The sequence below is a fragment of the Priestia sp. YIM B13491 genome, from assembly GCF_042787605.1.
Lineage (GTDB): Bacteria > Bacillota > Bacilli > Bacillales > Bacillaceae_H > Priestia > Priestia megaterium_E.
The window spans coordinates 460,738-518,408 of sequence record NZ_JBHZOR010000002.1 but is presented as its reverse complement, the minus strand read 5'-3'; the positions used below and the strand labels follow the sequence as shown (position 1 = coordinate 518,408).

Annotated in this window: 52 protein-coding genes, 1 pseudogene and 1 riboswitch (2 of these 54 only partly in view); of the genes and pseudogenes, 40 read left to right on the top strand and 13 right to left on the bottom strand. The window is 38.8% G+C overall.

The features are described from left to right. The 7 genes from ACFX4E_RS08715 to ACFX4E_RS08685 form a co-directional block, all read left to right on the top strand. On the top strand, nt 1–54 hold the final stretch of the coding sequence (locus ACFX4E_RS08715; RefSeq protein WP_377237441.1) for a hypothetical protein. 627 nt of this gene lie to the left of the window's left edge; the window shows 54 of its 681 coding nt (coding positions 628–681); its start codon lies beyond the left edge, outside the window; it ends in the stop codon at nt 52–54. Next, nucleotides 47–1,660: a DUF6792 domain-containing protein gene (locus ACFX4E_RS08710; protein ID WP_377258221.1), complete on the top strand. Its 1,614-nt coding sequence runs from the start codon at nt 47–49 to the stop codon at nt 1,658–1,660. The genes ACFX4E_RS08715 and ACFX4E_RS08710 overlap by 8 nt, the downstream gene beginning before the upstream one ends. Continuing rightward, complete coding sequence (locus ACFX4E_RS08705; RefSeq protein ID WP_377258218.1) at nt 1,661–2,023, top strand: hypothetical protein; 363 nt, start codon at nt 1,661–1,663, stop codon at nt 2,021–2,023. A gap of 106 nt (nt 2,024–2,129) precedes the next feature. After that, a complete protein-coding gene (locus tag ACFX4E_RS08700) occupies nt 2,130–2,792 on the top strand; it encodes a hypothetical protein (protein ID WP_121944533.1) in 663 nt (220 codons plus the stop codon). Nucleotides 2,793–2,898: 106 nt separating this feature from the next. Beyond that, nucleotides 2,899–3,585 carry a hypothetical protein gene (locus ACFX4E_RS08695; RefSeq protein WP_098433499.1) on the top strand — a complete coding sequence of 229 codons (687 nt, stop codon included), beginning with the start codon at nt 2,899–2,901 and terminating at the stop codon, nt 3,583–3,585. Nucleotides 3,586–3,751: 166 nt separating this feature from the next. Then, complete coding sequence (locus tag ACFX4E_RS08690) at nt 3,752–3,964, top strand: hypothetical protein (protein ID WP_377258215.1); 213 nt, start codon at nt 3,752–3,754, stop codon at nt 3,962–3,964. A gap of 224 nt (nt 3,965–4,188) precedes the next feature. Continuing rightward, on the top strand, nt 4,189–6,162 hold the full coding sequence (locus tag ACFX4E_RS08685) for a PAS domain S-box protein (RefSeq protein ID WP_377258212.1): 1,974 nt from the start codon (nt 4,189–4,191) through the stop codon (nt 6,160–6,162). 23 nt (nt 6,163–6,185) lie between these two features. On the opposite strand, the gene ACFX4E_RS08680 is transcribed toward ACFX4E_RS08685, so the two are convergent. Then, entirely contained in the window at nt 6,186–6,500 is a 315-nt protein-coding gene (locus ACFX4E_RS08680) for a winged helix-turn-helix transcriptional regulator (RefSeq protein WP_028407725.1), read from the bottom strand. 289 nt (nt 6,501–6,789) lie between these two features. Here ACFX4E_RS08680 and ACFX4E_RS08675 point away from each other — a divergent pair, with 289 nt between their 5' ends. Both ACFX4E_RS08675 and gdh read left to right on the top strand, forming a co-directional pair. Beyond that, entirely contained in the window at nt 6,790–7,641 is an 852-nt protein-coding gene (locus tag ACFX4E_RS08675; protein ID WP_025749619.1) for a RhaT/GlcU family sugar-proton symporter, read from the top strand. A gap of 62 nt (nt 7,642–7,703) precedes the next feature. Further along, complete coding sequence (gdh, locus tag ACFX4E_RS08670) at nt 7,704–8,489, top strand: glucose 1-dehydrogenase (RefSeq protein WP_025749618.1); 786 nt, start codon at nt 7,704–7,706, stop codon at nt 8,487–8,489. Nucleotides 8,490–8,648: 159 nt separating this feature from the next. On the opposite strand, the gene ACFX4E_RS08665 is transcribed toward gdh, so the two are convergent. After that, the gene (locus tag ACFX4E_RS08665) at nt 8,649–9,611 is read right to left on the bottom strand and encodes a bile acid:sodium symporter family protein (RefSeq protein ID WP_377258209.1); all 963 of its coding nucleotides are present in this window, start codon (nt 9,609–9,611) and stop codon (nt 8,649–8,651) included. Nucleotides 9,612–9,812: 201 nt separating this feature from the next. Between ACFX4E_RS08665 and ACFX4E_RS08660 the strand changes: the two genes are divergently transcribed. The 3 genes from ACFX4E_RS08660 (at nt 9,813) to ACFX4E_RS08650 (ending at nt 11,732) form a co-directional block, all read left to right on the top strand. Continuing rightward, nucleotides 9,813–10,013, top strand: a complete 201-nt coding sequence (locus tag ACFX4E_RS08660; protein ID WP_013055761.1) for a DUF3311 domain-containing protein — start codon at nt 9,813–9,815, stop codon at nt 10,011–10,013. After that, nucleotides 10,010–11,473: a sodium:solute symporter family protein gene (locus tag ACFX4E_RS08655; protein WP_075421387.1), complete on the top strand. Its 1,464-nt coding sequence runs from the start codon at nt 10,010–10,012 to the stop codon at nt 11,471–11,473. Before ACFX4E_RS08660 ends, ACFX4E_RS08655 begins: the two co-directional genes overlap by 4 nt. An 85-nt stretch (nt 11,474–11,558) precedes the next feature. Then, complete coding sequence (locus ACFX4E_RS08650) at nt 11,559–11,732, top strand: hypothetical protein (protein ID WP_176526456.1); 174 nt, start codon at nt 11,559–11,561, stop codon at nt 11,730–11,732. A 93-nt stretch (nt 11,733–11,825) separates the two neighbouring features. Here ACFX4E_RS08650 and ACFX4E_RS08645 read toward each other — a convergent pair whose 3' ends face one another. After that, nucleotides 11,826–11,981, bottom strand: coding sequence for a hypothetical protein (locus ACFX4E_RS08645; protein WP_013055763.1), 156 nt, complete (start codon nt 11,979–11,981; stop codon nt 11,826–11,828). 311 nt (nt 11,982–12,292) lie between these two features. On the opposite strand from ACFX4E_RS08645, the gene ACFX4E_RS08640 reads away from it, so the two are divergent. From ACFX4E_RS08640 to ACFX4E_RS08590, 11 genes and pseudogenes are all read left to right on the top strand, one after another. Beyond that, nucleotides 12,293–13,600, top strand: a complete 1,308-nt coding sequence (locus ACFX4E_RS08640; protein WP_322551792.1) for a sensor histidine kinase — start codon at nt 12,293–12,295, stop codon at nt 13,598–13,600. Nucleotide 13,601: 1 nt separating this feature from the next. Beyond that, the gene (locus tag ACFX4E_RS08635) at nt 13,602–14,525 is read left to right on the top strand and encodes a response regulator (protein ID WP_377258206.1); all 924 of its coding nucleotides are present in this window, start codon (nt 13,602–13,604) and stop codon (nt 14,523–14,525) included. Nucleotides 14,526–14,743: 218 nt separating this feature from the next. After that, the gene (locus ACFX4E_RS08630) at nt 14,744–16,015 is read left to right on the top strand and encodes a cation:dicarboxylate symporter family transporter (RefSeq protein WP_028407730.1); all 1,272 of its coding nucleotides are present in this window, start codon (nt 14,744–14,746) and stop codon (nt 16,013–16,015) included. 337 nt (nt 16,016–16,352) lie between these two features. Further along, nucleotides 16,353–16,532, top strand: coding sequence for a YfhD family protein (locus tag ACFX4E_RS08625; RefSeq protein ID WP_013055768.1), 180 nt, complete (start codon nt 16,353–16,355; stop codon nt 16,530–16,532). 508 nt (nt 16,533–17,040) lie between these two features. Continuing rightward, nucleotides 17,041–17,505, top strand: a complete 465-nt coding sequence (locus tag ACFX4E_RS08620) for a C40 family peptidase (protein WP_060746550.1) — start codon at nt 17,041–17,043, stop codon at nt 17,503–17,505. 195 nt (nt 17,506–17,700) lie between these two features. Then, the gene (locus ACFX4E_RS08615) at nt 17,701–18,576 is read left to right on the top strand and encodes an N-acetylmuramoyl-L-alanine amidase family protein (RefSeq protein ID WP_377258203.1); all 876 of its coding nucleotides are present in this window, start codon (nt 17,701–17,703) and stop codon (nt 18,574–18,576) included. A gap of 217 nt (nt 18,577–18,793) precedes the next feature. Continuing rightward, entirely contained in the window at nt 18,794–22,609 is a 3,816-nt protein-coding gene (locus ACFX4E_RS08610; protein WP_377258200.1) for an Ig-like domain-containing protein, read from the top strand. Nucleotides 22,610–22,792: 183 nt separating this feature from the next. Further along, a complete protein-coding gene (locus tag ACFX4E_RS08605) occupies nt 22,793–23,635 on the top strand; it encodes an aldo/keto reductase (RefSeq protein WP_081085282.1) in 843 nt (280 codons plus the stop codon). 135 nt (nt 23,636–23,770) lie between these two features. Next, nucleotides 23,771–24,018 (top strand): annotated as a pseudogene (locus tag ACFX4E_RS08600) (hypothetical protein). An 86-nt stretch (nt 24,019–24,104) separates the two neighbouring features. Continuing rightward, entirely contained in the window at nt 24,105–24,272 is a 168-nt protein-coding gene (locus ACFX4E_RS08595; protein ID WP_098332131.1) for a Fur-regulated basic protein FbpA, read from the top strand. A 49-nt stretch (nt 24,273–24,321) separates the two neighbouring features. Continuing rightward, nucleotides 24,322–24,525 (top strand): IDEAL domain-containing protein, encoded by a 204-nt coding sequence (locus ACFX4E_RS08590; protein WP_016766443.1) that lies wholly within the window; start codon nt 24,322–24,324, stop codon nt 24,523–24,525. A 528-nt stretch (nt 24,526–25,053) separates the two neighbouring features. Here the strand turns inward: ACFX4E_RS08590 and ACFX4E_RS08585 are convergent. The 5 genes from ACFX4E_RS08585 to ACFX4E_RS08565 form a co-directional block, all read right to left on the bottom strand. Continuing rightward, the gene (locus ACFX4E_RS08585; protein ID WP_025749607.1) at nt 25,054–26,409 is read right to left on the bottom strand and encodes an arsenic transporter; all 1,356 of its coding nucleotides are present in this window, start codon (nt 26,407–26,409) and stop codon (nt 25,054–25,056) included. A gap of 228 nt (nt 26,410–26,637) precedes the next feature. Beyond that, nucleotides 26,638–26,790 carry a hypothetical protein gene (locus ACFX4E_RS08580; RefSeq protein WP_257042869.1) on the bottom strand — a complete coding sequence of 51 codons (153 nt, stop codon included), beginning with the start codon at nt 26,788–26,790 and terminating at the stop codon, nt 26,638–26,640. Nucleotides 26,791–26,840: 50 nt separating this feature from the next. Beyond that, the gene (gene menC, locus ACFX4E_RS08575) at nt 26,841–27,950 is read right to left on the bottom strand and encodes an o-succinylbenzoate synthase (protein ID WP_377258195.1); all 1,110 of its coding nucleotides are present in this window, start codon (nt 27,948–27,950) and stop codon (nt 26,841–26,843) included. Further along, nucleotides 27,947–28,774, bottom strand: a complete 828-nt coding sequence (locus ACFX4E_RS08570) for a GNAT family N-acetyltransferase (protein WP_377237465.1) — start codon at nt 28,772–28,774, stop codon at nt 27,947–27,949. Before ACFX4E_RS08570 ends, menC begins: the two co-directional genes overlap by 4 nt. A gap of 25 nt (nt 28,775–28,799) precedes the next feature. After that, the gene (locus ACFX4E_RS08565) at nt 28,800–29,606 is read right to left on the bottom strand and encodes a MurR/RpiR family transcriptional regulator (RefSeq protein WP_377258192.1); all 807 of its coding nucleotides are present in this window, start codon (nt 29,604–29,606) and stop codon (nt 28,800–28,802) included. 188 nt (nt 29,607–29,794) lie between these two features. On the opposite strand from ACFX4E_RS08565, the gene ACFX4E_RS08560 reads away from it, so the two are divergent. The 8 genes from ACFX4E_RS08560 to ACFX4E_RS08525 all read left to right on the top strand — a co-directional run bounded on the left by ACFX4E_RS08560 (nt 29,795) and on the right by ACFX4E_RS08525 (nt 40,335). Continuing rightward, nucleotides 29,795–31,165 (top strand): sigma-54 interaction domain-containing protein, encoded by a 1,371-nt coding sequence (locus tag ACFX4E_RS08560; RefSeq protein WP_263035955.1) that lies wholly within the window; start codon nt 29,795–29,797, stop codon nt 31,163–31,165. A 73-nt stretch (nt 31,166–31,238) separates the two neighbouring features. After that, nucleotides 31,239–32,555 (top strand): aspartate aminotransferase family protein, encoded by a 1,317-nt coding sequence (locus tag ACFX4E_RS08555; RefSeq protein WP_136790259.1) that lies wholly within the window; start codon nt 31,239–31,241, stop codon nt 32,553–32,555. 63 nt (nt 32,556–32,618) lie between these two features. Beyond that, nucleotides 32,619–34,025, top strand: coding sequence for a sodium:solute symporter family protein (locus ACFX4E_RS08550; RefSeq protein WP_377258189.1), 1,407 nt, complete (start codon nt 32,619–32,621; stop codon nt 34,023–34,025). Nucleotides 34,026–34,155: 130 nt separating this feature from the next. Continuing rightward, nucleotides 34,156–35,493, top strand: coding sequence for an MFS transporter (locus ACFX4E_RS08545; protein ID WP_114324371.1), 1,338 nt, complete (start codon nt 34,156–34,158; stop codon nt 35,491–35,493). A 320-nt stretch (nt 35,494–35,813) separates the two neighbouring features. Continuing rightward, nucleotides 35,814–38,843 (top strand): efflux RND transporter permease subunit, encoded by a 3,030-nt coding sequence (locus tag ACFX4E_RS08540; RefSeq protein WP_377258186.1) that lies wholly within the window; start codon nt 35,814–35,816, stop codon nt 38,841–38,843. 310 nt (nt 38,844–39,153) lie between these two features. Further along, nucleotides 39,154–39,327, top strand: a complete 174-nt coding sequence (locus ACFX4E_RS08535) for a hypothetical protein (protein ID WP_050688367.1) — start codon at nt 39,154–39,156, stop codon at nt 39,325–39,327. Nucleotides 39,328–39,432: 105 nt separating this feature from the next. Next, nucleotides 39,433–39,696 carry an autorepressor SdpR family transcription factor gene (locus tag ACFX4E_RS08530; RefSeq protein ID WP_013082079.1) on the top strand — a complete coding sequence of 88 codons (264 nt, stop codon included), beginning with the start codon at nt 39,433–39,435 and terminating at the stop codon, nt 39,694–39,696. Further along, nucleotides 39,697–40,335, top strand: coding sequence for an SdpI family protein (locus tag ACFX4E_RS08525; protein WP_377258182.1), 639 nt, complete (start codon nt 39,697–39,699; stop codon nt 40,333–40,335). It begins immediately after the preceding gene. A gap of 147 nt (nt 40,336–40,482) precedes the next feature. Here the strand turns inward: ACFX4E_RS08525 and ACFX4E_RS08520 are convergent, their stop codons facing one another. Both ACFX4E_RS08520 and ACFX4E_RS08515 read right to left on the bottom strand, forming a co-directional pair. Further along, nucleotides 40,483–41,475 carry a DUF3231 family protein gene (locus ACFX4E_RS08520; RefSeq protein ID WP_098333730.1) on the bottom strand — a complete coding sequence of 331 codons (993 nt, stop codon included), beginning with the start codon at nt 41,473–41,475 and terminating at the stop codon, nt 40,483–40,485. A 153-nt stretch (nt 41,476–41,628) separates the two neighbouring features. Next, nucleotides 41,629–42,144 (bottom strand): cupin domain-containing protein, encoded by a 516-nt coding sequence (locus tag ACFX4E_RS08515; protein WP_377258180.1) that lies wholly within the window; start codon nt 42,142–42,144, stop codon nt 41,629–41,631. A 247-nt stretch (nt 42,145–42,391) separates the two neighbouring features. Here ACFX4E_RS08515 and ACFX4E_RS08510 point away from each other — a divergent pair, with 247 nt between their 5' ends. The 5 genes from ACFX4E_RS08510 to ACFX4E_RS08490 all read left to right on the top strand — a co-directional run bounded on the left by ACFX4E_RS08510 (nt 42,392) and on the right by ACFX4E_RS08490 (nt 47,356). After that, nucleotides 42,392–42,610 carry a hypothetical protein gene (locus ACFX4E_RS08510; RefSeq protein WP_377258177.1) on the top strand — a complete coding sequence of 73 codons (219 nt, stop codon included), beginning with the start codon at nt 42,392–42,394 and terminating at the stop codon, nt 42,608–42,610. After that, complete coding sequence (locus tag ACFX4E_RS08505) at nt 42,607–42,867, top strand: hypothetical protein (RefSeq protein ID WP_098433518.1); 261 nt, start codon at nt 42,607–42,609, stop codon at nt 42,865–42,867. The genes ACFX4E_RS08510 and ACFX4E_RS08505 overlap by 4 nt, the downstream gene beginning before the upstream one ends. A 280-nt stretch (nt 42,868–43,147) precedes the next feature. Continuing rightward, the gene (locus ACFX4E_RS08500) at nt 43,148–45,679 is read left to right on the top strand and encodes an EAL domain-containing protein (protein WP_377258174.1); all 2,532 of its coding nucleotides are present in this window, start codon (nt 43,148–43,150) and stop codon (nt 45,677–45,679) included. A gap of 57 nt (nt 45,680–45,736) precedes the next feature. Further along, nucleotides 45,737–46,381 (top strand): GTP cyclohydrolase I FolE, encoded by a 645-nt coding sequence (gene folE / locus ACFX4E_RS08495; RefSeq protein WP_025749591.1) that lies wholly within the window; start codon nt 45,737–45,739, stop codon nt 46,379–46,381. Between the two features lie 48 nt (nt 46,382–46,429). Then, nucleotides 46,430–47,356, top strand: a complete 927-nt coding sequence (locus ACFX4E_RS08490; RefSeq protein ID WP_377258170.1) for an NAD(P)/FAD-dependent oxidoreductase — start codon at nt 46,430–46,432, stop codon at nt 47,354–47,356. A gap of 39 nt (nt 47,357–47,395) precedes the next feature. Here the strand turns inward: ACFX4E_RS08490 and ACFX4E_RS08485 are convergent, their stop codons facing one another. Then, the gene (locus ACFX4E_RS08485; RefSeq protein ID WP_377258168.1) at nt 47,396–47,674 is read right to left on the bottom strand and encodes a hypothetical protein; all 279 of its coding nucleotides are present in this window, start codon (nt 47,672–47,674) and stop codon (nt 47,396–47,398) included. 201 nt (nt 47,675–47,875) lie between these two features. On the opposite strand from ACFX4E_RS08485, the gene ACFX4E_RS08480 reads away from it, so the two are divergent. Further along, nucleotides 47,876–50,320, top strand: coding sequence for a sensor domain-containing protein (locus ACFX4E_RS08480; RefSeq protein WP_377258165.1), 2,445 nt, complete (start codon nt 47,876–47,878; stop codon nt 50,318–50,320). A gap of 34 nt (nt 50,321–50,354) precedes the next feature. Here ACFX4E_RS08480 and ACFX4E_RS08475 read toward each other — a convergent pair whose 3' ends face one another. Beyond that, complete coding sequence (locus tag ACFX4E_RS08475) at nt 50,355–51,857, bottom strand: glycosyltransferase family 2 protein (RefSeq protein ID WP_377258162.1); 1,503 nt, start codon at nt 51,855–51,857, stop codon at nt 50,355–50,357. Nucleotides 51,858–51,880: 23 nt separating this feature from the next. Beyond that, nucleotides 51,881–51,966: riboswitch (cyclic di-GMP riboswitch) on the bottom strand. A gap of 237 nt (nt 51,967–52,203) precedes the next feature. After that, the gene (locus ACFX4E_RS08470; protein ID WP_377258159.1) at nt 52,204–53,031 is read right to left on the bottom strand and encodes a hypothetical protein; all 828 of its coding nucleotides are present in this window, start codon (nt 53,029–53,031) and stop codon (nt 52,204–52,206) included. Nucleotides 53,032–53,367: 336 nt separating this feature from the next. Between ACFX4E_RS08470 and ACFX4E_RS08465 the strand changes: the two genes are divergently transcribed. The 3 genes from ACFX4E_RS08465 to ACFX4E_RS08455 all read left to right on the top strand — a co-directional run. Further along, nucleotides 53,368–54,570 carry an ankyrin repeat domain-containing protein gene (locus ACFX4E_RS08465; RefSeq protein ID WP_377258156.1) on the top strand — a complete coding sequence of 401 codons (1,203 nt, stop codon included), beginning with the start codon at nt 53,368–53,370 and terminating at the stop codon, nt 54,568–54,570. A gap of 153 nt (nt 54,571–54,723) precedes the next feature. Continuing rightward, a complete protein-coding gene (locus ACFX4E_RS08460) occupies nt 54,724–56,250 on the top strand; it encodes an Hsp70 family protein (RefSeq protein ID WP_377258153.1) in 1,527 nt (508 codons plus the stop codon). 3 nt (nt 56,251–56,253) lie between these two features. Further along, on the top strand, nt 56,254–57,671 hold the 5' portion of the coding sequence (locus ACFX4E_RS08455; RefSeq protein ID WP_377258150.1) for an Hsp70 family protein. The gene runs 172 nt beyond the window's last position; only the first 1,418 of its 1,590 coding nucleotides appear in the window; its start codon is at nt 56,254–56,256; the stop codon falls past the right edge of the window.

The following is a 57,671-nucleotide window of genomic DNA, read 5'->3' as shown; positions in this document are numbered from 1 at the left end:
ATTATAAAGATATTAAAGAGCATTACTTTTAATAAGGATGAACACAATGGCTAATCATTCTGTTTTAGATAATAGTTTAAGAAATAAGTTAACTCAACTTGAATATAAGGATTTATCAGGAAAAGAGAAAGAAATAAAAGAAATCTATAAAGAAACTATGGGGAAAGAACCGCCGAATTTTGAGATTTATAGCAGTACGGACATGAAAATTGGAAAAAAGTCTGGTTTCGATGGAGCTGCTATTCATTTTTATGACAAAAAGCACCATATTAATGAAATATATTATATCTTTAGAGGAACAGAACCATCTAAAGATTTTGGTGATGTGGTTTATGATGCATTAGGTATTGGAGCAGGAAAAAGTAACAAGCAAATCAATGATGCTTTAGAGATGTACAATGAGGTAGAAAAAAAGGTGGAAGGTTCAGATATTGAAATTAAAAGGTATGGAGATGGTCATTCTCTAGGTGGTCACCTTATAGTTACATTAGGTCTGTTAACTAAAAACTTTGTGAACATAAGAGGGTTGAATGATGCTCCTGTAAATGTTAAACAACTCAAAGACCTTGATAAAGACTTCTTAGAATATATAAATCGAAAAAGAGGAGCAAGCAGACATTTATCTTCAAATGACCTCATATCTCTAGCTAATACTTATTATGAAAAAGAAGTAAAAAGAATCAGCCATACCTGGGTAAAAGGCGAGCCTATGCATGCTCAATCCTTTCCAAACAGCTGGTATGCAGGTAACAAAGTAACCATGCTTGGAGATTTAGATACAGAAGAAATGATTAACATTGGGAAATATCCTTTTCAGAAAGAAGCAAAATGGAACCCAGTATATATGATAGACCAATTCCGATATAACCTTGGAGTAAAGACAACATTAGGCGGTTTAGGGTTTGTTAATGATCATGTGAAACAAGAAACGTTGCTTAACCTGCCAGAAACACGTGATCAATATCTTGAGAGTGTAAAAAGATATCCTTTTCTTCATTTTGGAGAGATTAAAGCAGGTATAGGAGTAGGTGCAGCAGCAATGGTAAATACATTTACTAGCCCTGGAGCAACATTTCAGCTTATTAAAGGAATATCTCAAAGTAAACAAGCAAAACTCCACGGAATTAATTATGTTGTCAAATACACAGAAGCTAATGCTATGAAGACATATTATCAGGTTTTTGATTCAGGATCTCAGGAAGAAATCTTGCTAGATTATGAACAAATGAAGAAGTTTGTTTATTACTGTGCTAATGCCATCAAAGACAAAGAAGCAAACTTAAATGCACTAAAGCAGTATTTACATAGTGAAATTAATGAAGTCTTCGAAGCTAAGAAGAAAAAGTTAAAAATGAAAATATCCAGAGAAGAAGCTTCTCCCCAGTCATTTATGGAAAAGGCAGATAAAGATGGAGCTACCCTAGCTTGGTTTGGACAAAAGCGTGTGGCTGAAAAAGTGACGTTTGACAAAACGTTTGATCCGCTAGACGATAGTGTATTTACCCCTGTTGAAGAGATTATTTCTTCTATTCAAGAGGAAGTTACATACTATCAAAAGTTTCTTGAAACGTTCTTCCAAAATTTCGAGAAGATGATGGAAGCTGACGAATCGGTAGCTTCAGATATTAAAAGCATGAAAGAAGTAGTAGGGGGGATTTAATTGTTTGATTTTGATTTTACACACACAGGAACAACGAGCGGTAAATACACGTTTGAATTTGATGGTGATGACTTCAAAGACGAGCAGGCAAAAAGGATTAAAGAGTTAATCAAAAAGGATCAAGAAGTAAATGAAAAGCTTTGGCATGCTAAAAGCTATTTAGAAAACCAAACGGGTGAGTTTACGGATGCGGTTAAAAGTAAATTAGAAGCAGCTGAGCGGGGATATACGCTAAGGGCTCAGCAGTATGATACTGGAGCATTTCAGCATATTATGAGTTTTATGCATTCTGTTAAAGATATGCATAAGAGAGAGTACGAAATTCGATATAAAGAATCAATGGATGAAAGTGAATTAACATAAGGGATACTGCTATTCCTCAGACAGTGGTCTGAGGGATTTTTATATGTTGAACAATTTACATTAAGTCCTATTTATTTCAAAAGAGTAATAAAGGGAGTGTAGGACAATGAAAAAACGTACGAAGACCCTTTCCGCAATCATTATAGGAGTTGCTATTTTAATAGGAGGAATATGGCTGATAAACGAAAGCCGCTACCCAAACGTCCCTGCTTTTGATGATCACTTTACGCGTGAATTCTTAAACAAAGATAAAAAAGTGGATGATGGGTTTTATGAGTTTGAGTCCAAGACAGGGCAGTATACGATGTGGTTTCCGGAGGAGTATACATTACTGAGTGAAAATGGTGATTACGCTAAAGATAATAAAGATTTTGAACAATGGGAAGCTGTTCCCTCAACAAGTGAAACCAAAGAGTATAGAGGAGCTATATATGTCAGGATGGCTAAAGATCACAAGGGAAATTACCAAGATTATCTTGAAAGCTTTTTTAAAGATCATTTAATTTCTGAACAGCCAAAGCTTATTAAAACAGGTAAAACTGAAATTTATTTTTCAAGTGCTCATTTTGAGATAAATGAAAAGAATCAAGTAGTAGAAGATATTAAGCAAAAACCCAATAGCTTTTATGCGTATATTATAGATAAAGCTTCTAACAAAGTAATTGAATTTTCTTTTGAAACGAGCGGATTTAAAAATAAACAATTTGAGGAAGAGAAACAGAGAAAATGGTTAATGAAAATCTTAAGAAGTGTTCAATTTTACGGTTAAGTTAGCTATACATCACGAAGCAATTTCGGGTAATAGTATTCGGTAAAAACTATTTAATAAATAGGAAAAGAAGTTTGTTTCAAATAATGAAGAAGGGTGTGCAGCTATGAAACAGCATACAAAGACTATTATCGTAGTAATTACAGGGGCAACTATTTTAATAGGCGGAATATGGATCATAAATGAAAGCCGCTACCCAAATGTTCCAGCTTTTAAGGATCATTTCACTCGTGAGTTTTTGAATAAAGATAAAAAAGTAGACGATGGGTTTTATGAGTTTAAATCAAGGACAGGACAGTATACGATGTGGTTTCCGGAGGAGTATCAGTTGTTACATGAAAATGAACAACAATATGTTAAAAGTGACGATTTTTACGAAAGGTGGAAAGCTTCATCAGTCAAGAAGCATAAAAAAGGAGATCAACTAAATTATTTACAAGTCGAACTATCAGAGAGTAATGCTGATGATGAATCTATTTATGTAGAGAGTCTATTTAAAGGTGAGTTTGGCGCAAATGATCCTGAAAAGTGGGAAACAGCTAATACCCGTATATATTTTGATGCAGCTTATCTTTATTTTAAAGGAACAGAAGAACATGTCATCCATGATAAGAATAAATATGCTCCAAATACATACATAGGATACGTAGCAGATAAGTATTCTAATAAGGTAATTGAATTATGGTTTGATGACAGTTTAAATCATCAAACTAATAAGGGGCTTGAGAAAAGAGAGTGGTTTGTAGAAATATTAAATAGTATTCGTTTTAATCAAGAAAATAGCTCAACTTGAATACAAAGGCTTATTTGGTAAAGAAAAAGAAGTCAGAGAGATTTGTGAGTCTCAATAACTTTTAAAAAAGGTATGTCGAAGAAATAAGAACAGATATAACAATTCTAAACTATTCAATATATACAAAGTGAAGTTTGTTCTAAACAATAAAAAAGGATGGGCGACTATGAAGAATCGCATGAAGACTGTTATTGGAGTAATTGTAGGAGTCGCTATTTTAGAAGGCGTTGAACGAGATAAAGATTTAGCCGCAGCGATTTCGTTAAACCTACATGCTGCTCAAGGCTATTTGCTGGGCACGCCGCAGTCGATCTCTTCCTACTTAACTTATAATAAGTACCGCAGTTTATTCAGACGAGAAAGGCTGCTGAACTCTTAAACCATACACTTCACTAAATAGATAATTTATCGTAATATGAGAACGGGTAATTAGACTTATATGCAACGCAGATGTCTTGAATTTTTATAAAATTATGTGATTTTGTGCGATTGTTAAAATATTTTAAGAGGTAAAGAAGACGCGTTGGTTTGGGAGAATGAGTGAATTGCATATCAAAACAAGACGTTTAGTGAAATTCCAAAGGCAGATGGAGGATATTTAGTATGTATAGTGAAGGGGTATTCCAATTTTATTTTATGAATATGCCGCAGCCTGTTATTTTAATTCAGCAAGAAAAACATCAGCTATATTATAAAGAATGTAACAAAGCAGCTCAGCGATTCTTTGACAAAATGGAAGACAAGATAATCAATAAAGAAGAAAATCTGCTTTTTTACACACTTTGTGAAAAAGCTATTGCCATGAAAGAACCGATTCAATATCAATACATACAGCTTTTTCAGCCCGACCGGCATGCATATGAAGTAACATTTACCCCTCTTTTTAATCAAGCGACAACCCCTTCACATGTCCTTGTCATGGCTCAAGAAATTCATTATAAAAAAACGCAGGAAGAGAGCACGCGTTTGCTCGATGCGTTTCTAGAAAATACGGTAGACGCCATTTTAATTGCTGATTGTGATGAGAAGGTCTTAACAGTCAATGGGGCATTTGAAAAGCTATTTCAGTGGAGAAAAGAAGAAGTTATAGGAAAAAGCCGTCAAGAGATGAACATCGTGTCAAAGAAAGAGGAAAAAGAAAACCTTAAATTAATAGCAGAATTAAAAAATGGCAAGACGCTGCCTCCTTATGAAACAGTCAGGTACACAAAAAGCGGCGAAAGCGTGTGTGTCTCTGTCAGCTGTTCACCGATTTATGACTATCAAAATCAACTGGTCGCCTATTCGGTGATTTACCGAGATATCACAGCTATTAAAAGATTAGAATTGGAGCTCATAAAAAGCAAACAGTGGTATAAATCGCTATTTACAAACCACCACCACGCGGTTTGTATGCTGAATTTGGACGGCACGATTTTAAATATCAACAGCGCATTCTTAGAAACGCTGCAGCTTTCTGCAAGCGATGTGCTGCATCAAAATTACCGAGATATTGCTAAAAGACTGGGAGCCTGTAACTACAAGTCTTGGAATGTATATGAAGAAATTAGCTATAGTACAGAACTAACATTCCGCAGAAGCCAACATTCTATACAACATGTGTATATTACAACGATTCCTGTTAAAGTAAATAATCAAACGGTTGGGGCTTATGCAATCTTACACGATATTACGCCTCAAAAAGAAGCAGAAGAACAGCTGGCTTATACGCTGAAAGAACTTGAAAATATAAAATATGCGCTTGATGAATCAGCTAGCGTTATGATTATAAATGCAAGTGGAATTATTACCTATGTAAATGATATGTATGTACAGTATTCAGGTTATGAAAAAGAAGATTTATTAGGGAAGTATTATCGAGATGCAGAGCTTCATCATGACCACCATGAGCTGCTTGAAACAATAAAAAGCGGAAAAGTATGGCGAGGACAGCTTGAAATGGAGACGAAGCATCATCAGTCATACTGGGTATCGAAAACAATTGTGCCGTTAAAAGATATAGACGGAAATATTACTCATTACGTATCCATTCACAATGATATTACTGAACAAAAAGCGCTAGAAAATAAACTTCATTTTGAAGCCACTCACGATAGTTTAACAGGTCTTCCCAACCGGGCGATGTTATTAAAAGAGTTAAACAAAGTAATTGAAAATGGGCAGCGGAAAAGCGATGAGTTTTTTGCGCTTTTGTTTCTCGACTGTGATAATTTTAAGCAGATTAACGATGAATATGGCCATCATATAGGCGACGAATTTTTAAAAGCATACACGAAGAGATTAAAAAGCTGTGTACGGAAAGGCGATCGCATCTATCGGTTGGGCGGAGACGAGTTTATCATTATTTTAAACGTCACAAATGGACGGGAAATTGAACAAATTGCTGGGCGGATTCATGTCTCTCTTCAGCAAAGCTGGAATGTACGGGGCTATTGTTTGCGCACAACAACTACCATCGGCGTCTCTATTTATCCAGAGGACGGGGAATCGGCTGCTTTATTATTAAAAAATGCAGATGATGCGTTATACAAAGGAAAAAGAGAAGGGAAAAATAATTATATCCTCTATCAAACGTAAAAAAAGCCTCCAAAGAGGCTTTTTTATTTTATCCATGTTTTTGCCCACTTACTGACGGGCCCTAAGATCATACCAAGCTCTGATCCTTTTTTAGTTAAGATATATTCAATGCGAACGGGACGTTCAGGAATAACGTGCCGGATCACAATTCCTTCTTCTTCCAGCTCTTTCATTCGTTCGGTTAACATTCGTTTACTTAAAGAAGGAATGCTGCTGTGAATTTCACTAAAGCGTTTAGGACCGCTCATCAGGACATAAATAATCAATCCATTCCATCTTTTTCCTATTATATCGAATGTTTTCCACACTTTTGGACATAACTCATCAAAATCATTCATTGATGTCACCTACTTTATTGTATATAGGATATTAAAAGTAACCACTGTGATGTTATTATATACTAACATTTGGATAATGAAAAGGCTATCTTTTTTTATTTTCAAAACTTTCAGTAGCTTGGAAACGCTGTATTGTAAAGTATTCAAAAAAAGTCACAAAATCGACATATTATTGTTGACGTATCAAGAAAAAAGGTCTAAGATTGGTTACATAAAGTTACCTAGTTAAATAAAAGGTACTTTAAATTTACAATTACATCAAGAGTTTGAGAAAGAAGGTTAGTATCAAATGGATATCCTTTTGGCTATTCTTCCTGCGATTTTCTGGGGAAGTATTGTCCTGTTCAACGTTAAATTGGGCGGAGGTCCTTACAGTCAAACGCTTGGGACTACAATTGGTGCGCTGATCTTTTCAGCCGTTATTTACTTCGTAGTTCATCCCGTATTGACGCCGCTTATTTTTATTGTCGGAATCGTTTCAGGATTATTTTGGGCAGTTGGGCAAAGTAATCAGTTGAAAACGATTGATTATATTGGTGTTTCAAAAACCATGCCAATTTCAACTGGTATGCAGCTTGTGACGACATCATTGTTTGGTGTTATCGTATTTCACGAGTGGTCAACAACAACAACCGTTATTTTAGGCGTGTTAGCTCTTATCTTTATTGTTATTGGTATTGTGTTAACATCACTAGAAAGCGAAAAAAATGCAGAGCAATCTGGACAATTCAAAAAAGGGATTATTACCCTTATTATTTCAACAATTGGATACTTAGTGTATGTAGTTGTCGCTCGTTTATTTAATGTAGACGGATGGTCGGCGCTATTCCCACAAGCTATTGGTATGTTAATTGGTGGACTTATACTTACTTATAAACACAAACCGTTTAATAAATACGCAATTCGCAACATTATTCCAGGGCTGATTTGGGCAGCTGGTAATATGTTCTTATTTATTTCTCAACCTAAAGTAGGGGTTGCAACAAGCTTCTCATTATCACAAATGGGAATTGTTATTTCAACGCTTGGCGGTATCTTCTTATTAGGAGAAAAGAAAACAAAGCGTCAGCTTATTTCGATTACGATTGGTATTGTGCTCATCATTTTAGGTGGCGTATTCCTCGGAATGGCTAAAAGTTAACGTTTACGTAAAAGTTAATAATAGTATGTATGAATAAATGAAAACACTAGGAGGATTTTATTATGTATACAGATTTAAAAGATAAAGTAGTTGTAATTACAGGTGGATCAACAGGTTTAGGACGTGCAATGGCTGTTCGTTTCGGTCAAGAAGAAGCAAAAGTTGTTATTAACTATTACAACAATGAAGAAGAAGCTTTAGACGCGAAAAAAGAAGTAGAAGAAGCAGGCGGACAAGCAATCATCGTTCAAGGCGACGTAACAAAAGAAGAAGACGTTGTAAATCTTGTTCAAACAGCTATCAAAGAATTCGGTACATTAGACGTTATGATTAACAACGCTGGTGTTGAAAACCCAGTTCCTTCTCATGAGCTATCTTTAGACAACTGGAACAAAGTTATTGATACAAACTTAACAGGTGCATTCTTAGGAAGCCGTGAAGCGATTAAATATTTCGTTGAAAACGACATTAAAGGAAATGTTATCAACATGTCTAGCGTTCACGAAATGATTCCTTGGCCATTATTTGTTCACTATGCAGCAAGTAAAGGCGGTATGAAACTAATGACGGAAACATTGGCTCTTGAATATGCGCCAAAAGGTATCCGCGTAAATAACATTGGACCAGGTGCGATGAACACACCAATTAACGCAGAGAAATTTGCAGATCCAGAACAACGTGCAGATGTAGAAAGCATGATTCCAATGGGTTACATCGGTAAACCAGAAGAAGTAGCAGCAGTTGCAGCATTCTTAGCATCATCACAAGCAAGCTATGTAACAGGTATTACATTATTTGCTGATGGTGGTATGACGAAATACCCTTCTTTCCAAGCAGGAAGAGGCTAATAGTTTTAGAAAGAAGAGACATGGCAAAAGCGCCATGTCTCTTTTTCTATACCTAAGCGAATGCCACCCCGCTTTCGGCGTTGGTGGCATTCGCCTAGGTAAAAACTTTTTGGGAAGAGTTAAGGGAGCTTTTTGTGCTTCCCTTATAAGTTTATTGTATCAGCCAGCCATTTTTTTATCAGACGATGGCTGGTTTTTGTCTTTTAGTTTGCTGAAGATAAAGGCAAGAACTGAGCCTGAAATGTTGTGCCAGACGCTGAAGATGGCGCTTGGGACAGCGGCTAGCGGCGAAAAGTGAGTGGAAGCGATAGTGACGCCGAGCCCTGAGTTTTGCATGCCAACTTCCATTGCCACCGCTTTTTGTTTGGCTAGATCCATTCCGCATAAGCGGGCAAAGAAGAAGCCGATTGTGAAACCAAGAATGTTGTGAAGAACAACTACGGCAAAAATGATACCGCCTGTTTTAGCAAGCTGTGCTTGGCTTCCTGCCACAACGGCAGATACGATCAAGACAATCGCGACTACTGAAACAAGGGGAAGGGCTTTGGAACTTGCTTCTGCAGCTTTTCCAAAAAACTTTTTGATCGTAAATCCAAGAGCAAGCGGAATGATGACAACTTGTATAATGGAAATAATAAGAGACATGATATCAATATCGACCCACTTGCTTGCAAATAATAAAATAAGAAGCGGTGTAACATTCGGTGCTAAAATGGTTGAAACAGAAGCGATAGCAACTGCGAGCGCAACGTTTCCTCGAGCCAAAAAGACCATTACGTTTGATGATGTGCCGCTTGGACAGCAGCCTACTAAAATAACGCCCACTGCTATTTCTTTTGGTAAATCTAAGCCAATCGCCAAACCGAATGCAAGAAGCGGCATAATGATAAAATGTCCCACCACGCCTAGTGCTACTTCTTTCGGTCTTCGAAATACTTCGCTGAAATCAGACGCTGACAGCGTTAATCCCATTCCAAACATGACAATTCCTAAGAGCGGAACGATGTACTTTCCAATCCATACAAAGTGCTCTGGGAATGAGTAGGCAATAACGGAAATTAAAATAACCCAAAGCGTAAACGTTTTTCCTGCAAATGTACTGATTTTCTCTATTGTTTTCATCTGTACGATACCTCCTGCGAACTATAAGAAGAAATTATACTATTTATTCAGAAAAATGAAAACAGTATTTTTGTAAAATAGTACAGAATATTTTATCTTTTGGAGATTATTTCAGTTTAAATGCAAGCATTCCTTCATTGAATACACGGAATATGTGGTAATATAAAGAAGTTAGTTTTAGAAAGTCGGAGGAGTTTAGTCATGAAATTTATCTATATTTTGTCTGTCCTTCCGTTCGTAGGCATATTAGGTTTTCTCCCTTTTGTTAATCGAGTCACTCCATTTGTTCTCGGTATGCCGTTCAATATGTTTTGGATGGTGATATGGGTGGTGCTTACGTCCATTATTTTAGGGGTTATGTATAAGCTTGATCCCAGAAATCGGGAAGGGGAAGAAGAATGAATAGTGCACTTATTATTATTTTACTATTTTTAGTGGCAGCTATTTTTCTTGGCATACGATCAACTAAAGGCAAGGATATGAACTTGGAGCAGTGGACGGTAGGCGGACGCGGTTTCGGGGCGGTTTTAGTGTTTGTGCTGATGGCCGGAGAAATTTATACAACGTTTTCGTTTCTAGGCGGAAGCGGATGGGCTTATGGAAAAGGAGCTCCTGCACTTTATGTGTTAATTTATATTAGCTTATCATATGTCTTATCATACTGGCTTCTTCCTGTTATTTGGAAGTATGCAAGAGATCATAAGCTCGTCTCGCAGCCTGATTTTTTTGTAAGCAAATATAAAAGCCCTTACCTTGGTGTGCTTGTAGCTGCTGTAGGAGTGATTGCTGTCATTCCTGTTATTGTTGTGCAGTTAAAAGGATTGGGGATTATTGTATCACAAGCATCATACGGCGCCATTTCAATGCCGGCAGCCATTTGGATGGGAGCTATCAGTTTAACGCTGTATGTTATGATATCCGGTATCCACGGTTCTGCATGGACGGCCGTTATTAAAGACATTATGATGCTTGCTGTGATTGGATTTTTAGGCATTTATTTACCTTTTCATTATTACGGAGGATACGGTCCGATGTTTGAAGCGGTGAATACAGCGAAGCCAGGGTTTTTAAAGTTTCCTGAGCAAGGATTGAGCGTCTCGTGGTTTATTTCGACCGTTATTTTACTAGTACTTGGTTTTTATATGTGGCCGCAGGTGTTTAGTTCAAGCTATACAGCGAAAAATGCAAAGGTATTTCGTAAAAATGCAATCATTAGTCCTCTTTATACGCTGATGCTGCTCTTTGTATTTTTTGTTGGATTTGCAGCTATTTTAAAAGTTCCTGGTTTAAGCGGAGGAGACGTGGATCTTGCGCTATTACGGATCTCAATCCAAACTTTTGATCCTTGGTTTATTGGAATTATAGGAGGAGCTGGTTTGCTGACAGCGCTTGTGCCGGGATCGATGCTGTTAATGAGTGCGTCAACGCTGCTGGCTAAAAACATATACAAACCGTTTGCGCCTCAAGCAAGCGAAGCGCGTATTGCTCGTTTAGCGAAAAGCTTTGTACCGGTTGTGGCTCTCATTTCTGTTTACTTTACGCTAAACGGAGGAACGACGCTGTCAACGATTATTTTAATGGGCTATAGTCTAATGACACAGCTGTTTCCATCTCTGCTTTTCAGCTTGAAGAAAAATAATTTTGTAACGAAACAAGGAGCAGCGTGGGGGATTGTTGCTGGAATTATTGTAGTGGCCTATATTACAATCAGCGGATCTACTATTGGTACGTTGTTCCCGTCACTGCCTCAGCAAATGAAAGATATCAACGTCGGATTTATTGCGCTGCTTATCAACTTTATCGTAATGTGGGGAGTCAGTATGCTCACAAAGCAAAACGAGGCTGGGACAAAAGTATGTTAGACGAAGTGAAAAACGAACCATTGATCAACACGTTTGATTAGTGGTTCGTTTTTTTGTTAGGGTCAACGTTAGATCCTTCTAGCAGTTGATTGGAGGGCAAGACGAAGACTCCTGCGGGAAAAGCGGAACAGGTGAGACCTCACAGGAGCGCAAGCGACGAGGAGGCTCAGCGGCCGCCCGCGGAAAGCGAAGTCTTACAAGGAAATCAACTGCGGTGTCACAAGCAGTTCAGCTCATGTATCAGCCTAGTTTTTTCTAATCAAACAGCAAAGAGCCAAAGGAACTGGATCATCCTTTGGCTCTTTATGTGGCTTTTAACCAATAATTTGCAAAATTTCCTACATCAACTGATTTACGCTAAAGCGGGAACTCGGTCGTTATAGTAAATAACTTCCGATAGGATCTTACACCCTTTAATCTCCTGAAACGTCTTTTTCGCCTCTACCTCTGATTCAAATTCAAACATAGTCGGACTTTGGTTTTTCGAGTAAACGGTAATGATCCACATTGTAAAATAAGCTCCCCCTGTAAAATAATAGTTTTCCTTTTTAGTGTAGCTATCAGGTGATGTAATAATAATTGAATAGTTGTGATACAGCCTCACATTTTAAAAGGTACTTCTACTATACAACAAAAATTACAAAATAAAACAAGAAAATCTAAAAAACTACAGAGAATAATGAAAGAGAATAAATAACCGTTTATATATGGGCTATATTTATAAATGGAAGTAGGGATGTAAAAAAATATAGAGAAGAGCGATTGTCTTTTAGATTGCTAAACTATATACTTATGTTCAAAAAGTGCAGGAAGTGAACGATGAAAGTTGATACGGTAGTAAAAAAAGATGTTTTACTCATTCTGGTAATGATAGTCGTTGTGCCGCTAGCAGGAGAGCTTAAATATTATCCTTTTCATGATACGTATAGAGTTAGCTTTGCTGTGCCCATTTTTTTCTTTTCACTGCTGCTTTTAAGAAAGGTATCTCCTGTAATACCAGGTCTTTTAGTTGCGAGTGCTATAGTGGGCTTTCGGATGTACCTTGACTGGTATAACTACGAATCATTTGATTTTCTGCATTCTTTGCAGATCAGGTGTTCAGCGGGGATTTATTATCTCGTTTATGCCATTTCTTTTTCGTGGTTTAAAATTAACGATTTTCATTCAAAGCCTTGGATTATTGGCATATGGAGCATCATTATCGAAACGGTTTCAGGCGGGATGGAATTGCTTTGTATGTATGTGATGGTTCACCATCATATTGTGTTTCCAGAGTTCATGCAAATTTTTATTGTAGGCGTCTTTCGAAGTTTCTTTGTTTTATGCCTGTTTAGCATGATCAAACTTTACGAAGGGCAGCTGAGAGAACGACAAATCTCTCAAAAAAATGACCAGCTGCTTGTTGTGCTTTCAAATTTATATGAGGAATCCATTCATTTGAAAAAAACGCTGCAGGACGCTGAAAGAATTACGAAAAAGTCGTATGATTTGTATGAAGAATTACACGAAGCGGATATCTACCAGCTTACTTCACTGCACGATTTTAGCCAAAAAGCATTACAAATTGCAGGAGAAGTACATGATATTAAAAAAGACAACCAGCGGATATCAGCAGGACTGTCCAAGGTCATTACAAAAGAAGAATTTTCTGAGTATATGGAAATCGAAAGTCTGCTTCAAATCGTCATGCGCAGCAACGAAAAATATGCGGCGATGTTAGCAAAAGATATTCATTTTTCATATTCGATTTTAGGAGAGCATCCTCGCTATCACGTGTACTTGTTTTTATCATTAATTAATAACCTAGTAACGAATGCGGTCGAAGCGATTGAAGAAGAAGGCGCGATTATTATCGATGTATGTCGAGAAGAAGACCGCATTTTATTGTATGTAAGAGATAGCGGTCCCGGAGTGAAAAAAAGGCATGAACGTCTCATTTTTAAAGCGGGATTTACATCCAAATATGCAAAGGACGGAACGCCTTCTACGGGTCTTGGGCTTGTCTACGTTAAGCAAATGACCGAGCAGCTGGGAGGGAATATTCAATTTGTTAATCTGTCTCCAAGCCCCGGTGTTCAATTTGCTATAGATTTACCTATTTCTACGTTAATGGGGGATAAGGACTAATATGCGATTTTATATCATAGATGATGACGAAGTCTTTCGTTCAATGTTAGCCGAAATTATTGAAGATAATGATCTAGGGGAGGTTATAGGAGAAGGAGAAGACGGGATCGTGTTAAATGATCAAGTTTCTTTATTGCAGCAGATCGATATTTTATTTATTGATTTATTAATGCCGATTCAAGACGGAATCGAAACCGTGCGCAAAATAAAGGATAGTTTTAAAGGGAAAATTATTATGATGTCACAGGTAGAAACGAAAGATTTGATTGGAAAAGCCTACTCGCTTGGCATTGAATACTATATCACGAAGCCGCTTAATCGTATGGAAGTGCTCATGGTCATTCAAAAAGTAATTGAACGAATTCATGTTCAACAATCAATGGAGAAAATTCAAGAATCGTTAAATACCGTACTTAATGTAGGAAATCAACAAAAAACGCCTTCTTTTGGTAAAAAAGAAAGCGATCCGGCAGAAGGGTGCAGGTTTCTTTTAAGAGAACTTGGGATTTTAGGAGAAAGCGGAAGCAAAGATTTAATTGAAATCATCAATTACTTGCATCAAACGGAAAAAAGCACGATGTATGAACAGCATTTTCCTTCTCTCAAAGAGATTTTTGAGAAAATTACCGTTAGAAAGCTTGGTTCATCTTTTTCAGAAGACGTGCTGCAAAAAGAAATGAAAGCAGCTGAGCAGCGAGTAAGACGAGCTATTTATCAGTCTTTAAATCATTTGACTTCTCTTGGTATGGTTGACTTCTTTAATCCTAAATTTGAAAATTACGCTTCTAAGTTTTTCGATTTTTCAATGGTGCATCAGCGCATGAGAGATATAGAAAAAGGGACGGGAAAAAGCAGCACTCCGAGTCGTATAAACGTAAAAAAATTTATTCAAATGCTCTATTATGAAGTCAAACAAACGCTGTAGTAAAAAAAAACTACAGCGTTTTCAATTTGTAATTTTCTAAAAACTTTTTGTTAGTTTCAGTAGGTTTTTGTTAGATTTTGTGATGCCTATGATAATGTAATCTTATGAATAAAAGAACTACTTAATAAACAGTTCTTAATGGAATTGTATCTGTTGAATACATTAAGTGCAAATAAACAGCTTTGAGCTGTTAGAAAAAAGAAGGAAGGTGCAAAGATATGTTCAAAAAGCTTGGATTAGCAGGACAAATTCTAATTGGTTTGATTGCAGGTATTATTGTAGGGGCTATTTTTTACGGAAATCCTAAAGCAGTTGAAGTGCTCCAGCCAATTGGAGACGTATTCATTCATTTAATTAAAATGATCGTGGTGCCGATTGTTATATCTAGTATCATTGTGGGCGTTGCAGGTGTTGGTGATATTAAGAAGCTTGGTAAATTAGGCGGAAAAACAATTCTTTACTTTGAAATCATTACAACGGTTGCCATTGTTGTAGGCTTATTAGCAGCTAACTTGCTTCACCCTGGTACTGGTGTGGACCGCAGCGGTCTTGAAAAATCAGATATCAGCAGCTACACATCAACGGCAGAAGCTACAGAGCAAAAAGGATTTGTAGAAACATTTGTTCACATCGTTCCAACGAATGTATTTGAGTCAATTGCTGCAGGCGACATGCTGCCAATTATTTTCTTCTCGGTCCTATTTGGACTTGGAATTGCATCAATCGGTGAAAAAGGCAAGCCGGTTTTAAGATTCTTTGAAGGCACGGCAGAAGCGATGTTTTGGGTAACGAATTTAGTTATGAAGTTTGCACCGTTTGGCGTATTTGCATTAATCGGTGTAACCGTATCAAAATTTGGACTAGCGTCTCTGATTCCGCTTAGTAAGCTTGTAATTGTTGCTTACGGCACAATGATTTTCTTTGTGTTAGTTGTGCTAGGGCTTGTAGCTAAATGGGCTGGCGTTAACATCTTCCACTTATTAAAAGTGCTAAAAGATGAATTGCTGTTAGCATTTTCAACTGCAAGTTCAGAAACAGTATTGCCGCGTATTATTGCGAAAATGGAAAAGTTCGGATGTCCTAAAGCAATTACATCTTTTGTTATTCCGACGGGATATTCGTTTAACTTAGACGGATCTACTCTTTATCAAGCGCTTGCTGCGATTTTTATCGCGCAAATGTACGGTATTGATATGAGCATCACACAGCAAATTTCACTGATATTAATTTTAATGGTTACATCTAAAGGAATTGCAGGAGTTCCAGGCGTATCGTTTGTTGTACTGCTTGCAACGCTTGGATCTGTAGGACTTCCGGTAGAAGGGCTTGCTTTTATCGCTGGAATCGACCGTTTGTTAGATATGGGACGTACAGCGGTAAACGTAATTGGAAACTCACTTGGTGCGATTGTCATTTCGAAGTGGGAAGGTCAATTTAACGATAAAGACAAGGAAGCTTACATTAACGAAGTAACAAAAAAAGTATCGTAACAACAAAGAGTCTGGGACAAAAGCATTGTAGTTGAAGAAAGATCCGAACGATTATTCGTTCGGATCTTTTTTATATTGATGTAGATTTTATCTGTGCAGTTGCTTCTAGTTGTTGATTGGAGAACAAGGCGAAGACTCCTGTGGAAAGCTAAATCTTGTATGGAAATCAACGGCCGTGCAACAAGCTATCCATACCAGCTCATTTATCCAACTTATTCGGCTTTAGATGGGATTTATTTCGTTATGTCTCAATCTTTTTTCGTTTGAATTTGCTTTGGGAAATTGGGAATAGTAACTAAAGATGAAAAACAAATGATTGATACAAGGAGGTCTCAACATGGGAAGAGCAAATAATCACAAATCATCACATAACAACAAAGGGTCACTGCCTCAAACACCAAAAGAGTTAAAAATTGCTCCGGATCAAGCAAATGAAGAATTTTCACGTGAATTAGCTCAGCATCATGATGCTAAAGCGAAACAGGACTTAATTTTGAAGCAGCAAAAAGAAAAGTAAAAGAAAAAAGGCTGAGACAAGAGTGTTTTAGTTAAAGGGAAATCCGAACGATGAATCGAGATTCTTGATGGAGAATCCAAATCGTTCGGATTTTTTTATTGTGATTGTGAACGTAGTTTTCGTTTATGTAGTTGTTCTATTTGTTGATTGAAGAGCAAGACGAAGACTCCTGCGGGAAAAGCGGAACAGGTGAGACCCCGCAGGAGCGTAAGTGACGAGGAGGCTCACCGGCCGCCCGCGGAAAGCGAAGTCTTGTACGGAAATCAACTGCCGCGTAACAAGCAATTCATACTAGCTCGTTTATTCGTCTGTAGATTCGATTGACTTAGGTATGTTTCAATCTCTTTTATACATATCTAAAGATAAAAATACCTCAGTAACCATTTTGTAACATTATTTAATCATAGCGTAATAGTTTTTGAGGCTTTTTTCATTATAATTAAACCGAACATATTGAAAAATAAGTTCTATAGAAACGTAACGTTCGGTTACATAATGGAGGAGAAAAATGAAAAAAGCCATCATTGGGTCTATAGCGGCAGCGGCAGTCTTATTTAGCGGAGCCAGTCCGTTTATTGCACCTGCTCAAACAGTAGAAGCAGCGTCATATTCATACAAAGACACGGCTATCGCTACTGGTAAAAAATTAATGGGTGTTCCTTATAAATGGGGAGGTACAACAACAAAAGGTTTTGACTGCTCAGGATTTATTCAATACATTTTTAAAAAGGCTGGAAAAACACTTCCGCGCACAACGGAACAAATGTATCGAGTAGGGACAAGCGTTTCAAAAGCAAAACTTCAAAAAGGAGATTTAGTTTTCTTTCAAACGTATAAAAAAGGTCCTTCACATGTAGGCGTGTACTTAGGAAATAATCAGTTTCTTCAGGCTTCTACGTCTAAAGGCGTGACGATTACATCTCTTAGCAACAGCTACTGGAAAGCACGTTATATCGGTGCAAAACGGATTTAACTATCCGTCATTTTTTTGGAAAACAACACTACATTATGTAGTGTTGTTTTTGTTTGCATATACATAACATATTGCCAACATTATTTTTAACGTTTTATACAAAAAAATCCATATTCTATGAGATAATAACGTTAACAAATTTTGTACTTTAACATAAGGAATATCCCACTCTATTCGAAAGTTTGGTGAGCGAAGATGAAGCGCTTAGTATGGAGTTATGGAATAGGTATTGTTGCAATAGTAGCAGTACTCTCATTTTTCTTTATGATGAAAGGTCAAACAGAGAAAGCTGTCGTTAGCGGAAATGTACCAAAAGCTCATGCGCAGGGAGAAAGAGTGAAGCAGCCCATCTCACAGTTTCAAGCAGTACAGCCTCATGAAGCAGATAATGAAGTGAAAAATGTAAAAAACAACATGCCTGAAAAAGCGGATCCTCCTCCTTTTTTAGTCTACATTGACCCTGGTCATCAATCTCAGGCTAACCTAGAGAAAGAGCCAATCGGACCGGGATCAGCAGAAACGAAAATAAAGGTTTCCGGAGGCACATCAGGCGTAGTGACCAAGAAGCCGGAATACAAGCTGACGTTGGAAGCCTCTATAATATTAAAACAGCTGCTCGAAGAAAAAGGCATAACCGTAAAGCTTACTCGGAGTTCTGATAATGTAGATATCAGCAACCGGGAACGAGCGGAGCTTGCAAACAATTCAAAAGCTGATCTGCACGTACGTATACATGCAGATGGTTCTGAAAATGCTTCTGTAAAAGGATTTTCTGTGCTTACTCCTGCAGAAGATAATTCCTATACAAAGTCTATTTATCAAAGCAGTCTGCAGGCATCTCAAGCTATACTCACAGAGGTGAAAAAAGATCAGTTTGTCGAAGCAGACGGCATTCGCTATCGCAGTGATCTTTCAGGATTTAACTGGTCGACTGTACCTGTAACGCTAGTTGAATTGGGATATATGACGAATCCAGAAGAAGACCGGAACCTGTCTGATCAGGCTTACCTTACAAAGCTGATGAATCATATTGCAGATGGTATAGCGGCATATGAAGAAATGACAAAGTAAAAGGTAAAAAGACCTATAAAAACGTGTGACTAAATCAATTGATTTATGTCACACGTTTTTTTTGTCGTTCATATGATATAAAGAAGCGTTTTTTCGACAAAAAAATGGACGAGCAGAAAAGAAAACTAGGTAAAATGCTTTAATTTTTATAAAACTGTGTCGATATAACGAGTGATATTAAAATGCGTTAGACAGTACATGAAAATGGGGGAACAAGATGAGAAAGTTAACGGCATTAGCTTTAGTACTAAGCGTACTGCTGTTTCAATTCACGCCGCTTGCTAGCGTGAAAGCTGAAACGGTAGAACCAGTTGTGTCTGTAAAATTAGTAAACTATTTAGGAGATCATCATGCAATTACAATTAAGCCGTCTTATTTATACACTATTAAAAACTCGGATTTGGTCTTAAAAGCAAATACAGAGTATACGGTAACGGCAACAACTCAAGGCGTCACTCTAAAACAAGGAAGCACTGTATTAGGTGATTTTACAAGCTTTGAAATTACACCGTCTCTTTATAAAAATCCCGTATCTATTAACGGCAGACAGTACTTAGGAGACGTTGCGTTTACAAATGAAAAAGGAACGTACGTCAGACCTGTTAATACGCTGCCGATTGAAGACTATTTAAAAGGCGTTGTGCCAAATGAAGTCTATACATCTTGGAATCTGCAAGCTTTAAAAACTCAGGCAGTAGCAGCGAGAACATACGCAATGAGCTATGCAGGAAAAGTAATCAATGACACGGTAAGCTATCAAGTATACGGTGGCTATACGTGGTACGACAGCACAAACAAAGCAGTAGATGAGACATTCGGACAAGTAGTCACCTACAACAATAAATTAATCAACGCCGTTTTCTCATCAAGCAACGGGGGAAGAACCGAATCAAACAGCAATGCCTGGGGAGGAACTCAGCTTTCTTATTTCCCGGTGAAAGAAGATCCATACGATAAGCAGACGCCGTGGACGTTAGCTGTTCAAAAAACGCAAATTGATTTAACCGGAAAAGATTTAGCTAACTATAGCGCTTGGTGGAATACGGTTTCTGAAAAAGATAAAACCGTTACGGATAATTTGAAGTCATGGTTAGTAGCCAATAAGCATCCTGGTAAAACGATTAAAATTACCTCTATTCCAAAGGTGAGTTTTTATGCTCCTTCATCAGGAGGCCGTGTGACTAAAGGTGCGATTACAGTGGACTACCTCGTTAAAGGAGATGTAGATAGTTCGCAAAAACTAGTGGTTCATCATTTGGAATTAACGGATTTAACATCGACGAAGCTAAAATCAATGTTAAACAGCCGTGCGATGCTTAGTCTGCTTGTAACGGAAACAAATGAAACAAGCACATCAACAACTTTTAATGGCAAAGGAAATGGACACGGTGTTGGAATGAGTCAATACGGTGCTCAAAAAATGGCAAGCCTAGGCAAGGACTATCGTGAAATTTTAGATTTTTATTATCCAACAACTACTCTTTTAAGTTTTTATACAACAAAATATCCGCGAAAAGAGCAGGAGCAAGAACCACCGAAAGATACGGTTGCGCCTGATGCACCTTCAGTTAATGCACTAGGAGACAACGAAACATCGCTTACGGGCGTGACAGAACCAAATGCTTCTGTTATTGCAAAAGTGGAAAATGAAGTAATTGGAACGGGTCTTGCTGACGAAGCTGGAAAATTTGCAATTACGATTGCCAAGCAGCCAGCAGATACAAAAGTATCGGTGACGTCTAAAGATGCAGCTGAAAATGAAAGCACGGCCACAGTAGTGACCGTAACGGATCAAACGCCGCCTTCTGTTCCAATTGTAAATGAAGTAAGTGACCAAGATACGACCGTAACAGGCGTAACAGAAGCAAACGCTGCCGTGACGGTAAAAGCGGGGGACGCAACGTTCTCTGCAGTAGCGGGTGGTAACGGTACATTTACTGTTTCAATTCCAGTACAAATAGGTGGAACAACAATAGCGGTAAGTGCAAAAGATAAAGCAGGAAACGAAAGCCAAGCGCCTTCTTTTGCGGTTAAATCTACGTTAAAAGCACCGCTTGCACCAAAAGTAAATGAAGTAAGTAGTGATCAAGACACAATGCTTAAAGGAACGGCAGAAGCAAATGCGACGGTCATCGTTAAAAACGGAAGTCTTCAGCTTGCAGCAGGCAATGCAGATGCCAAAGGAAATTACAGCATCTCGTTTGCAAAACAAAAAGCGGGAAGCACGCTGTCTATAACGGCTCAAAATGCAGGTGGAACAAGTTCAGCCACTGCGGTAACCGTACAGGATAAAACGGCACCAGCTGCGCCAAAAGTAAACGCAGTAAGTGATCAAGATACAAAAGTTACAGGTACAGCAGAAGCAAATGCGACGGTTACTGTAAAAGTCGGAACAACAACTGTGGGAACGGCTAAAGCAGGTGCAAATGGAGCGTTTTCTGTTGCCATTTCTCTGCAAAAAGCGAATACAAAGCTAAGCTTACAAGCAAAAGATGCAGCAGGAAATAACAGCTCTGCATCGACTGTAATTGTTACAGCAAAGCAAAAAGCTCCGGTAAAACCGACAGTTAATGAAGTGAGTGATCGAAGTACAGCCGTTACGGGTACAGCAGAAGCAAATGCGACGGTTATCATTAAAAACGGAAGACTTCAGCTTGCAGCAGGCAAAGCAGATAGCAAAGGAACATACAGCATCTCGATCGCAAAACAAAAAGCAGGAAGCAAACTGTCTGTAACGGCTGGAAACGCAGCGGGCGTAAGTCCAGTTGTAACGGTAACCGTGCAGGATAAAACAGCACCCGTTACACCAAAAGTGAACGCTGTAAGCAATCAAGATACAGTCGTAACGGGAAGCACAGAAGCAGGCGCGGAAGTGCATGTGAAAATTGATAAAAAAGTAATTGGCAAAGGAAATGCCAAATCGGATGGAACGTTCAGCATCACCATTCCAAAGCAGCCTGCTGCTACAAAATTAGCTGTTATTGCAAAAGATGCAGCTAATAACTACAGCTCCAATGCGTTTGTAACGGTTAGTGCCGTACAGACAAAACCAGCGCTTCCAACCGTTAATACGCTTACTGAAAAAAGTACAGCGGTAACGGGAACAGGAGAAAAAAATGCGTCTATTTATATTAAAGTAGGCGGAAAAATTATTGCGAGTGGGAAAATTGATGGAAACGGCAAGTTCAGCGTGAAAATTCCTGCTCAAAAAGCAGGAACAGAAGTAACAGCCGTTTTGCAAAATAAAGTAGGATACAGCCCGTATAAAATTGTAAAAGTACAAGACACAACGCCGCCGGCACCTCCGGCGGTTGATGCTGTTACGTCTTTGTCCACATTTATCTCGGGAAAAACAGAAGCAAATGCTGTGATTACGATTAAAAATGGTACAAAGCTGATCGCATCAGGCAAAGCAGATAGCAAAGGGCAGTTTAAAGTCACTATTCCAAAACAAACACCAGGCGTAAAACTGGCTGTGACGGCAAAAGATGCAGCCAATAACTACAGCTCCAACACGTTTGTAACGGTTAGTGCCGCGCAGACAAAACCAGCGCTTCCAACCGTTAATACGCTTACTGAAAAAAGTACAGCGGTAACGGGAACAGGAGAAAAAAATGCGTCTATTTATATTAAAGCAGGCGGAAAGATTATTGCGAGCGGAAAAATTGATGGAAACGGCAAGTTCAGCGTAAAAATTCCTGCTCAAAAAGCAGGAACAGAAGTAACGGCCGTGCTGCAAAATAAAGTAGGATACAGTCCGTACAAAATTGTAAAAGTGCAAGACACAACGCCGCCGGCACCTCCGGCAGTGAATACCGTTACGTCTTTGTCCACCTTTATCTCTGGAAAAACAGAAGCGAATGCCGTGATTACGATTAAAAGCGGTACAAAGCTGATCGCATCAGGCAAAGCAGATAGCAAAGGGCAGTTTAAAGTCACTATTCCAAAACAAAAGGCAGGCGTAAAGCTGGCTGTGACGGCAAAAGATGCCGCTGGAAATACAAGTTCAGCAGTCAATATAAACGTTAAATAAAAACAAAAAAGAATTCTCTGCGGAGGATTCTTTTTTTAGTGATTTTTAAGTGGGATAGCAGGTTACTAAAAAGTTACCTTAGAACTTTGAAGTGCCTAACTTACTTTAAAGTGGGTTCTATCTTTTTCTTTTTTTCTGTTTCATAATAACAAATGTAAAGAAATTAGCAGGGGGTTTTTTATAATGAGTAATCATTTGCAAGATACAGTAACACTTCACAACGGAGTCAAAATGCCTTGGCTTGGACTAGGTGTATTTAAAGTAGAAGAAGGGCCTGAATTAGTGAACGCGGTGAAAACAGCTATCGTCAAAGGCTATCGCAGCATTGATACGGCAGCTATTTATGGAAATGAAGAAGGTGTAGGAGAAGGAATTCGCCAAGGTCTGAAAGAAGCAGGTCTTTCACGCGAAGACATTTTTGTTACATCAAAAGTTTGGAACGCAGATTTAGGCTATGAAGAGACGCTGGCTGCTTACGAAACAAGCTTACAAAAGCTTGGCTTAGAATATTTAGATCTATACTTAATTCACTGGCCGGTAGAAGGTAAGTATAAAGCAGCGTGGAAAGCATTAGAAACGCTTTATAAAGAAGAAAAAGTAAGAGCCGTGGGCGTAAGTAATTTTCAAATTCATCATTTAGAAGACTTAATGAACGATACAGACGTTAAGCCTGTTATTAACCAAGTGGAGTATCATCCTCGTTTGACGCAAAAAGAGCTGCATGCTTTTTGTCAAAAGCATGATATTCAGCTAGAAGCATGGTCTCCTCTTATGCAAGGAGAATTGCTAGATAACGATGTGTTAAAAGAAATTGCTGAAAAACACGGTAAATCAGTTGCTCAAATTATTCTGCGATGGGATCTGCAAAACGGAGTTGTAACGATTCCAAAATCGACAAAAGAACATCGTATTGTTGAAAATTCATCGTTATATGATTTTGAATTGGATGCTGAAGATGTAAGTAAAATTAATGAATTAAACCAAAATCACCGAGTAGGTCCAGATCCGGACAACTTTGATTTTTAATAGAAGAACTAAGAAGCTGGGAGAAAAGTATTTTAGCCCAAGTGCAAAACGAACCATTGATCAACTAGTTTGATGAGTGGTTCGTTTTTTTTGTTATGGTGAATACAGCCTCATCTGTTTTGTCCCTTCTAGCAGTTGATTGAAGGGCAAGGCGAAGACTCCTGCGGGAAAAGCGGGACAGATGAGACCCCGAAGAAGTCAAGCGGCGAGGAGGCTCAGCGCCCGCCCGCGGAAAGCGAAGCCTGGCACGGAAATCAACTGCGGTGTCATAAGCGGTTCAGCTCATGTATCTCATTTGTTCGTCTTTAGGCTGGATTCATTTAGTTATGTCCCGGCCTCTTTTTATGCGTTATTACATAAATTTAACATTTTCTTCACAGTAAGCTAAAGGACGGGCCGTATGATAAAGAAAGGTCGTGAAAGATAGAGAAATCATTTCATATTTAAGTGTAAAATAGGCGGTGTAACGATGACAAAACAAGCTTACTCTCACATACAATGTAAAAAAACATCAATGATTGATTTATTGCTGGATGCAGGGGTTTATAAAAAAGGAAATAAGCAGTTATATGAGCTTACGCTTCAAGAGCTAGAAACAGAATACGAAGCTATTTCACAACAGCACATATCCCGATGAAATTTTGATACATTGCTAGAATTTGTTATAATAGAGGAAAGGATAGGAGTTGATTTATATCGAAAAGCACCCGACAGACTCGCAGCCCATCCGTATGGATATCCTCGATTCTATATTTGCTAAAATGGTATTAAATAAGGCTATCCGAGATTTTAGAAGAGATCAAATTTTACGTGAAGTCGATCAAACATTAGAAGAAAGAAACAAAGAGAAATTTTTTCAATTAATTGAAGAATTAAAATCAATTTCGTAAAGGGCGTTTGCGCGATAGAATTTGATTTTATCATTTTAGCATATAAAAACAGGTAAGAAGCGGCATGCTTAGTTACCTGTTTTTTTGTTGTCTTATTGCAAACGAAGGCCTTACATAAGAAATGAACCTTATCACTGAACAGACAAAAAGAGCAAGTCTAATGTACTCACTCTTTTCAGAAAGGTATGGGTGTTACTGAGAAAATGAATGTCACTCTCTAAATGTTGCGTGTGGGGTTTAGAAAGTTCTATGCAACTGCATATTTTCTAATTCATTCGCTCTATGTATTGTTAAAGTAACAATATAACCATATCTTATCACATGAACGAAATTCGATTCAATATATTTATTGATTTTCTTTTTAAATTGTTCTAAATAATTAGTGAATGTAAAAAAATGTTTTTATTGGGTGAATGTGTATCTATAAAAAAACAATAAAAAAACATAGTGAGTTCTTATGAGAGACATTTGTTTATTTCTGACGGACTGTAAGCTTCAAAAGAGTACAATCCGTCCTGTAAATCAGTATTAAGAAAAAATGAGCTGAACCCAGTAGAATAGGAGGAAAAGCGTAACGATGGTGGTAAGCGGGATAACGATAAGTGATACTTTTAAATAATCTTTCCATTTTACCTTGATATGATTTTCTTTTAAAATATGCATCCAAATAAGAGAAGCCAGTGTTCCAATCGGCAATAAAAGCGAGCCCATATCACTTCCAATAATATTAGCAAGGTAAATAGTTTTAAGAGTAATAGGATCGAGCCCCATTTCAGTCAAGGTAATGGTTCCGACCATTAAAGCAGGGTGATTGTTAAACAAGTTAGAGAGAATGGAAACAAGTCCTCCCATGATAAAGCTTGCTTCAAAAAGCCCTCGATTCACAATTGGTTCGCAAATTTTTACAAGTAAATCTGTCAATCCTACGTTATGCAATCCGTAAATAATAACGTACATTGAAAATGCAAAAACGAAAATGTGCCACGGCGTTTTCTTTAAAATATCAATCGGGTTTGTACGTAAGTGATACCATCTCCAAATAAGTAAGATCAGTGAGCCCAGTACAGCAACCAATTCGATTGGTATGCCGAAATAAGAGGCGACAAATAGGAGACAGCGCATAACAAACACAAATAATAAAACTTTCAGCATAAATTGTGTGCGTTTACGTTTTGTTTCAACAGAAATGCTTCCTTTTAAGGGGTGAAACTGTTTCGTAAAGAAACTCTCTTCTATATCTTTTGAAGCATGCGGCAGTTTTTTTGGCAAATGGCGTTTTACGACCGTATACATGAGCCAAGACATAAATAATAAACCAAGTGTCGCCGGTACAAACATCATCGCCGTGTGCATATAAAGCGACATATGAACAATTTTTAAGGCAATCAAATTGACAATATTACTTACACCTATAGGCGCGCTGGAAGCGGTAGCAATAAGCGCTCCACTTAAAAGGTAGGGGATCTGCTGGTGGGGTTTTAGCTGAAGGTTTTTCAAAAGTAGAATTAAAATTGGAGTGGTAATCAAAATACTGCCGTCATTATTAAATAGTAAAGTCATTAAAAAGCAAAGCAGTTGAATGTACCAATATAATCGGTACCCTGAGCCTTTGGATAAACTCACTAGCCGTGCAGCTGCCCAGTGGAAGAATCCGAAACTTTCTAATATGACGGCCATGACAATGGTGGCAATAATGGTGATAGAAGCGCCGCTTATCTTTCCGAAAATATCAACAATGTCTGATTTGGATACAATCCCTGTAAGCAGGATAATGGCTGCTCCTATGGATGCCGGCCATGCTTCATTGATGCCGTTTGGCCTCCAAAAAATGACGAGCATTGTCATTGTAAACACGAAAATGGCAATTCCAATTTCAATATTCATCAGTATGCTCCTTTCTTCTAAAATTTGTAATGAATATACCCTTGCATGTCCCTTACACTCTATTTATATTCATTTATTACTAGAAGGATTGTGCATAAGACCATTTTTACTAATATGTTTGTTTATCTTGCCAAGGCACGTGTCATATTGGGAGAGGAGCCTATGAAAAAGAGGCGGGGACATAACTAAATCTATCCAATCTAAAGAAAAATCAATTGGATAAAGGAGCTAGTAGGCATTGTTTTTTATATTGCTGTTGATTTTCATGCCAGCCTTTGCTTTCTGCTTGTCCCGCAGGCGTCTTCGTCTTGCACAGATAAAAGCCGCTATATACATGAAACCTACGCTCACCATATCAATAAAAAAATCCGAACTATTCATCGTTCGGATCTTCCTTTAACTAACATACTTTTGTTCCAGCCTGTTTAAGATTAGCAAGTATAGATTTTTTCGTGTAAAGTTAGCGCTTTTATCTGATCGTGATCAGGTTCGTAGCCGATGCCTGGTGTATCAGGAACGGAAATAATCCCGTTGTCGACCGTGATTTCCGGATGAAAGATATCACGCGGCCAGTATTTAGAGGATGCAGCTGTATCTCCGGGAAGCGTAAAATTGGCAAGTGTCGTAATGGCAATATTATGTGCTCGTCCGACACCTGATTCCAGCATACCGCCGCACCATACGGGCACACCGTGTGTTTGACAAAGGTCATGAATTTTTTTGGCTTCTGTTAGTCCGCCTACTCGTCCAATTTTAATGTTAATAATTTGTGTGCTTCCAAGTTTAATAGCTTTTCGAACGTCTTCAGCTGAATGAATGCTTTCATCTAAGCAAATGGGCGTGCGCATGCGGGCCTGCAGTTCAGCGTGATCAATTAAATCATCATGAGCCAACGGCTGTTCAATCATCATTAAATCAAACTCATCAAGCTGAGCAAGGTGATCAGCATCTGCAAGCGTATAAGCAGAGTTCGCATCAACCATCAGCGGAATAGAAGGGAACTCGTTTCGAACCGCTCGCGTCAAGTTAAGATCCCAGCTTGGCTTAATTTTAATTTTGATCCGCTTATATCCTTCATTCAAGCCGGCTTCAATTTTGCGAAGCGTTTCGTCAATCGTAGGCTGAATGCCAACGCTAAGACCAACTTCAATTTGACTTTTACTGCCTCCTAACGCTTTAGATAGAGAGAGGTTTTGCCTCCGCGCATACAAATCCCAAACTGCGCCTTCTAACGCCGCTTTTGCCATGTAATTGCCTCGAATATGAGCAAAGCGTACAGATACTTCGTCAGGATGCTGAATTTCTTTCTGTTGAAGCAAAGGAATTAAAAAATCCTCCATAATGTGCCAGTTTGTTTTGAGCGTTTCTTCTTTATAAAAAGGATCGGCGCACGCTACGGATTCAGCCCAGCCGGATCGTCCGTCTTCGTCTTGAATTTCTACTAAAATAAAGTCTCGATCCACTTCTTTCCCAAGGCTTGTGGTAAAAGGGTGAAGTAAATCCATTTTTAAATGCCGTAAAATAACGTGTTTTATGTTCATTTTTGCACCTCTTTTTTCGTTAAAATATAAAAATGAACGTGTGCGCTGCTTCCTGGATACTTCATGAAGTTTGTTACTTGGAATCCTTTTGCAAAACACGTTTGAAATACGCGTCTTGTTCGCATACGCCAGTCTAATGCCAGAGAAGGAGAGACTTCTTTCATTTGCTGAAAAGCAGACGGAATAGCTACAGACACGACGTCATGATCCAACCATTTTTCATCAATATCTGTAACAGAAGGAAACCCTTCATCCGTTAACGTCCATTGAATGAGCGATGCGTCCATTATTTGATCTGGCGTATAAAGAAGCTGAGCTTGTTTTGTATCTTCTGCGGATGCCCATTCCACAACGAATCGATCTGAAGGCAAGTCAGCATTCAACGGATCGTTCATGTCTCCGTAGCAGTTTTCAATATAGGTAGAACAAACGGCTCCAAGCTTTCCAATATTTAAATACCCGTTGGCGCTTTCTAAAGGGTCATACGTCCAGCTGATATATGAATAGCCCTTTTTTTTACTTTCCTGGCGCTGTGCATGCTTAAGCTTGGCACCGATACCCATGCTGCGATAGGCAGGGTCAACTGCTAATATATGAGAACATAAATAGACGCACGTTCCGTCAAACCCTGGAAAACTATATTGAAAGCCAATCAGCTTTTCATCTAGAAACGCACCAAGAACAAGACCTCCGTTTTTAACAGCAGTCAAGGTTTGATGAACGGGCGTGGCTTCTTCTTCTCCCCAGACGCGGCTTTCTAATGCGCGTACGTCTTCTAGTTCAGTGGTTGTTGTGAGTGAACGAATCGTTAAGGCTTCAGTCATATTTTTACTTCCTTTCTTTTTACATCTATTCTAAAAAGATGCCTTGCTCGGCATAGAGTTTTTCCAAGTGTTCTTGTCGTTTTCCAGCCGTTTTTTCATCTTTTTTTTGCATGCTGCTAATAACAATTTGAGATAGGGCAAGAAGCGATAAAATATGTTCGGTTGTTCCGGCTAACAGCGTGATATCAGCGATTTGACCTACCGGAGACAAACGGCGGTCTGTAATGGCAATTACTTTCGCTCCTTGTTTTTTAGCCTGCTGAGCTACTTCAAGCGCTTCTTTTGTATAGCGCGGCAGTGAAAATACAACAACAGCAGACTCACTAGTAAGATTGCATAGCGTTTCAAGCAAAAATCCTGTTGGAAAAGATAAAAGAACATGATTGCGAAGCTGATTCATTTTATAATACAGCCAGTAGGCTGCCGTATGAGATTCGCGGAAACCCGCAATATACACTTGATCACTTTTGATAAGCGCCTCTACAGCTTGAGATAATTCTTTTTCGTCAACTGGAAAGAGCCATTCATCGAAGATTTTCTTTTCTTCCGCTGCAGAATCAGCTGCAGGTTTGCTAGCTGCTTCTTTTGATTCGGCAGAAGAAAGCCATTCTTTTCGCATTAGCTCCTGCAAATCGGAAAAACCATTTAATCCAAGTGCGTAAGCTAGACGAATAACGGTTGTTTCACTGACACCTGCTTCTTTGCCGATTTGTCCAGCCGTGTACAGCGAGCCTTTTTCCGTAAAATTGACGAGAAACTCCGCCACTTTTTTTTGACCGCGAGAAAGGTCAGGAAATTTATGTTTAATTAATTCTTGAAATGATGGATTCATATAGCCTCCTAAAAAGAAGTTATAACTTCATAAAAATATATTAATGCATTTTTAACTTCATTTCAATTGCTGTTTCAAAATAAAAAGAAGTCCTCGTGATATAATAAATTGATTATTCAAAAATAAATGCCGTTATTCAAAAACGAATTGTATTTTATTCAAAAATGAATAGAAAGCAGGGAGCATACATGAATTCAGAATGGAATGAAAATCAGTGGATCCTTCATTCATTAAAAGATGATTTGCTTGTCACGGATGAAAAAGGCATCATTGTCCGAATACATGAAGGAACGGGAAACATTTACGATGTAAAAGCTGAAAAACTGTTGGGGAAGTCTGTTTATGAACTTGAAAAACAAGGGTTGTTTACGCCAATCGTCACGCCAATTGTGCTTGAAACAAAGAAGAAAATTACGCTTGTACAAACAACTAAACAAGGCAAGCAGGTACTCGTTACGGGCATTCCTGTCAAAGATGAAAAAGGAGAGATTAAAAGAATCGTCAGCTATTCTCATGATGTGACGGAGCTTATGGAAATGAAAACATATCTTGATGCGATGGAAGGCGAAATGCAGCGCGTAAAGAGCGAGCTTATGCTGCTGCGGAACCAAAATCTATCAACAGAAGGAATTGTATGCAACAGCGAAAAGATGCAGCACGTTCTTCGTACGGCTGTTCACGTGTCGAATGTAGACGTAAATATTTTACTTTTAGGGCAGTCAGGAGTAGGAAAAACGCACTTAGCCAAGCTGATACATAACAAAAGTACAAGAAGCAAAGGGCCATTTATTGAAGTGAACTGCGGGGCGATTCCAGATCATTTATTTGAGGCTGAACTGTTTGGCTACGAAGCGGGTGCTTTTACCGGTGCATCTAAAAATGGAAAAGTGGGACTGGTCGAATTAGCGGATGGAGGTACGCTTTTTTTAGATGAAGTCGGAGAACTGTCACCGGCGCATCAAGTAAAAATCTTAAAGCTCATTCAAGAAAAACAGTTTTATTCCGTTGGAGGAAGAAAGCCTAAAACCGTGGACTTTCGCTTAATTGCAGCGACGAACAAAGATTTAGAAAAAGCCGTTGCTGAAAAAGAGTTTCGAGAAGATTTATATTTTCGTTTAAGCGTCGTACCGATTACCATTCCATCTTTGAACGAGCGCCCTGAAGATATTTTTCCGATGCTCACACATTTTTCCAAGCAGTTTGAAAAGAAATACAACCGAAAAAGAACGTTTGATAATGCGGTTATTCACGCACTGCTTGCACATGAGTGGAAAGGAAACGTACGAGAGTTAATTAATGTGATTGAACACGCTGTGGTTGTATCTTCGCAAACGCTGATTACAATGGAGCATTTGCCGCATTCTCTGCATAGAAAAAAACGGATTCAGAACGTTGAAGAACATGGGGAAATAAAGCTTAATGACGCGTTAAACGAGCTGGAAAAAGAGATATTAGTAAAAGCAAAAAAACAGTATAAAACGACAACAGAAATAGGGGAAGCACTTGGAATCAGTCAGCCTTCAGTTGTTAGAAAATTAAAAAAACATTCCGTTTTTTAACGTCTTTGGCACGCTCTTTGCATGTAAAACAAGTACAAACACATTACTTGATAGATTGCGAGGAGGAAGTCAGATGACGCAGGCATCACTTACACAGTTAATGAACAGTTTGCCCGATTTACTAGCACCAAGCATGGCGAAAGATCACCCTAATTTACCGGTGGTAAAAGCAGAAGGCTGCTACTACTACGGAGCTGACGGAAAAACGTATTTAGATTTTACATCAGGTATTGCAACAGCGAATACAGGTCACCGTCATCCTAAAGTTGTACAAGCGATTAAAGAAAGCGTTGATCATCTTATGCACGGCCCGTCGGGTGTGATTATGTACGAATCTATTTTACAGCTTGCTGAAGAATTAAAAACAGTATTGCCAAGAGGATTGGACTGCTTTTTCTTTGCCAACAGCGGAACCGAAGCAATTGAAGGAGCGTTAAAACTGGCAAAGTATGTTACGCAAAGACCTTATACGGTTTCGTTTATGGGCTGCTTTCACGGCCGTTCTCTCGGAGCGCTTAGTGTGACAACATCAAAAAGCAAATACCGGAAATTTCTTCAGCCATCGGGCTTAACGTATCAAGTGCCTTATGCAGACGCGACTCAGTGTCCGAAAGGAGAAGATCCAGAAATCTACTGCGTGGAAAAGCTGGAAAGAGATTTTGCCACTTTGTTTAAGCATCAAGTCACGCCGGAAGAAGTAGCGTGCATGATTGTAGAGCCGGTTCTTGGAGAAGGCGGCTACGTGATCCCTCCGAAAGCGTGGCTGCAAAAAATAAGAGAAGTATGTGACAGACACGGCATTCTGCTTATTTTTGACGAAGTGCAAACCGGCTTTGGACGGACCGGCGAGTGGTTTGCAGCTCAAACGTTTGACGTGACGCCTGACATTATGGCAATCGCAAAAGGCATAGCATCAGGACTTCCGTTAAGTGCGACCGTAGCTTCCAAACAGTTAATGGAAAAGTGGCCGATTGGTACACACGGAACAACTTTTGGAGGCAATCCTATTGCTTGTTCAGCAGCACTTGCGACTCTGGACGTATTAAAAGAAGAAAAGCTGATTGAAAACTCAAAAGCAATGGGGAAATATGCAGCGGATCAGCTTCAGCATTTAAAAGCGAAGCATGAAGTGATCGGAAGTATTCGTTCAGTAGGACTAATGATTGGAATTGAAATTATTAACCCAAAAACAAAGCAAGGTGACGGAAATCTTCTTCTTGAGATTTTAGACAAATGTTTGGAAAAAGGAGTGCTGTTTTACCTTTGCGGAAATAGCGGAGAAGTGATTCGAATGATTCCTCCTTTAACGATTACAAAAGAAGAAATTGATGCCGGGCTTCGGGTATTAGATGAAGCATTGACAGAAATCACAAGGCTTCACGTGATCTAAAGCTTTAGGAAGCTCTTTGTTTCAATGAAAGATAGATTGACCCACAATAAGGAGGAATCTGTTATGAACGGACTGGATATGACGGTTATGTTTGTCTATTTTGGCGTATTGGTTGTAGCTGGTATTATTGGCTCGTTAAAAGCAAAGTCATCAGAAGATTTTATTTTAGCGGGACGAAACTTAGGGATGTTCATGTATTTAGGGTGTTTGTCTGCCGTTATTTTAGGCGGAGCGTCGACGATTGGAACGGCTCAGCTTGGCTATGAGCACGGGCTGTCTGGCATTTGGTTCGTGACGATGATTGGACTTGGGATCATTACGCTTGGCACGATTTTTATTAAGCGGATTTCGTCGTTGAAAGTGACGACTATCAGCGAACTGCTAGGAAAAAGATATAACGCTCAAGCGCAAATTATCAGCGCCATTGTTGCAGCTATTTATACACTCATGGTATCAGTCACTCAAGTGATTGGAATGGGAACGATCATTCATGCGCTGCTCGGATGGAGTATGACGGCATCGATGTTAATTGGCGGTTCGATTGTTTTGTTCTATACGATTTTAGGCGGAATGTGGAGCGTAACGGTTACTGATATTATTCAATTTGTTGTGATGACGGTGGCGATTTTTGGATTTATGCTTCCGATGAGTGTATCAGAAGCAGGAGGTTTCAAAGCCCTTGCCGGAGATTTGCCATCATCTTATTTTGATTTTTCATCCATTGGATACGGTCAAATCTTTCAGTATTTCCTCTTGTATACGCTTGGTATGGCAGTTTCTCAAGATATTTGGCAGCGGGTATTTACGGCGCGAACAGAAAAAATCGCCCGAAATGGCTCCATTTTTGCAGGCGTGTACAGCATTGCCTACGCGATTGCCGGAAGTGTAATTGGAATGTGTGCATATTTGCTGCTGCCAAACGCAGAAAGCAGTCAAAGCATATTTGCGACGCTTGCAGTTCAAATCCTGCCTCAAGGGTTATTAGGTCTCGTACTTGCAGGCGTTTGTTCGGCGCTGATGTCAACTGCTTCAGGAACGCTGCTTGCGTCTTCTACGCTGATTAGTAACGATATCATTAAAAAAGTATGGCTTAAAAATATTTCAGAGAAAAATTATTTAATCTTAACCCGTGTGAATACATTTATTGTCGGCGTGCTTGCTATTATTTTTGCTCTTTGGATTCAAGACGTGCTTGTTGCTTTAGACGTTGCGTATGCCATTTTATCAGGAGCGATCTTTGTTCCGTTTGTTGTCTCGCTGTTTTGGAAAGACATTCATCCAAAAGCAGGAGTTTCAGCGATTGTTGTTAGTACGCTAGTAGTACTTGGAGGTCTATTGATTGAAGGGCTTTCTTCTACCACGCCAATCCTATACGGAATTTCAAGCAGCATCATTGTAATGGCTGGATTTGCGGTTATGGCTCGAAACAAAGAACTGTCTGATCAAGAAAAGGTTCAAGAAGATATGTGAATAAGGGGGTAAAAAGCTTCTCATAGTAAAGTGAGAAGCTTTTTAGTATTTTGTATGCATAAGTATAGACAACAAACGGCAAGGAGGAGTACACTAGACGCTCAGATTATAGAGATAAGGAGATTGGTACATGAAAAGCAGAACATCCGTAATGGTTAGTATTGTGCTGGCGATGCTAGTGGCTTCGCTTGATTCAACGATTATGAATACGACGATGCCCGTTATTGCAAAAGAGCTTGGAAGATTTGATTTGTACGCGTGGTCGTTTGCTTCGTACATGATTGCAAGTACGATTTTATCTCCGGTAGCGGGAAGATTATCGGATTTATTTGGCCGCAAAAAAGTATTTGGGTTTGGAATTATTGCTTTTTTAATTGGTTCAATGCTTTGCGGCGTGGCAAATACGATGATTCAGCTTGTTCTTTTCCGTGCGGTTCAAGGAATAGGAGCCGGGTTTATGGTGGCGTTTCCCGCTATTATTGCCGGAGACTTATTTCCCGTCGAGAAACGAGGGAAGATTCAGGCGCTCTTTACAACGATGTGGGGATTATCAGCTGTATTAGCTCCGCTTTTAGGCGCTTTTTTTGTGGATTATTTAACGTGGAGATGGATTTTCTTTATTAATTTACCCGTATGTATTGTTTCATTTCTGACATTAATGCCCTATCAAGAAAGCTATAAGCCGAAACGAGCAAAAGTCGATTACATCGGTGCTATCTTGTTTGGAGCGGGCGTTACATCACTGCTGCTCGTTACGGTAGTGGAACAAAACCGAGTTGTGTATACAGTCGCGGGACTTATTTTATTAGTGATTTTTTATCTACATGAACGAAAACACGCTTCACCAATTGTACCCCTGTCCATGTTCCAAAACAAAACGCTGTCATGGATTAATATTAATGCGTTTATTGGAACGGTGGCTTTATTCGGTACGTCAAGCTACATTCCGTTATTTTTACAGCGAGTAGCGCATCTGTCACTGTTTATGAGCGGAGTTGCGCTGTTAGGAACGGCGGTCGGGTGGATGTCTGTATCTGTGCCTGCAGGTAAATGGATTTTAAAACACGGCTATAGAAAGCTGTTGTTAATCGGAAATGTGCTGCTGGTTGGCTCTGGAACACTGCTGCTTATGCTAAATGAAAGTCACGGCTTCTTTTACGTGTTTTGCGTCATGATTGTCCAAGGACTATCGTTTGGACTGCTTTCTACGGTTGGCGTCATTGGTGTACAGCAATTAGTAGGAGGACATGAAAGAGGTATTTCAACGTCATTTTTTATGTTTTGCAGAAACATGGGAACAGCCATCGGCGTTACCATTATGGGTGCGTTGCTGACTTCAGGCGGAAGCTTCATGGCAGGCATTCATCACTTGTTTTTATTTGGCTTTGCCGGAAGCATCGTGGCTTTATTGACTTCCTTAAAAATTCAAAACGATACGGAATCAAAGCACAGCCGAGCTGCTAGTTGAGGGAATTTATGCTAAATATGTTTATTTCATAAAAAAACGGGAAGAAACCAAATAAGGTCATAGAATTGCCTGAGAAATCGTAGGCATATTCTTCTTCTTCTTTCACTTACTACATGTGGGACGCCGGGTATCGGCGTCTTTTTTTTGTGCTGTAAAGGAGCTGCTTATATTATCCATAAATAATCTCGTTCAAATAATGGGACTTTTTACAAAAATAAGTCTTTAAATGGTAAGGAACATTAGGTATAATTTAGTGGTTATTTAGCATATTTTAGAAATGTTTGGCTAAGTTTGTACGAAAAAGTGAAAGGGGAAATTTCATGTCTTGGCTCACCAAATGGTCGTTCAAAAATAAAGCGGCTATCACCATTATGTCTATTTTAATTTTAGCTTTAGGAGTCATTAGTTATTTTACACTTCCGATGGAATTCCTGCCGACCGCTGATCAGCCTCAAGTGTCAGTAGTGGTTATGGGGCAAGGAACGGATGCGGACTCTATGGAAAAACAAGTTACGTCACCGATTGAAGAAGCGGTAGCCGGTGTTAAAGGAAAAAGCAACGTGTATTCGACGACGGGAGACGGCTATTCTAAAATCGATCTTTCATTTGAATCCAAAACGGATATGAAAGAAGCAAAAACAAACGTCCAAGAAGCACTGTCTTCGGTGCAGCTTCCAGCCAGCGTATCAAAGCCTAATGTTATTCAATTAAATACCTCTATGATTCCCATCGCAGATATTTCACTCACATTTAAAGAAGGATTAACAAGAGACAATCTGGATCTTGCAGAGAAAAAACTGATCCCTAAATATAAAGACGTTAAAGGCATTGCGAGTGTTCAAACGTATGGAACAGCGGATTCCTACGTGTCTATTAAAGTTGATAATAAAAAATTGTCACAAAAGAACGTGACTATTGATAAAGTCATCAGCGTGTTAGAAGGAAAAAACACGTCGCTTGCAGTTGGCGAAAAAGTCATTAATAACAAGTCGAGCAACATCAATGTAACAGGTAAAATTGACAGCTTGGGCAAAGTGAAAAAGCTGCCGGTTGCACCGAATGTAACGCTGGGCGACCTTGCAAAAGTAGAAGTGAAAAAGCCTGAAGGCGTCGTGACGCATATTAACGGAAAAGATGCACTTTTACTTATTGTGACAAAAGACAGTCACTCAAACGCCGTTAGCATTACAAAAGAAGTAAAAAAACTGTCTCAGCAAATTAACAAAGACTATAACAATGTGAATGCTTCTGTATTTTTTGCAACAGGAGACAGCGTACAAAACTCTGTTCATTCCATGATGAAAGAAGTGTTGCTGGGCGCACTTTTTGCGACCATTGTAATCATGCTGTTTTTACGCAGCGTTCGCTCTACGTTTATCACAATTGTATCCATTCCGCTATCGCTTTGCTTTACGCTTTTTTTATTATCCAAATCAGGCGTTACGCTTAATATTTTAACGCTTGGAGGAGTAGCGGTAGCGATTGGGAGATTGGTAGATGATAGTATCGTTGTTATTGAAAACATCTTCCGGAAAATGCAAAAAGAAAAGTTTTCGCTTGGGCTGATTATTGATGCGACAAAAGAGGTAGGTTCTGCTATTACCGCTTCTACGTTAACGACAGTAGCCGTCTTTTTACCAATCGGCCTTGTAAACGGAGGGCTTCAGGACTTTATGCTTCCGTTTGCTCTAACGCTGACGTATTCATTGCTGTCTTCACTAATTGTCGCACTTACGGTTGTGCCGTTAATGAGTGCAGGATTATTAAAAAATGAAAAAATTCGCAAGCACAAGCAGCCGGTTCGTTTTACAAAGGTCATTACGTGGTCGCTTAATCATAAATGGGTTGTGCTGCTGCTTTCGCTGCTTTTATTTGTCGGATCTATTGGCGCGTACACGATGATGCCTAAAGGAGCGGTTGATAACTCTTCATCTGACTTTGTAGGCACAACGTTAAGCTATCCAAATAACACGCCAATTAAAACCGTAGAAGAAAAATCACTGCAGCTTGAACGCTATATTTTAGCTCAAAAAGAAGTAAAAGAAATATACATGCAGCTTGGTAATACGGACGAAGGAGCCAAGTGGGGAGACGTTGGTTCACCTACTGAAGCTACGTATACGATTACCGTAAAAGACAGTGGAAACATTGATTCACTAATGAAACGAATCCAAAATCAAAAGAAGCTCTATGACGGAGGGGATCTTAGCGTAAGTGCTGCTTCACTAATGGGAGCGTCTACTACTTCCATTACCGTTGATGTAATTGGAAATGACATGAACAAGTTAGAAAAGACGGCAAGCAGCATTAAGAAAGAAATCAGCGATATAAAAGGAGTAGACAAAGTTTCTACGAACCAAGACGAAAAGAAAACGATTTACTCTTTAGACGTAGATCCAACAAAAGCGAATACGCAGCAAGTAGCGCAGCAGCTTGGCGTTATGCTGAACAAAACGCCGATTGGAGCGATAGATTTAGAAGGCAAGCAAGCAAACGTACTTCTTGAATCTGTCCTAAATCCAACATCACCAAAAGAGTTAAAAGATATTTCCATTATGACAGAGACAGGACCGTCCCCTGTTTCAAAAGTGGCTTCGCTAACGCAAGCTGAAAAGCCAACCAATCAGTTTCATAAAAATGGAGACCCTTATATTCAAGTAACAGCGGATGTCAATCCAGAAAAGCTTTCAGAGATTAATAAAAACATCCAAACAGTGATTTTTGGAGACGGTAAGAATAAAGGACTGTCGATTTCAAAAGATGTTGACGTTGTAATCGGAGGAGCAAGCACTCAGCAAGGAGAAGACTTCTCTGACTTGTTCATTACAATGCTTGTGTCGATTGGTATTGTGTTTTTAATTATGGTGATTACGTTTAAAACAATCCGCACGCCGTTTGCCATTTTATTTTCACTTCCGCTTGCTGCAATCGGTGCCGTTTTAGGATTATTAATCAGCCGCATTCCAGTAGACGTAACGGCTTTACTGGGAGCACTGATGCTGATTGGTATTGTTGTAACCAACGCCATTGTACTATTAGACCGCGTGAAGCAAAATGAAAAGAAAATGATTATGCGCGATGCGATTGTTGAAGCAGCCGCTACGCGTATGCGTCCAATTGTCATGACGTCTGCTGCTACGATTTGTGCGATGCTGCCACTATTATTTAAACAAAGCGAAAGCGGAAGCCTTGTTTCTCAAAGTCTTGCAGTCGTTGTAATCGGAGGATTAGCTGTTGCGACTCTTCTTACGCTTGTAGTCATTCCGGTTGTATATGAACTGCTTCATTTCAGAAAAACGAAAAAGCAAAGAATACAGCAAAAACAGCAGGAAGACGTAACGCCCCTATAATGTTTAAAAGAGGCGAGGACATAAGTATGTTAGTTGAAGGAAGATCCGAACGATGAATCGTTCGGATTTTTTTATTGGTAGAATGAACGTAGATTTCATGTCTCTAGTTGCTTCTAGCTGGTGATGGGAAGGCAAGACGAAGACTCTTGCGAGGAAAGTGAAGTCTTACATGGAAATCATCAGCGGTTCAGCTCATTCCTCCCATTTATTCATCTTTAGGTGGAATTGATTTGGTTACATTCCAGCCTCTTTTTTATGAAACCTTTTGGCTAGTAAAACGTATAGTTAGACAAAGAGATGGAGGGATAGTATGTTTCGAATAAAAGAGCGATGCTCCGTTTGTCAAAAAGAGATTCAGTCGAATGAAGAAGTATGGATGCGGATGAAGTATCCAAGTAAAAGAGGCATGACCGAAATCAAAGCTTTCCTACATCAAGAAGCGCAGTTTGTATGCATGGACTGCTTTGAAAAAACAAAAAAATGAGTCAAATGCAAGTGTTCTCTTTTCAAAATATTGACATATTATATTTTATAGTTTAATATTTAGATAATTATCTAAATACTTAAATATGATGGAGATGAACTTCAATTGAATGAAACGTTTAAAGCCTTAGCGGACCCCACTCGCAGAAAGATTTTAGAGCTGCTAAAAGAGCGGGATTTAACCGCAGGAGAAATTTCCGAGTATTTTAATATGACCAAACCAAGCATCTCAAATCATTTAAAAATCTTGAAGCAAGCGGACCTCGTTCAAGATGAAAAAAGAGGGCAGTTTGTGATTTATTCGTTAAATACAACCGTTTTTCAAGATTTAATCGGCTGGTTTTTCAGCTTTCAGAAAGGAGAGAGTTAAATGAAAAAGCACGTATTTCCTTTAGGCATTACCGTTTTAACACTAGTTGCATGGCTGATTGCACTTCCGCATCTTCCAGCTACGATGCCCATTCACTGGGGAGCAAATGGAGAAGCAGACGGATTTGCAACTAAGATAAATGCAATGATCTTAACAGTAGGCATCATGGTACTTATTTATTTTATCATTGCATTTGTTCCGCGAATTGACCCGCGTAAAGAAAATTATAAGTACTTTTCAAAAACGTATAACATCCTGTTAAACGCCGTACTGCTATTATTCTTTTTTGTAAATATGAGCACTATTTTACAGGGGCTGGGCTATAACGTGCCGATGTCGTACATTGCTCCGATTATGGCTGGACTCGTTTTTATCATTATCGGAAACTACTTGCAGCGCGTGCGCTCTAACTATTTTATGGGGATTCGTACACCGTGGACATTGAGCAATGAAACCGTATGGAAAAAGACGCATCGTTTATCTGGAAAGCTCTTTTTTATCGGCGGACTGCTAATTCTTATTAGCGCTTTTTTACCTGATGGATACAAGTCAGTTATCATGTGGGGCAGTATCGTTCTGTGCGTGGCGATTCCTTATCTGTATTCGTACTTGGCGTATAAAAAAGAAATGAATATGTAGGCATACAAAAAAATCCGGTGAACATACCGGATTTTTTTGGATAACGTATCAGCCGTAACGCCACCGTTCGTGTCACGCCGGCTGATGGGAATAAATACAGCATAAAATATGAAACGCGTTTCAGGTCAAGAGCTGCTATGAAAAAACTTACATTTGCTTACGATCGCTTGCTTCAGGCGGCTTTTCAATCCACCCGTTTTTAATCATCACTTCGCTGCAGCGCCCGGCTACTTTTAAGTCTCGTAAAATACACGCTTCACAGTGCCCCACAATATCGAGCCTCATGCTGGTTGTCATTGCCGTTGCGTAATAGGTAATGGCTACTTTAAACATTGCTCCTGCGTGAAATGTCATCAGCTTTTCTGAAAAAGGCGCGTGCGTAGACGTTGTGATTTCATTATCCAAAAGCGGAGGCGTATGAAGGTTTTCCTCGTGCATAATGGAAGAATAAAGCTCAATATGCTTGTGAGCCACATCAAGCCCCGTCTCCATAACTTTACGTACGTCTTTTCGTTTACTCACTTGTTTAAAGGCAATTAAAAGCGCTTTGGTTGCCATGCTTTTACGTAAATTAAAATAAATATTTCCAGCTTCCGTTGTGTTTAAAAGGCGCTGCTTGCCGACAAAATCAAGAGCGTAAGACAAATCTGTGATCGGCTCTTGTTTTTTCGGGTTTGAAAAATAAGGAGCCGGCACATAAAGATTTTTTTCTAAAAGCAGGTCGAGCGACCGATTATATACTTCCATCACATCTAAATTGCACTGATGATAATAATCTCGAAGATCTCGGCGAACGGACACGCTAAATGAAATGCCGTATCCTGCCAAGCCGTGAATGGTCATGTCGTGAAGATACTTCAGCCAAAACGAGTCTGTAAAAAGCGGAGGTGCGTGCAAGTCCACATCTTCATCTGTAAAACCTTTTGGCAGCGGGAAATGCTCGGCATGAAAAATGGCAGTCAGCAGCTTAATATGCTTTTTTGATAACTCCAGAGAAAAGGCAAACAGCGAACGAATCTCGGAATCCGTTACCGTTGCAAGAACGTGTTTTGCTACGCAAGCTGCCAGCGTATCCTGCTGATACTGCGCGCATAGACTCGTTATTTCAGGCGAAGTCAAACGTTTGCTTTCTGCATTCAATTGGCTTTCCTCCTATCTATAAAAATGGCACGTATTTATAAAAAACAGATAAGTATAGTGTGGACAAAATTATGTTAAATTATTACATGGTCAAATTGAAATCAAAATAGAAAAAAGACCTGCCCGGTAAAGAGCAGATCTTTATGTATTGGTTTATTTTTTATTCAGTGCTTTTTCAATTTCAGGATAGGTAATGCCGTATTTTTTAGAGACGGTAACTAAACCGATAATTTCTTCTTCAGTAGGTGGTTCCACTTGCGGCAGAGGAGCATTTTCAGGAACGGAAGTACCCAGTTCTTTAACGAATGAATCAAAGCCTGCAGGAGAAGCAGTAAGGATAAATTCTGTTTCTTCTGGTCCGGTTACAAAGCGGTGCTGAATACCTCGAGGAGCAAAAACATAATCGCCCGCTTTTGCTTCAATTATTTCTTCTCCTATGTAAAAAATCATTGAGCCGCTCTTTACATAAAATGTTTCGTCTTCATGTTCGTGAAGGTGAAGGGGCGGACCTTGGTTTGCTGGTTTTACTACGTGTGCCACGGCGTAAGCTCCGTTTGTATCTTCACCTGGTACAAGAAGCGTTACTTTTTCATCAAGAAAATGAAATGTATTTTGATCGTGTGGCGTACGGTGAAAAGCGTTTGTTAGCTGGTTATGAGTTGTTGTCATCCTTTTATCTCCTTTAAAAACATATTTTGAGATTATTGTATACTAATATGGACGTTTTGTGTGCAAGAAAATAGTTAAAAAGAATTATTTATTTACATTTATTATCTTTTTATAGTTCTATTGTTATTGATTGTGGATTTTCAATAGAATTCCCTCTATCTATTTTCCAAAACTACCCAGTATGCTAACATAAAGATAGAATCTTTGAATGGATAAGTTATGTATGAGATGTAAAAGGAGAGTTTCGATGAAGTTGTTTAAGGATGTCTCTAAGCAGGAGCATCAAAATTGGAATAAAGCTGTGTCGGCAGGTTTTTATATACTTTTACTCCTGCTGTTTGTGAATACGTTGATGTATGCCTATAATGGTGCTGAGTTAGTGTCGTCGCTTTCGATGTTTTGGACAGGAATTATTGTGACGTTTGGCTATCAGTTTATTTTAAATAGAAAAAGCGAGAAAAAATGAAAAAACAGCCTTGGCATCGTTCAGAAAAATTTCTGCTGCTTCTGTGTTTTTTTGCGCCGCCCATTGGCTATGTGGCGGTGATCGTGAATAAGAAAAAGCTAAGCCGAGAACAGTGGCTGAGTAACTTAACGGTAGCGACTATTATAATGTCCATATGGCTGCTGAAGTTTTTGCCGCATCAGTGGGGAACGATTATTTTACTAACGGGAGCCGGAATCTATTGGTATCACCGAATGTTAAAGAAGTTTAAAAAGTAGCAGCAGGGATAAAGAAAGTTAAATTTTACGCATTGATATTTTGACAAAAGAAGTTAAAATATTATAGTAATACAAATTTGTTCTACCCATGTAAATAAAAGTATTTATTTGCTGTGTTTTATAATTTAGTTAAGAATAGAGCCAACCAAAGCGGTTGGTTTTTTGCATGAGTTCATTCTTTTTTTGTGGAAATTGAAGAAGAGTATCCGATGTAAAGCTAGAGCATATAGGCAGGTTTTAAAACTGTCGGATCAGTTCTTTAAACAGGAGGCCATCACTAGTGTCGATAAAGAAAAAGTTGTCCGTATTCTTTACTTTGCTGGTATTGTGTATTCTACTAGCGAATAACACCTTGCACTACATTCGATCAAAAAATAGATTAACAGAGTTTAATCAACGGGAAATCACGCTGGTCACAGAAGAAATTGCGTACGAAGTCGAAAATTCTAAAAATAGTGCCTCCTATATGGAAGATCGGATGGCACAGGAATTACGAACGGCTTCGATTGCGATTCAACAGTCTTTGCCCGCTGATTATCATGACGTCAGCAATGACGAGTTAAAACAGTTGGCTAAAAAACTGAGGGTATCTCATATTACATTATTAGCACCCGTAGAAGGTGATATTATAGGCGTAAAATCTTCTGATCCTAAGGAGATCAATATGTCTACAAAAGAGTGGGGCTATTGGTATACATCTTTTCAGCAGCTTCTTTCTCAGCAGCCGGTCACGACAACAAAAGGATTGACTTTACCTCACTTTTGGAGCGGTCCGATTGAAGTAGCTTCTAGCAACCCTAATCACATTGACAAGTGGGGCTATTATTACGACGGGTCTACTAATTATATTATTGATCCTTATTTCCGGGATCGCCACGTCCTGGATTTTGAAAAAAGGTTTGGCCCTACGAACGTGATGAACCGCTTTACGGAAAATCTTGAAGGCGTTCTTGAACTAACGGCCTTCAACCCGAAAAATTTCGGAAAAAGAAATCAAAACGTATATTTAAACGGCAATAAATATATTAGAATAAAAGATCAGCCGATTTGGTACGGTACCTACACGTATCAAAATACCGAACGTGATAAAATGTCCATTCAAAAGGCTTTAAAAACGGGAAAATCACAAAGCTATACTGCTAAAATTAACCATAAAAAAGTATTAAAAACATTGGTACCGATTAAAGAAAAAAATTCTCCGGCTTATGTAATAGGCGTAGTGTATGACTACGGACTTATTGAAAAAGAGCTGCAGCAAGAATTAATCAAACATTTACTGCTGTCTCTGCCGTTTATCTTTATTGTCCTTATTATCAGCTTTGTTTTCTCTACATCCATTACGCGGCCAATTAAACATATTATGGAGCACGTAAATCAAATCGCCAAAGGCAATTTTGGCAAGGTGCTGAATGTAAGAAGAAAAGATGAGCTGGGAGGACTCGTAGCAAACATCAACCACCTTTCTCACTTTTTAAAAACATATGTAGACGATTTAAAGAAAAGTCAGGAAGAAAGTGAGTATCATGCGTACCACGACTTTTTGACAGGATTGCCAAACAGAAGATATTTTAAAGAAGAATTAAACAGGCGCTTAATTGAGTCGAAGGAAAAGTCCATTCGTCACGTAGCCGTGTTATTTATGGATATAGACCGGTTTAAAGATATTAATGATACGCTAGGGCATTCAAAAGGAGATCAGCTTATACAGCTGATAGCCAACCGTATTAAAGAGTGTCTGCCTCCTGCTAACAATTTTCTTACAAGGCAAGGCGGAGACGAGTTTGTTATTTTATTCAGCGATTTTACACCGGAAGAAGTTGAAGGTATTACCGAGAAGATCATGGCGTATGTTCAACAGCCCTGCTACATTGACAGTGATGAAGTTTTCGTCAGTATCAGCAGCGGATTAAGCTTTTATCCGGAGCACTCTACGAATTTGGACACGCTTATTACGTATGCAGATGTCGCCATGTATGCTTCAAAAAGACAAGGCGGCAGTAAAGTAAGTATTTATCATGATTCATTAAATCAAAAACAAGCTGAAAAAGTTCACATCGAAACGCGCTTGCGAAAAGCGATTCAAAAAGGTGACATTGATGTTTACTACCAGCCGAAAATAGAAGCAAAGCGCAATGTAATCACCGGCGTAGAAGCATTAGTTCGCTGGAATGACGCAGAGCTTGGATTTGTTTCTCCGGAAGTATTTATCCCTATAGCAGAAGAAGCTGGTTTGATTCAGTCTCTATGGGAAGTTGTCATGAAGAAAGCTTGTTCTCAAGTCAGTAAATGGAACAAGGACCGAAACGAAAAAATGACGCTAGCAGTTAACTTTTCTCCGCGGCAATTTCAAGATCCGATTGTGCTGGTTAAGGAAATACAGCAATTTCTTTCCCTCCATAGATTTGATCCTACATGGTTTGAAATGGAAATTACGGAAAGTACATTGCTGATGAACGCGGAAGAAACGATTAAAGCTTTACATCTGTTAAAGAAATATGGTATATCAATTTCTATCGATGATTTTGGAACCGGATATTCTTCATTGAGTTATTTGAAAAAACTACCAATCGATTGTTTGAAAATCGACCGGTCTTTTATCCAGGATATTCAAGAAGATTACAGCAACAGTGAAATTGCGCAGGCGATTATCAGCTTATCTCAAAGCTTAAAGCTACAGGTAATCGCAGAAGGTGTAGAAGAAGAATATCAAAAAGCATTTTTAATGAAAAATGGCTGTGATCATATGCAGGGGTACTTATTTAGCAAGCCTCTTGCTGCAGAAGATTTTGAAGCAGCATTTTTAAATAGCTGAAGCAAAACCATCATTTGAAAATAAACTTACTAAGAAAAGGGAAGAGGACATAAAGAGATGGCACTTAGTACACAAAATTTAATTGCTCAAAAATTTTTAGAAACAGTAGGCACGAATTCAACTGAAATAGATAAAAAAATCGGTCAAGCTGACACATTTATGAATGCGGTGAAAGAACTGATTGATTTATGCGGAGATAACCCGGAAAGAGACGGTCTTGAAGAGACGCCATACCGCGTGTTAAAGGCGTTTTTAGAATACACGGAAGGCTACCGAGAAGACCCGAAAGCTCATTTGGAAAAGACATTTGATGTGAATCACAACGAACTGGTGTTAATACGAGACATTGAGTTTCATTCAATGTGTGAACATCACTTTGCGCCGTTCTTTGGCGTTGCTCACGTTGGGTATATACCGGATAAAAAAATTACAGGTTTATCTAAAATCGCTCGTACGGTAGAAGGATATGCAAAGAGATTTCAAGTGCAAGAACGTCTAACAAATGAAATTGCAGATGCAATCGAAGAAGTGTTAGAGCCGAAAGGGGTTATGGTGATTATTGAAGCAAAGCATATGTGCATGTGCGGAAGAGGAATTAAAAAGTCTTCAGCTTCTACAGCCACTTCATCCGTTCGAGGAACATTTATGGAAAAACCAGAGGTCCGCGGAGAATTTTTATCGCTTTTACAGCGACAAATGTAAAGAAACAAAAAGCCATATAAGCTGAGAAGCAGAAGCGAGGTGAGCTGTATGCAACATGTTGACGTACTGATTATTGGCGGAGGACCCGCTGGTATCTCTGCTGCCGTGTGGTGTAAAAGGCTAGGCGTTGAGTGCTTGCTTCTTGAAGAACAGGCACAGTTAGGCGGACAGCTGTTTACTATTTATAATGAAATTATTGATTATCCCGGAATACAAGCGGAAAATGGAATTGAAATGCAGCGTAAAATGGTTCAGCATTTTATCGATATGGACTGCTTATATGAAGCGAATACAAAAGTAATTTCCATTGACGAACGTTCTAAAACAGTAAAAGTAAAGCAGCAAGAAACAGAAAAAGAAATCGGCTATACGTATCTTATTTTAGCCACGGGTTCTAGTCAGCGAAAGCTCGGAGTGCCGGGTGAGCAGCAAATGATTAACCGAGGAGAAGTATATTCTGCCTCAGCAGACGGAGAACGGCTAAAAGGTAAAAGGGTTGCTCTCATTGGCGGAGGAGACCGGGCTTTTGAAGGAGCACATCTTTTAGCATCACAAGCAAAAGAAGTATATCTGATTCATCGTTCTATGCATTTTAAAGCAAGAGAGCAATACGTTGAAAAAGTGCTTTCCGACCCCGGTGTTAAAGTAATGACAGATACCGAAGTGACGGCTATCCACGGAAAGCATCACGTCACATCGATCGATTTAAAAAGTAAAAACAGTGAATGTGAGAACCTATCAGTAGACGCTGTGCTGATTAGACTAGGCGTAGCGCCCAATGTTGAACTTATTAAAGAAAAAGTCACTACTACACAAAGCGGGCTCATCGTCATCAATGAAGTACATCAAAGCAGCAACCCATCTATTTATGCGATTGGAGACGCGTGCACAACTCCTTTGTTTTCTAGTATCAGCTCTTCAGCCGGTCAAGGAGCAATTGTAGCCAAGCATGTATCGAGTCTTTTGAATGATTGATAATATAAAAAAGCATCTATCAAATTGATAGATGCTTTTTTACGTAACATAGTAAAAGAAACATAGCAGAAGTACGTTCATAGGCAGACAAATCATTTGAAAAAAAGCAGTGTAGTTTTTCGGAGCGGCGCTGATTCTTTTTACTAGCATACACTCGGTAATGAAATTAAAAAGAACGATGATAGAAGCGACTGTTATATACGTCCAGACGTTCTGCTGAAACAAACGAGTAAAAAGAGGCGAGAAAAGAAGCAGAAAAGCAGCGGTTTGAAAAGACCCCCTGGAAAATAAGTCGAATTTTTTAGCACTTTGAGTCACACTATCCCTCCTTTATATGTTTTATTTTACCAAACTAAAAAGAATTTAAAAAGGAGCTATCTTTACCTGAGATGTTCCTCAATTGGGGAAATTAAGGTGAAATATATGTCAAATATAGCTTATAATAATATAAAAGAAATAGATAAAAGGAGGCGCCATGAGATCTTGCCGGATAAGAACACGGAGAAGGAGCAGTCGATCATGATTATGAAACATCTTGATCGTTTGAATACGCAGCTTTTAAAAGAATACAGTGAAGGTATTTTTTTTATCAACTGTGAAGGCGATATCATGTTTAGCAACGAAGCAGCCTTCAAGCTAACGGGAAACGAGCACAAAGAAAAAAGCCAGCAGCTGACAGCTTTTATACATAAGTCGAAACAACAGCAGGCACAAAATTTCTTTCAACGTGCTTTACAAGGGGAAAAAGTTCAGTTTTCGACGACGATTAATCACAACACAAAAAAAGAACTTCATTTATATATTACGCTTATTCCTATTATCGTAAATGAGCAAGTTGCGGGTGTTTATGCCGTATGCAGAGATGATTCAAAAGAGCAGGAGCGCTCTAATCACATTTCTCAATTAGAAACACATTTGAAAATGGAGCAAAAGCTTGCCAATTTGGGAAGCTGGTATTACGACGTGACGGAAGATAAAAGCTATTGGTCGTCTCAGCTGTATAATATTTACGGATTAAATCCTGGTCAGCTCTTTACTCCTTCTTTTAGAGATGTTCTTCAATTTATTAAAGAATGTGACCAAAAAAGGTTAAAAAAAGCAGTTACAGAGGCACTTTCAACGGGAGAAAGCTATAAAATTGAATACGCGCTGATGCGGCCAAATGGCGAAGAACGTACGGTGTTTGAGCAAGCGGATGCAGTAGCAGATGAGCAAGGAAACGTCATACAGCTGATTGGCGTAGTTCATGATATTACCGAATCGAAAGTGATTACGAATGAATTAAAGCAAAAAGAACAGCAGTTTCAAACGATTTATAACAATCTGGATGCCGGAATATGGTCAGTTGATGTGCAGCGCAATAAAATGATTGTATGTTCAAACGGTGTTAGCAACATTTACGGAGAAGATGCAATTAAATTTTTAGAAGATAGAGATCTGTGGAAAAGCTTTATTCACCCTGAAGATAAGCCAGCTGTGGAAAAAGCGCAGCATCAGCTGCAAAAAGGAAAAACAATTCGCCAGCAGTATCGGATTTACATAAAAGCTGGAGAAATGAAGTGGGTAAAAGATCGATGCATTCCAACACTTGACGAGAACGGTAAGCTAGTACGCATAGACGGCATTGTGGAAGATATCACCGCAGAAAAAAAGTACGTGGATCATGTTGAATATCTTGCGACTCATGATCATGTGACAAACTTGCCGAATCGAAGAAAGTTTGAAAAAGAATTAAAAAATTTCATTCGGCAAATGAAAAAAGAAAAAGATTCATTAGCGGTTTTTTATGTAGGACTGAATCGTTTCAAGCATATTAATGATACATTAGGCCACGACGTAGGCGATCGCCTGATGCAGCGTATCGCCAGTCGGTTAAAAAAGTTCGTAACGCCAGATGTGATGCTAGCTAGAGCAGGAGAAGACGAGCTTGCGATTTGTTTTTTATCTCTTGCACATATCAATGAATGTCAAAAGCTAGCCGCAACACTTTTTCAAGAAATCGAAAAAGAAATTACCATTGACGACTTTTCACTGTACGTCACAGCCACTATTGGAATCAGCATCTATCCGCATGACGGTGAAGATGTGAAAACCTTATTGACGAATGCCAACCTTGCTATGCGCCGTGCCAAAGAAATTGGGCGAAGCGACTGGCAGCTGTATTCTCCGTTAATGGACAGCGAGACGTATAAAAGCTATCATCTGGAAAAAGGACTGCGCAACGCACTTCTTCAAGATGAGTTTTTTATTGAATATAAGCCAAAGGTTCATACAAACAGCAGAGAGATTGATAGTATCGAAGCATTAATTCGCTGGAATCATCCGGAATGGGGACGCGTATCACCGGAAAACTTTATTCCATTAGCAGAAGAAACTCATTTAATTATTGAACTCGGCGACTGGGTGATCGAGAACGTGTGCAGGCAGCTGCAGCAGTGGAAGAATCAAGGGTTACAAACCGTGCCCGTTTCAATTAACGTCTCGTCTAAACATTTGCTGAAACGAGGGTTTGTGGAGCACGTTCAACAAACGTTAGCTCATTACAATATCGACCCTTCATTTATAGAATTTGAAGTAACGGAAAGCTCTATTATTCAGCACGAAGAGCATGTAAAAAAAGTCATGGATGAACTAAAGAAAATTGGCGTAACGTTTGCATTAGATGATTTTGGCACCGGCTTTTCTTCGTTATCACATTTAAAAGACTTCGAATTTAACACGCTCAAAATCGATAAAACATTTATTCAACACGCGACCGATAAAGGAAAGCAGCAGGCGATTACAAAAAGCATTTTGTACTTAGCTCATGCTCTTAACATGAAAGTGATCGCAGAAGGCGTTGAAACAAAAGAACAGCTTGCCTTTTTACAAAAGCACGAATGTTCCTTTATTCAAGGCTATATTGTGAGTCAGCCGGCTGCGCCTCAAAAAATTGCCGAATATTTAAAGAAACGATTTCTATAAAAAAAGTGATGTCTCCACGGAGACATCACTTTTTTTACGCTTGAATAGGTTTTCGAAGCGTCCAAATTTGGTAAAACATATAAAGAGACTGATAGATGGTCAAATACGTCAGCAGAATCCATCCGTTCATTAAGTACGGATAAATGGCTTGCTGTACAGAAGGGCTCGTTAAGTAGTCACGGAAATACATACACAGCACAACAATCATTCCTGTAAACGCAAAGCCCGTTAAAATCCCTTGCCCTAATTTACTGCGCGTTTTCCCATTTTCCGCGTTGTATTGATTTGCCCATCCGTCTTTTTTATTAGCGGCAAGCCTTTCCATCCATACTTGACCAAACGTAATTAAATTCACCCACAGATAAATCTCCGGACTAATCAAAAGACCGGCCAGTATCACATCAATCGGCCTGTGCATCGGCGTTTTGACAGCGAGCATAATATTTAAGACAGATGCTAACGCGATTGGAATGATCCAAAGCCACGACCAGTAAAATTGATCGGTTGCAAGCGCAGCCGATAACAATACAATAAACAGCAGCCGAATGAGTAAATCACATAGCGTTTTGATCTGTGAACGCCACAGCTTTCCTTTATGCTTGGTTCTCACGTTCAAGTTTCCGTTTGTCAGTAAATCAACGGTCCCGGACTTCCATTTATTACGCTGTTCACGGTACGTGTGATAGCTTCTCATCGAGTCCACAAAGCAGCGAGCACCGGGACTGATTAACGTTTTCCAGTTGGATTTTTGCAGCTGCCAGGTCAGAAGCATATCTTCAACGTCGCTGTCATTTTGCCAAGGACCGTCAAGCTTGTTTTCTTCCACTATATTTTGAAGCGCTTCAGGGCGAAACAGCGTAGCCTGACCGCCGAGTACGTACGTGCTTCCGCCGTGATACTGAAGATCCAACAGCCAGCTTGCCATATCCTGCTTTTGCTGATGCGTCCACCACCGGGCGATCGGTCCACCGTACTCGCCGCTTGCGAGCTTTTCTTCGTAGTGCACATCATCTTTTGACAGCGAGCTTTTCTTTTTAGGCATTCTCATCGTATATTTTGCCATCACGCCGCCGATGTTTCGCGACGTCATTAAATCTTCCCATAAATTAATGAGTGCTTTTGGAGCCAAGCGGCTGTCTGCATCCATCCCTAAAACTGCTTTAATGGACTCTTTATACAGCTGCTGATATTTCGTCAGCGTCGTATTATATAAATCTAGTGTATCTCCATATATCTTTTTCCAAGCCGTATTTAACGCGCCGACTTTTCGTTGTTTATTGCCTTCAGTGACCAGTACTTTTACATTTAAATCAAATTCATCTCCGGCCAGCTCCGCTTTTTCTTTTGTGCGGTCCGTACAGTTATCTGCAATCACAAATACATCGAGCTCCACGTTATTTGGAAGAAGCTGATCGCCTAAACCTGCCAAGCAGTCGCGAATTGATTTTTCTTCATTGTGCGCCGGAATGAATGCCACAATGCGCGGCCTCATATACGAAGCTCCAATACTTCCAGTAACGGCACGCTGATTGTTCATGTTTTCCTTTACCCCCTGATATATCAGGAAACCCAGCTATCCTAGTCCTAAAGACCTTAGACCTGAGGTTTTGCGTCCCAGCCTTTCGACTGGTTTGCCTTTAACTGAACAAGTTAAGTTCACTACTCTTTGTTTTCTTTAAAGAACGAAATAACAAAAATGATACTATATAACGAATATCTTTTTTAGATTTTACCATAAAAATAGGTTGAATTACCCTAAAAAAGATTCGACAAATTTCGATAAGGGATAGATTAAAACATAGAAAACCTCTGTATTTTTATATCCTAGAAGAAAAAGAGGTTAATAAAAAAGCGAATTGCCTAGGCAGTTCGCTTTTTTTAGTTTAGAATCCTAATACTTCTTTCTTAGACTGAGGTGTTTTAACAAAGAAACTTTGAGAGTTGTTCCATTGTTTTGCTACTTGCTCTCCTTCGCTTGAGTCATTGTCTATGTAAAACTTAGAACCCTTATATATGAAGGTGCCACTATTTTTGTTGAACTGATATGTGCTAAATTCCCATCCGATAGGGCCTCCATTCCAGTAATTAATGAGCTGGATATTATTGTTTCCTATTGGCTTAGGTCGTGATGAAAAAGATAATTCTTGAGATGTTTCGCCTTCTTCAAAGAAGGTTGCTTTTGTTAATTTACCATCTTTTAAATAATAGGCAGGGCCGCCTTCTGAGACACTAGCTTCTCTTGTTGAAAAGAATAAGAAGTTTGGTTGATGCTTCGATAAAGTGAGGGTGAAAATCATGTTTCTTGTTTTGTTATATTGATAGTCTTTCATTTTAACATCTTGCAGGTAAACAGATGATTCGTTCGTCGGTTGAATGCCTATTTGATAATCACCTTCAAATATTTCATCTCCTTCACTAATACCAGCCCATACATCATCTGGCCCTGCAATCCATCTTTTATCTTGTAAAGAAAGTACATACACATTATAATCCTGACCTTTTGTATCTCTAAGTGAAGTGCTATAACGGCTTTTAAGCCTTGTTTCTTCTAAAGAAATCTTTTTACCTGCTAAATTAGCAGCCCTTTTATCTACTGTTATTTTAGCCGAGGATCTTTCGTTTTTATTTGGGTGCGCTTGTTTGGAGAACAATACGATAAGTAAACTGCTAATAAGAATTGCCGTTAAAGAAAGAAAAATAGATTTTCTCATATAAAAATGACCCTCCTCTTCGTTTCTCTTTAGTTAAAAAATCCTAGAACACCTTAACATAGAAATTCAACCTTTATTGCTTGCTATGAAATTTTAGTGACTTTATAAGAAGTTTACATATATATTACTGATAAATAGATTAATTTTCTATATTTATAAGTCTTAAGAACTTTCTTTTTTGTAAAAATTGTCGATATAAAATGGAGTTATCAGGTAATTTTTACTTAGTCATCAAAATATATAGAAAAAGGTGAAGAAATGCTTAATGGTTTTAGGTTTGTATGTTTAATGATTTTTTTAATATTTGTTTTAACAGGATGCGTAGGAAAAAAAGAAATGAGCCAGCAGGAAGGAGGGATGAGACTAGATGACATGTCCAATAATGAACTGAAAGAGCATTTAGAAACATACCGAGATGAATATGAACTATATGGAGACTCAGTTGAAGAGAATATAAAGATTATAAAGTTCAGTATTGACCAGCTAACCATCAATTCTAATCAAATGGAGCAGAACAATTCGTACATGAACAATAAGGAATACGGTGAGCGCTATAAACAAAATCTTCTATCCTTAAATAACTACATTAATGAAGCTGAAGGCATTGAGGATGTGCCGCCGTTAGTTTATGACATTAATCACCAGTATTTAAACTCCCTTGAGCTAATCGAGACTACTGCTAAAGATATAGAGCAAGAACCGTATGAGGAATTTTATGTAGAGGATTTCCTTTCGAATCTTAATAAAGGTAAAGAAGGTTTACAGCAAACAGAGACGATGATGAATAAGCTAGAGAGCGATATATCTAAAAGAATGAACTATATATTCAGTAAGAACGTTAGTCAGGAAACAAATGTTAACAAGCCTGTTGAAACTCCGGAATCTACTGAGAAAGGAGAAATTGATACAAAAACACAAACAGAAGTTGACCGTAAGTCTAATGAAAATTTAAATGAACAAACAGATGAGTTATCTGATCCAAAAGGTGTTGGAAATGAAGTTTCTTCGGAGGAACTTCTTTTGGATGCTATTTTAAATGATGATTTTGCAAGTGCTAAAAGTGCGTTAGAAGATCCTAATGTCAATGTCGACATCGATATGAGAGATACACGTCCCTTATTGGAAGCTGTGGGAGAAGGAAGGCATGACATAGCGCGTTTATTGCTAGATCATGAAGCAGACCCTAATTTAAGCAGTGCTCAAGTAGATTTTGTGCCTTTAGAAGCAGCTATACAGCAGAATTCGAATGGAGTAGAAAAGTCTGCTGAAGAAGTGACTAACTTAATTCGTCTTCTATTAGATTACGGAGCGGATCCTAACTATGTTAGTAATGAAAGTGAGAGTGATGAAGGACAGACGACGGCTCTTGTAATGGCGATTAAACAGCATAATAAAGCCGCTGTTCAACTTTTATTACAATACGGTGCAGACCCTAATTTTGTTTTAAACAATAATGAAACGGCGGCAACCATTGCTGAGCAAGAAGAATTTGGTTCTCTTGAAGAACTTGTCATTGGTGAAGGTGAAGATATAGATTAAATTTTATGTAATTATATAGCGAGCAAAATAGATAAAAATATAGAGATTTTTACAATAATATGTAGTAAAATGTTAATTGTTTAGTTCTAAAGTTTTGTTAAATAGATATTTTTGTATTTTTTTATTCTTTAATAAGAAAAAAGGAGTGGTTATATGGGTTTATCTGTTGGGATAGATTTGGGAACGAGTAATTCAACGGCTGCTGTATATCGCAGAGGGAAAGTTGAAAGTATTCCAATTGAAGGAAAAAAAGTGCTGCCCTCGGTAGTATCTTACAAAGACAACGGACAAATTTTAGTAGGGCATTCAGCTAAAGCGAGATTATATATTGATCCTCAAAATACTGTTTCTTCTTCTAAGCGCTTTATTGGAGAGTCCAATAAGCAATACCATATACATAATAAAGCTTTAACCCCAGTAGACATTGCTCAGGAAATCCTAAAAAAGATAAAAACCGAAGCAAGTAAATATTTAGGTGAAGAAGTAAAAGATGCTGTTATTACCATTCCGGCTTATTTTACAGACGAACAGCGTGAAGCGACCAAAAAAGCGGGAGAACTAGCGGGCTTTAATGTGCTAAGACTGCTTTCTGAACCTACAGCTGCAGCTATTGCCTATGGTCTTGATAAAGAAAGAAACCAAACGATTATGGTATATGACCTAGGCGGGGGAACGTTTGACGTATCTATCTTAAAAGTAGAAGGCAATTCATTTGAAGTTGAAGCCGTGGATGGTGATTCATTGCTTGGTGGTGACGACTTTGATGAAAAAATTATGGAGTATTTATTAAGTAACGTTTCTAATGGGGTTGCTGCTAATCAAATGTCCCCAGGTTCGCTTTCTATGCAACGTCTTAAAGAAGCGGCAGAAGAAGCAAAAAAAGAACTTTCAGAAAGTGACTTTACGGATATATCTATACCAGATATTTTTGGAACTCATATTGATGAAGAAGTGGACGTTGAAACATTTAACAAAATGATTCAGCCATTGCTAGAACGAACGATCAATAAAATTAATGAGGTATTAGAAGAAGCTGATTTAACCAAAAGAGATATTAGCAGAGTGATATTAGTAGGTGGTTCTACAAGAATGAGAGCAGTGCAAGAAGCTGTAACTCAAAATATAAAAAAACCATACATAGCAGACAACGTAGATGAAATCGTAGCTCAAGGCGCAGCTATCATGGCAGCCAATTTATCGGCTCCTAGTATTGATGCAGCACCTGTACCTATAGAAGTAAAAGACGTTACGGCCCATTCATTAGGTATTGGTTTGTATAATCAACATGATGAATACAGAATTTTTCATTTAATTGAAAAAAATACATCTATTCCATGTATGGGAGCAAATATTGGAACCACTAGATTTCCAAACCAAACAGGTGTGGAACTCCCGGTATATCGTACTGAGGATTATTTACCTCAAGATAAGGATTTGTTAGGTGAGTTAGTATTACCGGTTACGCCTAAGAAGGAACTCATCCCTGTTATTTCTCTATTTGAGCTAGATGTTGATGGAATCTTAACATTTTCTAGTGCAGAACTTTCTCCTAATGCTTTTTTGGTGGAGAAATACCTACAAACTGGTGAAATGGATTTAGTAATGCTAAAAAATATGATTCAAAATAATGAGTTAAAAATTAAAAAAATTGTAATCGACACAAACAAACAGGAGGCTTAATCCATGGCAATTATCGAAAAAAACAGCCCGTATATTCTTGGAATAGATTTAGGAACATCCAATTCAGCAGTTTCTATTTATCGTAAAGGAAAACCACATATGATTAAGCTGGGAAAAGAAGCAACGATTCCTTCTGTAGTCAGTTTCCGTTCTGAAGAGGATGTGCAGGTAGGGGAAACAGCAAAACGCCGAATTTTACTTGACCCGGAACGTACCATTTCATTTATAAAACGTGAAATGGGAACGGAGTGGAAGAAGGAATTCTTTGATAAGGCTTACCGTCCTGAAGACGTATCAGCGGAAATCTTATCTAAAATGAAAGAGTATGTGATTAATCAAGAAGATTTTGAATTAAATGGAACCCCTGCTTATGCAGTTATTTGTGTGCCGGCCAACTTTGATGATAATAAAAAACGAGCTACTCGAGAAGCGGCTGAATTAGCTGGTTTGAACGTAACGTATTTATTAGAAGAGCCTGTGGCTGCAGCTATTGCATATGGAATGGAAGTAGGAAGAAATCAAACGATTATGGTATACGACCTAGGCGGAGGAACGTTTGATGTATCTATTTTAAAAGTAGACAGTGTCTCCAAAGATTCACAGGCGAAATTTACTATTCTTTCAAAAGAGGGAAATCCTGAACTTGGAGGATACGACATTGATCAAGTAATCATGAACCTAATAGGAGAAGACTTCAAAGCAAAAAGCAATTTAGATCTTTTCGACTTAGAAGCTGACCAAGGGTTATCGGCTACTACGCTGTTAGAAGCTCAGCAAAAGCTTCAAGAAGCGTGTGAGCATGCAAAAAAAGAGCTGTCTGAGACTGACTTTGTAGCTATAGAAATTCCAAATATTATTAAAGACGAATTTGGTAATGTTCACAATATTGATTATGAACTATCAAGAGAAGATTTTGAAACAGCTATCAGTCCATTGATTGATCAAACGATAGATACAATGAAAAAGGCACTGACAAATGCTGAATTAGACGTGCGAGATATTTCTCGCGTTATTTTAGTAGGAGGCTCATCTCGTATTCCATTAGTGAGTGCAAAGGTTAAGGAACTGCTAAATAAAGAGCCTTATTCTAATATTGATCCAGATACTGTAGTGGCTCAAGGTGCAGCAATTTTTGGAGCAAGTCTAGGTGTACCTACTGATAAATTAGAGGAAACGAATGACGGAGACGAAGAAGATAAGCCTAATACGGAAATTGAAATGAATAACATTGTTACCCATCACCTTGGAATTGAAATTGTTGGAGGGCGCTTTAACGAAATTATTGAAAAAGGTCTTGAACTAACGCAAGATAAGCCTTCTGTTTCAGTACAAAAAGAATATAGCACTCATCAAGACAATATGACGGAAATACGAATTACAGTGTTTCAGACACCAGAACCAGTAGATTATGTAAGTGACCC

What these genes read in the sequence shown, in the direction of transcription:
- ACFX4E_RS08605 (WP_081085282.1), top strand. Translation starts at nt 22,793, where the DNA reads ATGAGTAATCATTTGCAAGATACAGTAACACTTCACAACGGAGTCAAA.
- ACFX4E_RS08620 (WP_060746550.1), top strand. Translation starts at nt 17,041, where the DNA reads ATGAAAAAAGCCATCATTGGGTCTATAGCGGCAGCGGCAGTCTTATTT.
- ACFX4E_RS08505 (WP_098433518.1), top strand. Translation starts at nt 42,607, where the DNA reads ATGAAAAAACAGCCTTGGCATCGTTCAGAAAAATTTCTGCTGCTTCTG.
- ACFX4E_RS08570 (WP_377237465.1), bottom strand. Translation starts at nt 28,774, where the DNA reads ATGACTGAAGCCTTAACGATTCGTTCACTCACAACAACCACTGAACTA.
- ACFX4E_RS08535 (WP_050688367.1), top strand. Translation starts at nt 39,154, where the DNA reads ATGTTTCGAATAAAAGAGCGATGCTCCGTTTGTCAAAAAGAGATTCAG.
- ACFX4E_RS08690 (WP_377258215.1), top strand. Translation starts at nt 3,752, where the DNA reads ATGAAGAATCGCATGAAGACTGTTATTGGAGTAATTGTAGGAGTCGCT.
- ACFX4E_RS08710 (WP_377258221.1), top strand. Translation starts at nt 47, where the DNA reads ATGGCTAATCATTCTGTTTTAGATAATAGTTTAAGAAATAAGTTAACT.
- ACFX4E_RS08680 (WP_028407725.1), bottom strand. Translation starts at nt 6,500, where the DNA reads ATGAATGATTTTGATGAGTTATGTCCAAAAGTGTGGAAAACATTCGAT.
- ACFX4E_RS08510 (WP_377258177.1), top strand. Translation starts at nt 42,392, where the DNA reads ATGAAGTTGTTTAAGGATGTCTCTAAGCAGGAGCATCAAAATTGGAAT.
- ACFX4E_RS08555 (WP_136790259.1), top strand. Translation starts at nt 31,239, where the DNA reads ATGACGCAGGCATCACTTACACAGTTAATGAACAGTTTGCCCGATTTA.
- ACFX4E_RS08465 (WP_377258156.1), top strand. Translation starts at nt 53,368, where the DNA reads ATGAGCCAGCAGGAAGGAGGGATGAGACTAGATGACATGTCCAATAAT.
- ACFX4E_RS08525 (WP_377258182.1), top strand. Translation starts at nt 39,697, where the DNA reads ATGAAAAAGCACGTATTTCCTTTAGGCATTACCGTTTTAACACTAGTT.
- menC (WP_377258195.1), bottom strand. Translation starts at nt 27,950, where the DNA reads ATGAACATAAAACACGTTATTTTACGGCATTTAAAAATGGATTTACTT.
- ACFX4E_RS08545 (WP_114324371.1), top strand. Translation starts at nt 34,156, where the DNA reads ATGAAAAGCAGAACATCCGTAATGGTTAGTATTGTGCTGGCGATGCTA.
- ACFX4E_RS08700 (WP_121944533.1), top strand. Translation starts at nt 2,130, where the DNA reads ATGAAAAAACGTACGAAGACCCTTTCCGCAATCATTATAGGAGTTGCT.
- ACFX4E_RS08475 (WP_377258162.1), bottom strand. Translation starts at nt 51,857, where the DNA reads ATGAACAATCAGCGTGCCGTTACTGGAAGTATTGGAGCTTCGTATATG.
- ACFX4E_RS08595 (WP_098332131.1), top strand. Translation starts at nt 24,105, where the DNA reads ATGACAAAACAAGCTTACTCTCACATACAATGTAAAAAAACATCAATG.
- gdh (WP_025749618.1), top strand. Translation starts at nt 7,704, where the DNA reads ATGTATACAGATTTAAAAGATAAAGTAGTTGTAATTACAGGTGGATCA.
- ACFX4E_RS08625 (WP_013055768.1), top strand. Translation starts at nt 16,353, where the DNA reads ATGGGAAGAGCAAATAATCACAAATCATCACATAACAACAAAGGGTCA.
- ACFX4E_RS08640 (WP_322551792.1), top strand. Translation starts at nt 12,293, where the DNA reads ATGAAAGTTGATACGGTAGTAAAAAAAGATGTTTTACTCATTCTGGTA.
- ACFX4E_RS08685 (WP_377258212.1), top strand. Translation starts at nt 4,189, where the DNA reads ATGTATAGTGAAGGGGTATTCCAATTTTATTTTATGAATATGCCGCAG.
- ACFX4E_RS08560 (WP_263035955.1), top strand. Translation starts at nt 29,795, where the DNA reads ATGAATTCAGAATGGAATGAAAATCAGTGGATCCTTCATTCATTAAAA.
- ACFX4E_RS08655 (WP_075421387.1), top strand. Translation starts at nt 10,010, where the DNA reads ATGAATAGTGCACTTATTATTATTTTACTATTTTTAGTGGCAGCTATT.
- ACFX4E_RS08645 (WP_013055763.1), bottom strand. Translation starts at nt 11,981, where the DNA reads ATGTGGATCATTACCGTTTACTCGAAAAACCAAAGTCCGACTATGTTT.
- ACFX4E_RS08665 (WP_377258209.1), bottom strand. Translation starts at nt 9,611, where the DNA reads ATGAAAACAATAGAGAAAATCAGTACATTTGCAGGAAAAACGTTTACG.
- folE (WP_025749591.1), top strand. Translation starts at nt 45,737, where the DNA reads ATGGCACTTAGTACACAAAATTTAATTGCTCAAAAATTTTTAGAAACA.
- ACFX4E_RS08550 (WP_377258189.1), top strand. Translation starts at nt 32,619, where the DNA reads ATGAACGGACTGGATATGACGGTTATGTTTGTCTATTTTGGCGTATTG.
- ACFX4E_RS08565 (WP_377258192.1), bottom strand. Translation starts at nt 29,606, where the DNA reads ATGAATCCATCATTTCAAGAATTAATTAAACATAAATTTCCTGACCTT.
- ACFX4E_RS08660 (WP_013055761.1), top strand. Translation starts at nt 9,813, where the DNA reads ATGAAATTTATCTATATTTTGTCTGTCCTTCCGTTCGTAGGCATATTA.
- ACFX4E_RS08460 (WP_377258153.1), top strand. Translation starts at nt 54,724, where the DNA reads ATGGGTTTATCTGTTGGGATAGATTTGGGAACGAGTAATTCAACGGCT.
- ACFX4E_RS08490 (WP_377258170.1), top strand. Translation starts at nt 46,430, where the DNA reads ATGCAACATGTTGACGTACTGATTATTGGCGGAGGACCCGCTGGTATC.
- ACFX4E_RS08695 (WP_098433499.1), top strand. Translation starts at nt 2,899, where the DNA reads ATGAAACAGCATACAAAGACTATTATCGTAGTAATTACAGGGGCAACT.
- ACFX4E_RS08635 (WP_377258206.1), top strand. Translation starts at nt 13,602, where the DNA reads ATGCGATTTTATATCATAGATGATGACGAAGTCTTTCGTTCAATGTTA.
- ACFX4E_RS08470 (WP_377258159.1), bottom strand. Translation starts at nt 53,031, where the DNA reads ATGAGAAAATCTATTTTTCTTTCTTTAACGGCAATTCTTATTAGCAGT.
- ACFX4E_RS08610 (WP_377258200.1), top strand. Translation starts at nt 18,794, where the DNA reads ATGAGAAAGTTAACGGCATTAGCTTTAGTACTAAGCGTACTGCTGTTT.
- ACFX4E_RS08675 (WP_025749619.1), top strand. Translation starts at nt 6,790, where the DNA reads ATGGATATCCTTTTGGCTATTCTTCCTGCGATTTTCTGGGGAAGTATT.
- ACFX4E_RS08615 (WP_377258203.1), top strand. Translation starts at nt 17,701, where the DNA reads ATGAAGCGCTTAGTATGGAGTTATGGAATAGGTATTGTTGCAATAGTA.
- ACFX4E_RS08515 (WP_377258180.1), bottom strand. Translation starts at nt 42,144, where the DNA reads ATGACAACAACTCATAACCAGCTAACAAACGCTTTTCACCGTACGCCA.
- ACFX4E_RS08630 (WP_028407730.1), top strand. Translation starts at nt 14,744, where the DNA reads ATGTTCAAAAAGCTTGGATTAGCAGGACAAATTCTAATTGGTTTGATT.
- ACFX4E_RS08540 (WP_377258186.1), top strand. Translation starts at nt 35,814, where the DNA reads ATGTCTTGGCTCACCAAATGGTCGTTCAAAAATAAAGCGGCTATCACC.
- ACFX4E_RS08585 (WP_025749607.1), bottom strand. Translation starts at nt 26,409, where the DNA reads ATGAATATTGAAATTGGAATTGCCATTTTCGTGTTTACAATGACAATG.
- ACFX4E_RS08480 (WP_377258165.1), top strand. Translation starts at nt 47,876, where the DNA reads ATGATTATGAAACATCTTGATCGTTTGAATACGCAGCTTTTAAAAGAA.
- ACFX4E_RS08580 (WP_257042869.1), bottom strand. Translation starts at nt 26,790, where the DNA reads ATGAATAGTTCGGATTTTTTTATTGATATGGTGAGCGTAGGTTTCATG.